The sequence below is a fragment of the Pantoea wallisii genome (assembly GCF_002095485.1).
Lineage (GTDB): Bacteria > Pseudomonadota > Gammaproteobacteria > Enterobacterales > Enterobacteriaceae > Pantoea > Pantoea wallisii.
In genome coordinates this window covers 1-54,798 of record NZ_MLFS01000029.1, presented here as the reverse complement: position 1 = coordinate 54,798, position 54,798 = coordinate 1, and the positions used below count along the sequence as shown (strand labels likewise).

The following is a 54,798-nucleotide window of genomic DNA, read 5'->3' as shown; positions in this document are numbered from 1 at the left end:
TTCGAGACACGTTTCAACCAATTTGAAAATGACGTCAACATAAAATTCCAGGCGATTGAACAACGCTTTGACAAACTCGAGTTGCGTTTCAACCAATTTGAAAATGACATCAACATAAAGTTTCAGGCAATTGATCAACGCTTTGATAAACTCGAGATGCGTTTCAACCAATTTGAAAATGACGTCAACATGAAGTTTCAGGCGATTGATCAGCGCTTCGATAGAATAGATCAACGCTTTGAGAAGATAGATCAGCGCTTTGAAAAAGTGGAAAACCGCCTTTTGGATATCGACCAGAACTTAGCGTCGTTAAAAAGGGATTCCCACTGGATCAAGGCGCTGATGATGGCAATGGCCTGTGCGATGGTGACAGGCACATTGAAATACATCTTTATCAGCTAGCCAGCCGGCAATTACGGTTGACGCAGCGCATCCAGCTTTCTGCGCTGCGTGCCATCTGGCGTAAAATTGTCTGCTGCCAGCCAGCGCTCAAAGCCCGCTTTCACCTGTGGCCATTCACTATCGATAATCGAAAACCAGCAGGTATCCCGGCTGCGCCCCTTATAGACCATTATCTGACGAAAGGTGCCTTCATACTGAAAACCCAGCCGCAGTGCGGCCTGGCGGGACGGCTGATTACAGCTGTCACATTTCCATTCATACCGCCGGTAGCCCAGCCTATCAAAGGCGTAACACATCAGCAGATAGTGCGCTTCCGTTGCCATGCGGGTCTGTTTAAGCAGCGGTGAAAACACCACATAACCTACTTCCATCACCCCATGCCCGGCTCGATGCGCATCAGCGCCAGCGTACCCACTGCGCGGTTAGTCTGTTGGTCGATAACCGCAAAATGGACATAGTCCGTACTATGCTGACAGGCAGTGGCAAAGGCCAGGTACTGCGCTTCATCGTCGAATGGCTCGACCGGCAGCCAGGTCCAGTCGCGGCCATCGCCCGCCATCGCATAGGCTGCGAACAACTCGCGACCATGATGCGCGGCATCCAGCGGCTCCAGGCGGCAATAGTCTCCGTTGAGCACTTCACCCTGCGGCCGTGGACGGGGCTGCCAGTCAGGCATGGCCGCGCCCAGCGGCTGCCCCCAATCGTTGTAGTGCTGAGACATGATTCCGTTCCTTACAGGAGAGCCAGATGGGCAGCGTGCCACTTTGCTGGCCCGTTAAAAAGCGCCACAATGGTATCAATTGATAGATCCACGGAAAGACAATGCGTAGCCAAAACCACTATTCACTGCTGCTGGCACCCTTAGCGCATGACGCGACACAGACCCTGCAGCAGCAGCTCTACCAGCGCATCCGTCAGGCCATCCTGAGTGGTCAGCTGGCAGCCGGAACACCTCTGCCGTCCACCCGCCAGCTGGCGGTTGAATTAGGCGTTTCACGTAATACGGTGACGGCCGTCTGGTCCCGGCTACAGGCAGAGGGATTTTTGCTGAGTGACCGCCAGGGAAGCCGGGTCAGTGCTCTGGCGCAGCTGCCTGCGCCTGCACATACAGATGCGCCCGATGAAACGTGGCCGGTTGCTGCGCGCGTTGTACCGCTGCACTCCCGCCACCGGCAGTCCGATCACGCGCTGGCGCTGCGTCCCGGCATCCCGGCGCTGTCACACTTCCCGCTGGTGCAGTGGCGACGCGCCCTGAATCAGGCGTCGCAGCAGCCACAGCTGCTGGGCTATGGCGATCCCCTGGGTGAAGCGGACCTGCGTGAAGCCCTCGCGCAGCATCTGACGCTGGCACGCGGCGTGCGCTGTACCCCGGCACAAATTGTGATTACCGAAGGGGCGCAACAGGCATTGACGCTCTGTGTCTCACTGCTTACCAATCGTGGTGATACCGGCTGGGTGGAGGAGCCAGGCTATCGCGGCGCCAAAGCCGCCATGCATCTTGGCGATATGCACGTTGAGCCGATAGCAGTAGATGCACAGGGGCTGGCGCCCACCGCACAGGATTGGCAACAGCGCCCACCGCGTCTGATTTACACCACGCCCACGCATCAGTATCCAACCGGTGCCATCATGAGTGCACCACGTCGTCTGGCGCTGCTGGCAGCGGCACAGCAGCATCAAAGCTGGATTATTGAGGATGATTACGACAGCGACTTCCGCTACAGCGGCGAGCCGATTGCTGCGATGCAAGGCATGATGCAGCCCACGCCGGTCATCTACATTGGGTCGTTCAGTAAGACCCTGTTCCCGGCGCTGCGCATCGGCTATATGGTACTGCCGCCCCAGCTGCTGCCCGTGCTGCGGCCCGCGCTGCATGAACTGTTGCGCGGCGGTCATCGCCCGGCACAACAGGCGCTGGCGCTCTTTCTACGTCGTGGCGACTTCAACCGCCATGTGAGCAAAATGCGCCGGCTGTATCGCCAGCGGCAAACCGTCCTGCGTAGCGCTCTGCAGCACACACTGGGCGCACAGGTTCCCCTGCTGGGCGGCGAGTGCGGCATGCATCTGGTGTTACAGCTGGATCAGGAAATAGATGACAGGGCGCTGGCGGATCGACTGTTTAAGTCCGGTTATGCGCCTGGTGCGCTCTCCGGGTTTTATCTGGGCGCGCAAAAGCAGCAGGGGCTGGTGCTGGGGTATGGCAACACCAGCACCAGCCAGATCGCGGCGGGCATCGCGCACATTGCGCGCCTGCTTAACCTTTAAAGAAGATGTCGCCAGATTTGCCCATGACGATCTTGCCGCTATCGTCACTGATCAGGATGTAGTTCGCATTGATATAGGTCCAGTGCGTACCTTCCTGTGGCGCTGGCAGGTGGCGCTGCTGCCACTCAACGATGGTGTACTGCTTTTTACGGTACTCATCCGGGACGATATCGCCGACTTTATACTCTTTGTAGTCGATGATAATGGTGCTGAGTTCGTAGTTATTCGCCGCAGACGGGAGCTGACCCGGACCATTTTGTGAAGGGCGGATCGGCGCGACATCGCCGCTCGATTCTGCCGGCTCATTGCTGGCAGGCGCGTCGGCGGCTGGTGCCTGCGTGGCCGCATCCGGTGCGGTTTGCTGAACCTGAGGCGGCGTCGGTACGGTATCCGTTTGCTCGCCCTCAGCCAGCGCTGCTGGCGTCAGGCTCAAAGCGCCCAGAAAAATTCCTGCTGAAAGAAGGTTGACGTGTGTCCTGCGCATTGGTGATTCCCACTCTGGTTAATTATTCATTGTCCATGTTACTGACAAGCACAGCTCGCGGAAGGTTCCCGCGTCGCGCTTTAGCGCGTCAATGTTCGTCGCACAGCATACCTCAGCATGGCTTTTTTTCGCGCGGTAAAATTGCAAGCAAGCATGAGAAAACGGCAGGAAATTTCAACGTAGATGGGTGATTTACGCCACCAGCCCGTAAGCGGTGGCGGCAGGCATTATGGGTTGACCGGAATCACCGATCCTTTGTACTGCTGGCGAATAAATTCTGCGGTTTGCTTTGACTCCAGATCGCTGGCCAGCTGCAGAATACGCGGGTCTTTAGCCAGTTTTGGTGTTGTTACCAATACGTTCGCGTATGGATTATCCTTCGCCTGCTCCAGCGCCAGCGCATCACGCGACGGCACCAGCCCGGCCTGCAGCGCATAGTTGCCGTTGATGATCGCCAGCTGTGCATCGTCCAGTGCACGCGGCAGCTGTGGTGCTTCCACTTCAATAATCTTGAGGCGATGCGGGTTATCGACGATATCAGCAGACGTTGCCAGCGTCGTGGCACTGCTGTTTTTCAGTGTGATAAGGCCGCTGGCCTGCAGCAGATAGAGCGCACGGCTCAGGTTAGTGACGTTATTGGGCACGGCCACCTGCGCGCCCTCTGGCAAATCTTTCAGCGTCTTCACTTTGTGTGAATAGATTCCCAGCGGTTCAATGTGCACCGTTGCCACGACGGCAAATTTTTCACCGAGCGCTTTTTCCTGATCGCGCAGATATGGCACATGCTGGAAATAGTTAGCATCTACATCACCGCGCGCCAGCAGTTCATTGGCGTTGAGGTTACCGTTGAGTTCGATCACCTCAAGATCGAGTTTTTTATCCGTGGCTTTAATGTGGTTGAGAATTTCACTGTGCGGCACCGGATCGGCTGCAACCCGCAGTGCAGCGGCGGACGCACTGGTGCTGAACAGAGAGAACAATGCCAGCGTAGCTATCATCTTTTTATGCATGGGTTTTCCTTACTGTTTTTATGATTTATCGGTGATAAGGGCATCGGCGTAGTAGCGCTCTGCCACATCGCGATGAGAGCGCAGGCGCCCTTTGAGATAGTTCCAGCCCACATCGCGCAACAGCGGATTGGCGGGATCGCGGGTCAGGCCGCGCGCTTCAGCGGCCAGTGCCGGTGGCAGGCTATACACCGGTACTTCCGCATCCAGTTGCGCACCCAGAAAAAAGGCGATTGATACACGCTCCTGGCCTGCGGCAGGTGATTTCACCCGATGTACCGTCGCACGCAGATAACCCTGCGTAGCGATCTCCAGCAGTTCGCCGATGTTCACCACAAATGCCCCGGGTTTTGGCAGCGCATCGACCCACGTATTCGGGGCCACTTCCACCTGCAGGCCGGGTTGACGGTCCTGCAGCAGGAAGGTCAAAAATCCGGAGTCTTTATGCGCGCCAACACCTTGCTGGCTGGCACCGGTTGCCTGGCCGGGATAACGAATTAATTTCACATGCTCATTGGGATGGCTGCCGTACAACGCATCAAAGGCGGTTGGCGGCAGGGAAAGTGATTTGGCAAAGGCACGCAGCAGACGCAGCGCTACGTGGGTCATCGCCTGCTGCCAGGCGTGAATGAGTGGCCGCAGCTGCGGCAGGGCTTCCGGCCACAGATTTGGCCCCTGCAGGCGCTTCCATGGCGGATCGCCGGGTAGTAGCTGCAGCGCCTCGCGTTCGGCACCGATATCGAACTGTTCACGCTGATCGCGCTGTTCACGGGTATATTCCACGCCTGCCCGGTTGTAGCCACGAAAATGCGGTGAGTGAATCATGGAGACACGCTGCTTCTCCGCATCCGGCAGGGCAAAAAAAGTCCGGGTAATGCTCTGCACGTTCTGCAATAACTGTGAAGAGATGCCATGATTAACCAGATAGAAAAAGCCGACGTCACGCGCGGTGGTGCGCAACTCCGCGAGATAAGGCGCCTGTTCTGCCTCCGGCAGCTCCAGCCGTGCCAAATCCAGTACCGGTAAAGAATCCGCCATTGCTTTGCTTCCCTGTGGGAGAAATATTCTGCCTTAACGCTGACATTCACTGCCGTTTCCAGCCAATACTGTTGCGCGATAAGTTATGGCGAATGATTTTTAGGAGAGCTTTAGCAATCGATATGCAAAAAGCGGTAAATCATCTCCGCTTACCGCTATAATCGCGCCGATCAATGTTGCCCACCGATACACACCGCAGGAGACGCCAGATGAACCAGGGTCCATTAACCGAAAAAGAGCTGAGCTGGCTGGACGATATGCTGGAGAAATACGGCAATGAACAGTCAGTGGTGGATACCTCTGAGCTGGATGGTCTGCTGACCGCGCTGCTGTCCGGCCCTAATGATATCGAGCCGAGCGAATGGCTGGTGGCGATGTGGGGCGGCCAGAAGCAGATTCCCAAATGGGCGAACGAGCGCGAAATGGATCGCTTTATGACGCTGACGTTCCAGCATCTCAACGATATCGCCGAGCGCCTGGCGGAGTATCCGGAGCAGTTCGATCCGCTGTTTGGCCTGCAGGAGATGGAAGGCCAGGAGTTCACCGTGGTGGAGGATTGGTGTTACGGCTATATGCGCGGCGTGGCGCTGGATGCCGACTGGTCGCTGCTGCCTGCCTCGCTGCAGCCAGCCTTACAGGCTATCGCCCTGCACGGCAGCGAGGCGCATCTGGCGCAGCGCGAAAGTTTTACCCCGGAAGCGTTTGAAGCCAGCCTGGATGCGATCCGCCCGGCGGCGCTGGAGCTGCATGAGTACTGGCAGGAACAGCGCATGGCGCAGCCCGATCCTGAGCCACAGCTGCCGCATTTTGCCGGTGAGAAAACCGGACGCAACGATCCCTGCCCGTGCGGCAGCGGTAAGAAGTTCAAGCAGTGCTGCCTGAATAAATCGTAAAGTTGCAGCTTTGTTGCGCGGCTCAACTGCCGCGCATTCGCTATGCAGCCGGTTTCACTTCCGTTACCCATGTCGGTAACTGCCACGCGCCGCCAGCACGAATGGCGCGGCACATGCCGGTAGTGGCGTCGCTGCTCTGCGTAAACTGTTTCCCATCCCAGACCCATGCCGCCGTGCTCCAGCAATCCCCGATACCGCGCCCTTTCTGCGCTTCAGAAATCACCCCTTCACGGTAATCAGATCCGGAATCGGTGATCAGCTGCGGCTGCCCCTGCAACGCTTTATCCATCAGCCAGTAACCATATCCTTCGTTATAGGCACCGCGCCAGCACAGGGCAGCGATCAGCACGTGCGTATCGTCCACCGCGGTCAGCGTGGGCGGCTCAGCGCCCTCTTCCGGCTGATCGTCGACCGGCGCAAGGTTGTCACAGCTGTCATCATCGGTCAGGGAGGCGATGAGCTTAGGCTTAATCAGCGCCAGCTCATCCACCGTTAACGGACGCGGATCGGCTTTTGCGACCTTAACCTGCAGGATCACTGGCAACGCCATGGCGGCCGGAACACGACTTTCCGGCTGATTGCCTTTGCGCACCAGCGCACCCGGCGTGTTGAGACGCCCTTGCGCATCGTCCATTTTCAGCAGCGTGGCAAATGCGCCATTACTGGAGAGATCGAATGGCTCAGCGCCGCCGCGAAACTCCACTTTCCCGCTGCCTTTGATGGCGCTAATCAGCGCCTGAGTTTGCGCATCGGTAAGGGTCCATTCGTCATTTTCCGCTTTCACCACATTGCCCAGCGCGCGATCGTCAATCCACAGCGCCAGCGTATCCACCTGCTTTGAGTCATCGTCGCCGGTATCGGCCAGCACGACGCGCCCGTGCGTGACCGTATCCGGCCCGCCTTGTCGCGTCAGTAATACCGAGCCGCCGGCACCGTCTTCGGCGCTATACCCTGCCGCGCGACAGGTCAGCGTATTATCACAGGCCAGCTCCCAGTCTTTATGACTAAAGGAGACACCATCCTCTGCCAGCAGCGGCGCGCTCAGGCTGGCGAGCAGCGACAGCGCCAGCAGCAATCGGGTTTTCATGCCATCTCTCCATAATGGTAAAGGTGGCTAGTGTGATGAGTTTTAGCACGGGCGAGAAGTGAATTTTTTGCGGCGTTGCTTATTCCGTGATCGGCTGCGGTTGGCGGACACGAAGACGCGGTCACAGCGAGCCCGACACGCTGCCCCTTACGGGCAGCAGCGCACACTCAGAGGTGGGTGTAATAGGCCGGGGTATCGAGTTCGCTAAGCAGGCCCGGGCGCGTGGCGGACCAGTCGAGCAGTGCACGCGTACGTGCGCTGGAGACCGCCATGTTCCCTGCGGCCATATTGGCAAACCAGCCGAAGTGCTCGCGATCTTTTTCGCCCGCCGGTAAGCCCAGCTGTCGGCCCAGGGTCTCTGCAATTGTGCGGAACGGCACCGCTTCATCCGCTACGGCATGGTAGACGCGTTCGGTCACGCCCTGCTCCAGGGCCAGGCGGTAAACGCGCGCGGCGTCGCGACGGTGCACGCCCGACCAGCAGTTTTGCCCGTCGCCGTGCCACGCAGCGATCCCCGTCTGCCGCGCCAGCCGTACCAGGATAGCGATAAAACCGTGATCGCCCAGACCATGCACCGACGGCGAAAGCCGTACGCTGGCAACGTGCACGCCGCGCTGTGAAAGCGCCAGCGCAGCGGCTTCCGACTGACGCGGCGAGACAGGTTCAGGGGAATCCAGCTCAGTAGCATCGCGGGCCATTCCGGATAAGCCTGACGTCACCAGCAACATACGATCTGAACCGGCAATCGCCTCGCCCAATAGCGTAATCACCTGCCGGTCCTGCTCGCAGTTAGCGGCAAAGCGCGAGAAATCATGGTTGAAGGCGGTGTGAACGATAGCATCGGCGGATTGCGCCGCGCGACGTAAGAGCGCCGCATCCTCCAGCGATCCGTGGATCACCTGCGCGCCTGTCGCAGCCAGCGCAGCGGCTTTATCTGCGGAACGCGCCAGGCCGGTGACGGTATGGCCGGCCGCCAGCAAATCGTCCACGACTGCCGATCCTACCCAGCCGGTCGCGCCTGTAACAAATACATGCATGGTCTCTCTCCTGAAGTCTTAAACGCGAATATTTCGTCGTGTTTATATGATGCGCGCTGGCGAGAGGCCGCGCTATTCGCATCATTCTTCAGGCGTCAACCACCGCTGAGAGCGCACTGCATCCGGGTTGGCAGCATAAAGCGTGCACGCATTACCAACAGGTATTCAGGTTTTACAACGCCGCCACAATTTGTTGCCTTAACCACTGATGGGCAGGATCGCGATGCAGACGCTCATGCCACAGCATCAAGATATCAAAGCCCTCTATCGCCAGCGGCGGTTCTGCCACCGTGAGCTGCGCCGCATGGCGCACCAGACGCGCGGGCAAAACGGCAACCAGATCGCTGTTTGCCAACACATCCAGCATAAACAGGAAGTGCGGCACCGAGAGCGCCACCCGGCGGCTGAGGCCGAGTTTTGCCAGCGCGTTATCCGTGGCGGCACTGAATCCACCGCCGTCGGGCGAGACGATCACAAACTCCAGCTGGCAAAAGGCCTCCAGCGAAGGGGGCTGCTGAAGCTGCGGATGATCGCGCCGGCCTGCCAGCACGTAACGCTCACTGAAGAGTTTGCGCTGATGCAGCGTCGGCGGTGCGTTATCACCGGTATGGAACACCATATCCAGCTCACCTTTTTCCAGCTGCTGCGCCACCAACGGCGGATTGAGTGCGAACACCGCCGTGCGACTGCGCGGTGCGGCGGCACTTATCAGGTTGAGCGCCGGCAGAATCAGCGCGGAGGACATGTAATCGGTGGCGGCAATACGCCAGGTAAGATCGGCCTGAGCAGGCTCAAAGGCGTCAGGCGGTGCCACCGCGCGCTGTAGCGTTTCCAGGGCCAGCTGCAGCGGTGCGCGCAGTGCCTCGGCACGCGCAGTCGGCAGCATGCCGCGCGGGCCCGGCAGTAACAGCGGATCGTCAAACACGGCACGCAACCTTGCCAGCTGGGCACTCACCGAAGGCTGTGACAGATGGAGACGCTGTGCGGCACGCGTGACATTCAGCTCTTGCAGCAGCACGTTCAGCGTGTGCAGCAAGTTCAAATCCAGCGCATTGATATTCATCCTGTCTATACCTGTGATATCAGCAATTGATTTCTACTATATTCAGCCCGTGCTTAAGCTGCAGCTGTTTTCATTTCACAGGATTTCGCCATGAAGATACTGATTGTTTATGCCCATCCGGAGCCGCGCTCTCTGAGTGGTTCGCTGAAAGAGTTTGCCGTTGACCATTTGCAAAGAGCCGGACATCAGGTTCAGGTCTCTGATCTCTACGCCATGCAGTGGAAAGCGCAGCTGGACGCCGCGGATACGCTGGCACCTCTGGTGGGTGCGCATTACGATGCAACGCAGGATTCACGATTCGCTTTTGATAACCAGATGCAACCCGCCGATATCACCGCCGAGCAGGAGAAATTACGCTGGGCCGATATGGTGATTTTTCAGTTCCCGCTGTGGTGGTTCTCGATGCCTGCCATCATGAAGGGCTGGTTTGACCGGGTATACGCTAACGGATTTGCTTACGGCGTGGGCGAGCACAATGATCGGCACTGGGGCGATCGCTACGGCGAAGGCAATCTTACCGGCAAACGCGCCATGCTGGTGGTCACCACCGGCGGCTGGGAATCGCACTATAGCCCGCGCGGCATTAACGGCCCCATTGATGACCTTCTGTTTCCGATTCAGCACGGCATGTTGTTCTATCCCGGCTTTAGCGTGCTGCCACCGCTGGTTTTTTATCGCGTGCAGAAATCCGCGCAGGCGCGCTTCAACGGTTGGTGCGATGCTCTGGCGGCCCGGCTGGATACTTTAGCGGATGCAGAACCTATCGCGTTCCGCCGCCAGAACGGCGGTGATTACGAGATTCCGGCCCTGACGCTCAAGGATGAATTTGCAGCGGGAGAGAGCGGATTTGGCGTGCATGTGGTGCGGAATTCGGGAGACGTGAGTCGCTAAAATGTAAATCCGGCTTAGGGCTTAGTGCTGCTTAGTCAGGCGTTGAATATGCACATCGCACGTTGCGTAGCGGCGCGATTTATCGCGCGATAGATAGCGCCGTTACGGCGTGCGCTGACTGCGGCATGGGCTTTAGTTTTAACTGAAGTACGGTGAGCATCATGGCTGGGTTTATTTCCCGAGAAAGGTAATCGCATCTTTTCCCCGGGCATCTGAAGTGATTTTAAAGTTAGAGAGTAATATGAAGTGGTTTGCGGTTTTCTCATTGGTGACGTTATAGGAAACAGCATAACGCACGTCTTTTTTGAAAGAGTAGTTAAGTATTGGAAGACAATCCCCTTTTTGCACATACAAACCGCCATCGTTAAAAAAATGCATGACCGGTTTATCGTCCTCCGAAAACACACGGAAAGAGAGGAGTTTTTCATTCTGATTAAGCGGCGAGACAACACAGACATGATTGGCCTGAAGGCGTACTGATGCTGTTTTTTGTTCAATAAAGCGGTCGCCAGGCCCGGGACAACCTGCCAGGAAAAACGCTGACAAAATTAATATTCCCTTTCTCATCTCTAACCTCTTCCGGTAACAATTTTCTTATACAGGTCAGGAATAGTCTTTAAATCCTGCTTCCCCCGGTAGTGTCCGCCTCTGCCGGGATGTTGAATGAATCTCCAGCTTTGCAGGCAGCAACATGAAAGATAGTAATATTAACTTCAATTTTATTCATCTGGCAAAAAGCCTCATCTTTGAAAAACATAACCTGGATCAAATTCACGATTAAATATCAGAATAGCTACCGATTAGTTAAAAAAGGTCGATTTGAAAAAACGGGCACGGGTGCTCTATTCAGGGCCATCCAAAAAGACTATGTCATTAAATGGAATACAAAGAAAACAACCATGAAACTCATTTTTGCAGCAGATACGCTGAGAAAAGGGATTATTGAATTCCCTCTCGGGGGCTACAGATATGAGTTTTAGAAAAGACTTTTCAAATATAGCTTAACCAACTTAAGGTAGGTGGTATATTTTATATCATTTTTATTTACAGCATAAAAAATATGTAACACAGCCATAACAGCGATGACGCTAAAGAAAAAAACGCTTCCTTCGAATTCTCCCACAAATAAAAACGCAACGAGAAAGAAAATGCACATGTAAAAATATATGGCAATTACTGAAAAGGCATCATTAGAAAAATATGATATTGCAGAACATAGCGTGATTCTGGCAACACCCTCTTCACTAAGCTTTTTAACCAAATTTTTATAGGGCATTCTAAAAGATAGTAACTCAGCCTTGCTAAAATTATTGCTCTTAATCTTCAACTCTATTTTTTGCAGTCTTCTCTGCGTTTTCTCGTTCATGCTAACGCATTCCTTTTCTGTCAGGATTAACAAGCAGGTTGAAATTCAGTTAATCAGAATATTTTTACTATCCTTCCCTGGTAATCTTACCTCAATTGCTTATGCACCGTCGATATCTGCTGTTTATAAAAAAAATAAAGTTCAAATTCACAATAAGCAATTTTATAAATACAGATTGTAAAAATTAGTCTACACCCATAACAGCCATAACCACTTCATCAGGTGCATGATATACATTGAGGTAAACGACGTATCCGGTTCTGCCTTGAGGCCGCCACTCTTCCCCGAACTCTGTCATCCCCTCAAGTTTGTAATTACTACTAAGTAAATATTCTCTTAATTGCTTTGCGTCATTCACATTGTAGAATGTGATAACGTTCGCTTCTGGTTTGTTACCGTCTTGCGCATCATAATGAATACTGTAATTATCAGAAATAAGAGGAGACTTTTTGATCACTTCTGGCGTCAGCAACGCGTAGTAAGCCCAGTTCGATCGGGTATATTTCGCACTATCAATAAGAAAAATTCTTATGATAAAAACAAAAAGCACAACAATAACCAAGATGACAACAAGCAAAGTAAGTTTCTTTCCAGAGTTGTTTCCTTTCAACATATGCAGCTATCTCGCTTAAAAATGCATATCACTACTTACTTTTAATTTTGACAATGTCTGATTTAAACTTCTTAAAATGTAAAATCAACATCATTTATCAAATCAGCTTAAATTTTAAGCGCAAAGATAACTAACCTACTGTGTTTCAGGTGTCTATATGTTTAAGCTAAAGATATTTAAACTGAGAGCTGCATCACAGCGTTTTGTATTGTTTTAACAGTGCATAAAAATCACTTATAAAAAGAACACTCCGATTAATTTTTTATTACGAGCTTTTGTAACTCAACCCAGCAATGAAAGATTCAACTCGGAGACCACTGACACTTTCCTTTTATAAAACTAAGCGGTATCTTAAGTTTTAATCAGCATCGGTCAGTTTAAAATCGATACGCAAAGGTGGCAATAAAAAGACATTATGCTTCATCACTTATAAAAAAACCGATGGAAAATTCATTTCTGGGTGGAAGCTATCGGACACTCAATCAGCCGACTTAATAGGTAATAGCAATGTCTTTTAATGAAAATGAATCAGCGCTTATGAACATTATTGACGCGTTTACATCAGGTGAAATCGCAGCTCCGGATTTTGAAAAAAAATACTCCGTTGCATGGAGGATCTACAGAGATTCATTGGAGGCACAAAGTGCTGATATCTTCACTCAGAGGTTTTTTGACTCAGTTTTCTCAGTGATTGATTGTTACTGCTCAGATCCTGAGTTAATTGATGAGGATGATTTAAACGATGATGAATTACTCAATGAAGTATCGGGCCTCAAAGCCTCGTGGGACAAGCGTCTTACTTAAATAGTATAATTGATAATGATAACGAAGGTTTATTCATTGACTAATACTGAGGTCAAGGTCCTGAAAGTCATGGCAGAAGAAAACAGAGAATGGACCTGGATGATACTGGATCGCACGCTTGCAACTCGAAGCATTTCCAGATTTGGCAATGTCGCGAAGATAGTCATTAGTTTGATGAACACTGGATGGTAGAACCTGATTATAACGACAATCTATCCAGAGCACGTTACCGACCTTAAAACTCCCTCAACTGGAGGGAGAAGTGCAGAGCCCGATTTGAAAGCAGAGAGTTCGCGTTACTCAATGTACGGGCAGTATTCACCCGCATCGCCGCTGTCTATTGATGAATATTTCAGCACAGATTTTTTATGAGAAAAATATTATGAATTTATAAAGATGACGAGCTCTTTGACTCGCCGTTTAATAAATTAGTCATATAACCAGCGTCCAGCCTTCGCTGACTCTATGAGCATTTGAATAGTTAGCAATTTAGGTTTTGATTCCGGGATCTTATGTGTTTTGGTACGAAGAAGATTAGGAAAAAGACCTTTCTCATAAGGCCAATATGAAATGAAGTTAAAGTTGCTACTGTCGACATCAAAACGTTGGAAGTAGTCTTTCATTATTTCATCCCCAGTTTCTCTTGCCCAGGGATACTTCCCGGCGTTCAAGCTTGTTTCTGGCGTTAATGCTGGTTTGCTTTTTGCAAAGAGCGGCTTGGTATTGTAGTTTTTTTCATACCACTCAATTACTGCTTTTTCGATATCACTCACCATAACCGATCATCCTCTCTTGCAATGCGATTATAGGTAACTAAAGAGTTGAATCCTATCTGCGCAACATCATTCATCACAAAGCCAATACCTAAAATCGGTATCCAACGCCCGGCAAACGCCCCCAGGTTTGTTACATAGCTAAAACGTAGATGCCGAATACTTTCATTGGTCAGCGTGGGCCAACGGTTGATACCAGAAATAGTTTATATAATGAGAAAGATAGTAAGTTACTGAATTCCAGATACAGGAAAAGCCAACCTCGAGCGAGCTAGCTGCATTGTGTGCGAAGGCCGGACTCGAATTTCACACCTAATAGACTGATATCAATGTAGTTTATAATCAGGAATGAATAGTTATACCCTCACTTGTACCCACAAGTTAAAATACGTACAAAAAACAGACATTGCGAGTGGGTATAAAGCCATACCAGTAGAACACTGTTATGGCTGTAGAAGCAAGACTCAGGCAGGCAGGAACGTTTTCTTCAGAGGCACCAAAAGTTTAGTTTCGATATCAACTTGTTCGTAGTTCTCAATAAGCGCACGGACGAGATCATCAAGTGTCCAGAGCGTCAGTGGTATTGTCGAACGGTCGGCTTCATATCGAGCATCTTTCGTAAAACCCCCTGTACTAACATAAAGCCCGCGATCGTCTTTATGGCGACCGCCGATAAAGCTGCGTATCTGTTGGCTTCCCATCTGTTCCCTGCGGTGCTTTACTTCAACGATGATACGCGGATTTTCAAAACCGAACCCATCAGGTGAAGCAATGATGTCTTTACCCCGATCGGCTCCCGCAGGTGAGACCTGCGTTTTATAGCCCATACTGCGTAAAACTCCGGCAACAAGATTTTGCATCTCATCCCAGTCAAGAGAGTTGATACGATCTTTGATACCCTCAAACGCCAGCATTTCCATATCGCGAAGCGATCAGAAACAACCTCATCTTCATCCATCGCAATTGGATTCTGAGTAATTACATCTGCAGTGGGTTTCTTATCCTGCAAAAGCTCTTCTAGCGCATATTCTGGAAGCTGGAAAACCGTCAGCGTAGAACCCAATGTGTTTTTGGTAGCAACAGACAGTCTATCGCGGTCGATTTCTTGAGTATTCCATTTAACCTGCCGAGCGATACCCATCCCCTCTTCCACCCATTCAGGATGATACTGGAAGTCTGAAGTAACTTTGCCTAGCAAATAAGTACGGTTGGCTGGCGAATAGGTAATAACCCAATCACTCTTTTGGATCTCATTCACAAAACGCCAGACCTGCGATGCACCAGAACGGGCTGTTCCCAGCTTTGTTAAGGGATCTGCCTCCTGATATAAGGCGAGTAACTGGGCTCGGGACAGGCCGGGTTTAACTAATGGAGCCAGCTGAGACCAACCGATACCTACAATTTGCTTATCGCGAAAATCGTCATAGAGCTTGCCGCCGTCACCGCGGATCATCCACATTCTGTTGCCCATACCCGTCCCTTCATAAGGAAAAGAAATTAAGCTGGATCACAAGCTTGTTCGCCGTAGGCGTCAAAAGTCTCCAAAACTACTTCGCTAACATTCCTGGGTAGTGTTTAGCGATAATATCATTCATCCTCTCGACCAAATCCAGCCGCTTGAAAGTCAAGTGCGCAGTGCCCTTCTGAAAGTAGCGAATACGGAAGAACTCATCTTCATAAACATCCTTATCCGGGTTATCTCGAATATGCGCCATCAACCGAGTAGTTATATCGCTACGGTTGTTAGGTATTGATTTACCACTCATTAAAAACAGCATTCGCTCCAAGTCAGCCAACTGATCCCTCCGCCAACCCCAGTTAAGGCTAAAGCCCCAGCGGTTGTGAGTTACCAAATTATTAATGATTATCTTCTTACCAAAGCTGCAGGGACTATTAGTTTTGTAATCCCACGACAGGCCTTTGAAGACGTTAATGATCCCGCGCTCAAAGACTTCCATTTTGTTCAGATGTAACTGTTCAAAAGTACTGAGAATATTCGCCTCACTGATAGCAGGAAGATCGCCCTCCTCCAGGTTCTTGTGCCACTGGTCTCGAGCCTGCGCATCCATCAAGCCATCATGCCGGACTTCAGCATCAAATCGCGCCAGATACAGCTGTCAATATTGCGGATAACGTCTTCCATCCGAAACACCTGTAGCTTTCTCGCTCGAGTAGCCACAAGAAACCAGTTTCTGGACTGGAAGATCAGGCGGCGAGGAGCCACTCCTTCGTAACTTTTACCATTGACTAATAGCGTGACAGCCCGGAAGTCACGGATAGCTTCGGCCAGTTCCAGAAAACAGGTGGTCTGCGTGATTGGCGATGGCAGCCCTCCATGCCCGATAAGACATGGAGAGCCACCAGAGCTGCTGGTAATCAGCCGGATTAGTCTGCGGTTCTGAGCCGGAATGATCCCCGAAATACCAGAGTTGAGGATAAACGCAAAGGTATTGGGTAAATGCTCTCGACCCGTTCGCCGGATAAGTCGGTAGCACCCATTGGAATGTTCAAGATCCAGATGGATTAGACGCTGCTGAAAATCCCGCTGTAGAGTGCGCTCTGAGACACCAAACTCATTAGCCAGCGCTTTCAGCTCCAAGGATTGGCCAGCCAGTAACCGGCTGATAATGACCGATAGCCTTACAGAAAGACGGTCATAATGATCATGTTGTGCTTTCATGATGAGAACAGTCCTGAACTCCCAAAATAACCTGATATTGATATGGGAGATTATGACGTACTGGTTCGACACGTTATGTCGTACCAAAGGGAGGTGGATTGAAAAAATGGTTGGGATGACTACCGCCATCTAACGCCATGAAATGCAGGATAATTATTTGACTATAATGCGGAGGCATCATTAAAAAAACGACACAACCTGTCGCGTTACGCATTGTCAGAAAGACATTATCTACTGCTCACGAAAATGATTTAGTTCTGAAAATAGTTATAAACCAATATATATCCGTGCAGTGATTGCGTTGCTGCAGATGATCCATGGTGAGATTTCTCTTGAGTGGCTAAACGCATGAGGAAATGCAGTAATGACAGCTACCCGTATAAATAACCGATTGCTGCCTGATAAGGCCTGAACAAATACAGCTCATTGTTACAGCTGCCGATGGTCCAGACTGGTATAAATCGTTTGAATTTCGCCTACGGAGCCTTCACCACGGTACACCATCGACTTATCGTACCGTTGATACTTATCTTCTCTGGCAAAGCAGCATTAGTTACACCGGCGCATTTATCAACCAGAAGCTGGTCATAAATAGAAATCGAAATTGTGCTGCAACTTGGTACCAAACGAATCAAATTCCTGCCAGAAATCCGCAGAATGTATCGGTATGTGAAGACAATACCTTGTACCCTACCGTAAAATGCTGACGCATAAGCGCTTCTCCGCACTCCGACATTAAGGATAAGAAATGTATTCAGATCAACAGCGTAGTTATCTGGCGCACTGGTTAACGTTAAGCGGCAAAGCCGAGGATTCACTTACACAGACCATCGCCAGCGCGCGAGTTGATATGAATCCCCATCAGGTAGAAGCCGCAATGTTCGCACTGGCATCTCCTTTGTCGAATGGCGTTATCCTCGCAGATGAAGTGGGACTAGGGAAAACCATTGAGGCCAGCCTGATTTTGGCGCAAAAGTGGGCAGAACGACGCCGGAAATTATTACTTATTGCTCCGGCAACGCTGCGTAAGCAGTGGAGTCAGGAACTTGAAGAGAAATTTTCATTACCTTCGCGCATTATCGAAGCAAAGAGCTTCAATCAAATGATCAAAGAGGGATGTGGTAATCCATTTGACATTGAAAACGCGACTGGGGAGGCTGCGATATGTATTTGTTCATACGAATTCGCTTCTCGTAAAGAACATGAACTGGCTCGTATTCCATGGGATCTGGTCGTCATGGATGAAGCCCATAAACTGCGAAATATCTACAAGAGCGATGGCGCTAAAACAGCCAAAAAAATCAGTAATGCATTATCTGGCAGGAAAAAAATTCTGCTTTCCGCTACGCCGCTTCAAAACAGCATCCTTGAGCTTTATGGTCTGGTTTCCGTTATTGACCCTCATTTCTTCGGTGATTTGGCCTCGTTTAAGGCCCGTTATTCTCGGCAGAATATTGACGATGCAGAATTGGCGTTACTAAGGGTACGTCTGAATAAGATCTGTAACCGCACGCTTCGCCGACAGGTTCAGCAGGAAGGTGGGATCAGTTTTACCCGCCGTCATTCAATAACCGAAGATTTTCGCCCGACGGAAGATGAAGAAGCTCTCTATAAACAGGTTTCCTCATATTTGCAGCAAGACGATCTATTGGCAATCAAAAGCGGTGCTCGTCATCTGGTGACATTAGTCATTCGTAAAATTCTGGCCTCATCGTCTACGGCGATTCAGGGAACGCTGGAGACGATGATTCACCGTTTAGAAAATAAAATGCCAGTTTTAGATGCCCTGACTGATTATGAAAACTATGATGATTACAGTGATGAAGAAGGTATCGAGGATGAAGATACGATCGATCCTCGGGCACTACAGGCAGAAATCGATCAGTTAAAAAGTTATAAAACCTTAGCGGCATCTATAACTAAAAACGCCAAGGCGGAGGCATTGTTAAGCGTTCTTAGTAGGGCTTTCGAATTTACAGTAGAACTGGGTGGATTGCGTAAAGCGGTCATTTTTACCGAGTCCGTGCGCACCCAAACCTGGCTAGCGCAACTGCTTTCAGACAATGGGTATGAAGGCGAAGTTGTATTGCTCAACGGCAGTAACAGCGATGCGGCGTCTAGAAAGATTTATAGTGACTGGTTGGAGAAGCATCAGAACTCTGGCCGAGTTTCCGGCTCTCGCACGGCGGATATGAAAGCGGCACTGGTCGAAAAATTTAGGGATGAAGGTACTCTGATGATTTGTACCGAGGCCGGTGCAGAAGGTATCAACCTTCAGTTCTGCTCTCTGTTAATCAATTATGACTTACCTTGGAACCCGCAGCGGGTTGAGCAACGTATCGGACGTGTTCACCGTTACGGACAAAAACATGATGTTGTGGTGGTTAATTTTATTAATAAAGGCAACCGGGCCGATCAGCGTGTGTTTGAACTATTGAGCCAGAAGTTCCAGCTTTTTGAAGGCGTGTTTGGTGCATCCGATGATATCCTGGGATCGATAGAATCGGGCGTTGATATTGAACGGCGTATCCATGAGATTTACCAGCACTGCCGCTCCGACGAGCAAATAGAACAGGAGTTTAATCAGCTCCAGGATGAACTCAAAGACCAGCTGGAAAACCGGGAGAATGAAACCCGGCGTTCCTTATTCGAACATTTCGATGTAGATGTCGTCCGAAACCTAAAAATTCGACGTACAACGACCCTCGCACAGTTAAACGATTATCAGGAAAATCTGCTGCTGCTAGCGGAAATGTTTCTAAGTGACAATAGCGATTTCCAGCACTCTGAAACTGGTTTTCGCTCCTCGGGAAAGTATTATGACGTTAGCTGGCCTGTTGCGGATGAAAAGGATGCAGAATTTTTCCGACCTAATCAGGGATACGGAAAGCAACTGATTGATGTAGCCCTACATGAGGGAAAAGACCTTTCCACATTGCCGGTTTGTCAGAGACTCAATTTCATCTACCAACCCAAGGCGGGGCAATTGGCCGATGTAAAATTGCTTTGCCAAAAATCAGGGCAGTTGTTACTAGCAAAAGTCAGTATCGGAAATCAAGAACAACAACGAGAGCAGCTACTTGTCGCTGCCGTAACGGAAAATGGTGAGGTAGTGGCGGAAGAAACCGCATCCCGTCTGCTTCGCTTGCCGTTGTCAGAGGTAACATCAATCGATGAACAGCCTTTGTTACCCACTTTAACCGCACAATGTGAGGTTTTACGGAATTCTTTTATCCAGCAGGTCGAACGTGATAACGAACTTTATTACAATGAAGAAGTAGAAAAACTTGAACGCTGGTCAGAAGATCGTCGCATCGCGCTGGACCTACGCATCAAACAGCTAGATGCAGAAATTAAAGAAGCGCGTAAAACCGCCCGCCAACTTCCTTCTCTGAAGGAGAAGATGGAAGCTAAACGCTTGCTAAAGGCACTAGAACGCGAGCGGGACAACATCATGATGCAGTATCATGATGAAAAGAAAAAAATTGAGCAGGAGGAAGACCGCCTGCTGGAAGAGGTTGAACAAAAGCTGGCGACAGAGATAACGTCCAGCCAATTATTTGCGGTGAGCTGGACATTGAATTCACCTTTCGCATGAAGTGTTGTTGTTTCAGGAGTCAATAATGGCTAACGGTAAAGTATTAAGACAGCTGATAAAAGCGGGCGCGACGGGCGACACTGTTACGTTCCGTCGCGTTTCAGAAGCCATTATTGATGAGGAACGTCAGAAACAGCACCATCTTCTGGCTAACGATCTGGAGCATATTCTTTATGGCGATCACATTGTTCAGGCTTCGCGTTCACCTACGTTGCCTCCGGCACCGGTAGACAAAGAAAGGGGGCTGCCACTGTTGGACCTACGGCAACCGCAGCGCAGCCTCGACGAAATGATCCTTCCAGCTACCAGCGCTACAGTGATTGATGAGCTCCTTGAAGAGCACCGGCGTAGCGATGTATTGCATAGCTATGGAATGAAAGCAGCCAGTAAGATCATATTTTTCGGGCCACCTGGCTGCGGTAAGACGCTAGCGGCAGAGGTCATTGCCTTTGAGCTGGACATGCCGCTGGCAATTGTCCGCCTTGATGTACTGGTATCCTCATTTCTGGGTGAAACAGCCGCCAACCTGCGTAAAATTTTTGATTTTATTGCCCAACATTCGCTGGTGGTCTTGTTCGATGAATTTGATGCAATAGGTAAGGAACGCGGCGACAGCGGAGAACACGGCGAATTACGCCGGGTCGTCAATGCTGTACTGCAAATGATGGATGCTTATCAGGGCAAAAGTCTGATTCTGGCGGCCACTAACCATGAACATATTCTGGACAGCGCCATTTGGCGTCGTTTTGATGAGGTGATTGAATTTCCTTTGCCTGATCAGGCACAGTTACGCGAGTTACTGGCGTTAAAGCTACGCGGCATTCGCCGCCAGTTTGAACTCGACGATAATGAATTGTTATCCTTGCTTCATGGGAAAAGTGGTGCAGATATCGAACGCATTGTTCGCCGGGCCACCAAACACATGATCCTGCGTCATCAGGAATTCCTGACGCTGAAAGATTTAAAAAACGCGATGCAGCGAGAGAACGCCAGAACTCACCGATAAGGGACTGCCATGACGGCGAATTATCAGCATCTAAATATTTTCAAAGCCCCTCTTCAGAACGACCGACGGACCCGCAGAGTCAATATGCCTCGTATTCGCAGAGGCGATTTACGTCAGCATGGGCAAATGTTATTGAACCAGCTCCAGACTCTGCGCCCGATGCTGACGCAGGTACCAGGCAGCGCCGATGATGGTCGATATATACTCAAACTGAACTACAGCGGCACGATGAATTTTTCGGCATTGATACATCATGGCGTAGAGTTTGTCAGTCAGGAAAATAAACAAGTTTGCGTAGTCTTTAGTGACGAGCAAGGGCTGGCTACATTTGCAGAACATCTGTCATCCCTCGGTCTAGGTAATACAGAACTAACCTACAAACAGATCCTGGAGGCGCTTGACGGTATTGAGGGCTGGTCGGCGGAAGATCGCAAAAGCTGGGCTCTTCGGCGTTATGGTTTTCCTGTAACGGAACGCTTTAAACTGGATGTGGAGCTCTGGCCGGTCGAAGTAGCACACCACCCCAGACGTATCGATCTGTATACCCGTTTTGAGCAATGGTTACAGGAACAGGGGATTTCCAGACAAGATAAAGTCAATCTGGACAGTCTGTTGATTTACCGGGTAGATGTCTCTCTCGCACAAGCAGAGTACCTGTTAGCACACAGGGACGTCAGGTTAATTGACTTGCCGCCGTCCAGCGGCATTAGTTATCAGCAGATTAACCGGGATATCAATACGCTTCCAGATCATCTGATTTCGCCTGCGGCAAAAGCGTCCAGAGTCTGTATTCTCGATAGCGGCATCAACACCAATCATCCACTGTTAAGCGCCGCCATTGCCGAAAGCGCCAGCTTCATTCCCGATCAGGATGCGTTTGATCAAGAGGGGCATGGCACCGCTGTAGCGAGTATTGCGCTGTATGGCGACGTTGAAGCCTGCAATGAAAGCAATTTCTGGCAACCGCAGTTATGGCTGTATAACGGGAAAGTGTTGAACGAGCAGGCTGAATTCAATGCCGAAGCAATTGAAAGCACACTAACAACCGCTGTCGCGTATTTTACCGATCTCGGTTGCCGCATTTTTAACCTGTCACTAGGAAATGTTAATGCCCCCTACGACGGCAGACATATTCGCGGAATGGCGTATCTGTTAGATACGCTGGCGCGGCAATACAATGTGCTATTTGTCGTCTCTGCGGGAAATTTCTCAGGCAGCGACGCTCCCCCGGTGCCGCAAAATAGCTGGCGGGATGAGTATCCTGATTACCTGTTACATGAAGCCAGTATTATCATCGATCCGGCTCCGGCGCTGAACGTATTGACCGTGGGCAGCGTCGCCAGACATAACGCAACGTCGGATGCACAACGCAGGCCCGACGATATTCAACATCTCTGCCCAGCAACAGAAAACCAACCTTCACCTTTTACCCGACATGGTCCATCGGTAAAAGGTGCGTTTAAACCTGACGTTGTGGCACACGGTGGCAATGTTGCTTCCAGCGTTCGGCAAGGGCAATGGCAGGCACATATGCGTGGTCTGGGCGTGTTAAGCTGCCATCACCAGTTTCAGGGTAATACGCTCTTCAAAGAACTCAGCGGCACTAGCTTTGCTGCACCGTATATCACACATCTGGCGGGTCGACTGTTAAACGAATACCCGGAAATGTCTGCCAGTATGTTGCGGGCGATGCTGGTCAATCATGCATCTGTTTCTCAGGAAATGACGCAAACTTTCCCGGAGGCCATGAGAGAAAGCTATAAAAATACCCCTGCAACGAGAAACCGGGAGATTGAGCGTGACGTGACGGGCTACGGCATCATTGATGAAGATGCGTTATACCGTTCTTCTGAAAATGTAGTGGTAATGCGATGCGAAGAGCAAATAGAAAACAACGCGCATCAATTTTTTGAACTGCCCTTCCCGGCTTCTTTTTTACGATCGCAGCGGGCAACCCGAGAAATCCGCATCACGCTGGCATACTCACCCGCCGTGCGTACTACCCGGCTGGATTATACCGCTACGCGAATCGGTTTCCGGCTGGTTAAGGGCCGCTCGCTGGATGAAGTGCAGGCTAGTTTTAATCACCAGACGCAGAGCGAAACGGAAACCCGCTCCGATGATGCTCAAACTAACCGTGTTGTATCAGCCCAACAGCGGGAACGCGGTACGGTGCAATCGTCGGTTTGGACTTTCCGCCAGCGTAACCCAGATGAAAAATGGTTTATCGTTGTAACCCGTCAAGACAGAGATTGGGGCGAAGCTTCAGCAGCGAGCAGGAACCTTACGCACTGGTAGTAACCGCGACCGATCGTGATAACGAACAGGCTCAGCTTTATACACAAATTCAGGCGCAGATCCGTGAACAGGAACGCGCCCGAGCACGTATTGGATAAAAATAGATTATGTCAACGAAGCAAAAATTAGAACTCAACTGGATTGGTAAACATAAACGTCCTCGTCTGGAGCCGCGTATTCTGCTTGAAGACAAAGATTTGTCTTATGGTGATGCGGATAGTGAAAATCTACTGATTCATGGTGATAATCTGCTGGCGTTGAAATCTCTGGAGCAGCAGTATGCGGGGAAGATAAAATGTATATTTATCGACCCACCTTATAATACAGGTAGTGCTTTTGGTCATTATGATGATGGAGTAGAGCATTCTCTTTGGTTATCACTTATGAGAGACCGTTTAGAATCGCTTCAACGATTACTTCATGAGTCTGGTTCTATATGGATATCCATTGACGATAATGAAATGGCATATTTGAAAGTATTAATGGATGAGGTTTTTGGAAGAGGGAATTTCATCACGACTATTTGCTGGGAAAAAATTTACACATTAAAAAACACAGCAAAACATTTTTCAACAATGCATGACTTTATTCTTGTCTACTCAAAAGACATAAATAAATTCACTATGAATCAATTACCTAGAACTGAAAAACAAAATAGCAACTTTAAAAACCCCGATAATGATCCAAGAGGTTCTTGGATAGATAGTGCCATGCACGCTCGCAATTATTACAGCAAAGGAACATATGAAGTAATTAGCCCTTCTGGCAATACATTCACGCCTCCACCAGGTAGATACTGGTCAGTGTCAAAAGAAAATTTCGATGCTCTAAATGCTGATAATAAAATCTGGTGGGGGAAAGATGGTAAGAATACTCCTAGAAAGAAAACTTTTTTGACAGAAGTCAAACAAGGGATTGTGCCTGGTACAATTTGGGGACATGAAGATGCCGGTCAAAATGCAGAAGCAAAAAATGAAATAAAGGCTCTTTTTTCCGATGATGGAGGAGTATTCATTACACCAAAACCAGAGAAGCTTTTGCAGAAAATAATTACAATTGCAAGTAATGAGGGAGATTTTATTCTTGACTCATTTGCAGGAACTGGAACAACTGGTGCAGTAGCTCACAAAATGAACCGTCGTTGGATTATGGTGGAATTAGGTGAACACTGTCATACACATATTGCCCCTCGTTTAAAGAAGGTGATTGATGGAAAGGATAATGGGGGAATTTCCAAGACTGTAAACTGGCAGGGTGGAGGCGGTTTCCACTATTTGCGTCTGGCTCCCTCGCTACTGAAAAAGGATCATTGGGGCAATTGGGTAATCAACAAAGAATATAACGCTGAAATGCTGACAGAAGCCATGTGTAAGCATATGAATTTCACGTATGCACCAAGTCAGACTCAATACTGGAATCATGGCTACAGTACCGAGACTGATTACATCTACGTCACTACCGGTTCTTTGGCTTATGAACAACTCAAAGTTATAAGTGAAGAGGTTGGAACTGAACGCACATTGTTGATCTGCTGCAAAGCCTTTATGACCGAAGGTGCAGAATTTCCTAACCTGACATTGGTAAAAATTCCTCGTGCCATTCTAAGTAAATGCGAATGGGATCAGGACGACTATAGCTTTACGCTAAATGTACTCTCTGATTCAGAACAACCTGACGATATTGACTACGACGAAGATACTGAAGGCGAAGAACAATTATGAGCCAAAGCAACGCCATAAAAATTGCCAATCGGATTAGTGCACGACTGTCACTGCGCGATCCGCAGGATGAATCATTGCGCATCTTATGTGACGTGCTCGAACAGCTCGGTCTCAGCAAAGATCCCGATCTTGATCGCTGGATTGAATTGCTGCGTCAGCAGTATCCCACAGTGAAAGGATTTGAACGTGCCTTCCCTTCACTATGCTTTGCACTAGCTACGGGTGTGGGTAAAACACGCTTAATGGGAGCGATGATTGCTTGGTTATACTTAACCGGACGCAGCCGCCATTTTTTCGTGCTAGCTCCAAACCTGACCATCTATGAGAAACTCAAGATGGACTTTTTACCTGGCTCGCCAAAGTATGTTTTTCAGGGCATTCCTGAACTAGCACAAACACCGCCGGTACTAATTACTGGTGATGACTATCAGGAAGGGCGAGGCGTTCGTCTGGATTATGCGATTGCTGAAAGCAAAACGGGTGATCTTTTTGGCAGCGAAACCGCTCCACACATTAATATCTTCAATATTTCCAAAATCAACGCGCTGGAAAATGCCAAAGGTGCAACTAAATCCAAAGTCGCTAAAATCCGACGCATTCAGGAATACGTCGGAGAATCTTATTTTAGCTATCTTGCAAACCTGCCCGATTTAGTTGTTTTGATGGATGAAGCCCACCGTTACTATGCTAGTGCGGGTGCACAAGCGCTTAACGATCTTAACCCAGTATTAGGTATTGAATTAACCGCCACCCCGAAAACCGTAGGTGCAAACCCACGTGATTTTAAAAATATTATTTATCACTATCCCCTTTCGCGTGCACTAAAAGACGGATACGTCAAAATTCCAGCGGTTGCCACGCGCAAAGACTTCCGTGCTGCCAACTACTCTGAAGAGCAGTTGGAAAAAATTAAGCTGGAAGACGGAATCCACCATCATGAATACGTGAAAACGGAACTAACCAGCTTTGCCAACAACACCGGTAACAAACTGGTCAAACCTTTTATGCTAGTCGTTGCGCAGGATACCGATCATGCGGACAGGCTAAAAGTACGCATTGAACACGACGATTTTTTCAATGGCGCTTACAAAGGCAAAGTAATCACCGTTCACTCGAACCAAACGGGTGAAGAATCAGAAGAAACTATGCAGCGACTTTTGGCCGTTGAGCATGACAAAGACACCGAAATCGTCATTCATGTCAACAAGTTAAAAGAGGGATGGGACGTTACAAATCTGTACACTATCGTTCCATTACGTGCTTCTGCCTCTGAAATCCTGACTGAGCAGACCATAGGCCGAGGACTGCGCCTTCCCTACGGCAAAAGAACCGGCGTCGAAGCCGTCGATCGCCTGACGATTATTGCCCATGACCGTTTTCAGGAGATTATCGATCGTGCCAATAACGATGACTCGATTATCAAGAAAGTTCTGTATATCGGGCTGGATGATGATGAAAACGGTATTCCAGAAGTAAAACCCCAGCAAATTATCGTACCATCAATGGCTGAATTCCTGTTGGGAAATCAAGTCATTGATAATAATGGGTTGCAGGCTTGTGAACCTCAAGCAATATATCAGACAAACTCCATATCAAAACCGGTACTCAATACGGAAACAGAACGTAAAGTCGCAGAACTCACGTTTAAAGTGGTGTCAGAAGAAGCTAAACGGTTAACCAGCAGTCAGCAACTCAGCGCGCCAGAGGTGAAAGCAAACGTAACTCGACGGGTACAACAAGCCTTGCGTGAATGGGAAGTGACTCAACATCAAATCTCATCGTCTTCGGATCAACTCGATTTGACGGAAATGATTGAAGAGCAAGTTGAACAGCCAAGTTTCCTTTCAATGGAGGATACGGAAGTCCAGGAGTTGGTCGGGACGATCACCGAAAAACTGATGGAATATACTATCGATATTCCTCGAATCGTGGTTTTGCCAGAACGTGAAGTCAATTACGGGTTTAATGATTTCAACCTTTCCGGATTGGATCGCATTGCACTCAAACCCGGCAGTAAAGAGCTCTTACTCACGCATCTGGAAAATAACGAACAGCGGACAATCAGTTGGCAGGAAGGTGGAGAAGCGGAAGAACGGCTAGAAAACTATCTCATTCGTTATCTGCTTGACCATGATGAAATTGATTACGACGAACATGCCGACATGCTTTACAAACTGGCCGGACAGATGGTGAACCATTTGTGCAGTTATCAGCCGGAGGAAGATGCAGAATCCGTTCTGAAAAATGCAGGTAGGCAGTTGGCAGAATTTATATGGGTGCAGATCAAACAAAATATGTGGACAACACCAACTGGCTATACCGGGCGCATAACTCAGGGCTTTGACGTGATACATCCGGCAACATTCAATTTTGCCGGAAACGAAAAACCAAGAGACTTCCGTGTAGCTATTCCGGGTGGAGAAAAAAATAAAGTCCGCCAGATGATTTTCACTGGTTTTACTAAATGCTGTTACCCTTATCAGAAATTTGACTCTGTAGATGGGGAGCTCCGCCTAGCCCAAATATTGGAGAATGATCCCTCAGTGATTCGTTGGATGAAACCTCGTCCAGGTCAGTTTCGCATCGAATATGCTAATGGCAAGAACTATGAACCTGATTTTGTTGTCGAAATGGACAATGGCTATTGCCTGATTGAACCGAAAAAAGCGACAGAAATCGACGCGCCAGAAGTTCAGGCCAAAACGCGAGCGGCTATCCGTTGGTGCGAATTTGCAAATCAAAATGCTGAAAAACTTAATGGGAAATCGTGGCAATATGCTCTTATCCCCCATGATGAAATTGAGTTAAGTCGGTCAATTTCTGGACTAATGGCTGATTTTATGATGACTAATAGTTTATCTGTATAATCGCTATTTTGGAATAATGACGAGAACCATCCTTAGACGGTATAATGCCGCCTAAGGATGGTTTAACATAAAAAAAGATAAAAAATGAATCTAGGAAATGAGTTCCCTAAAAAGCAGAATGTTTATAAAGGCATGTGGTATTTAATCACTAACACCAACCGATTTGTATTATCCGCAGCCGAAAACTCAATGGCATTTGAGCTTGAGAAAGAAGAGTATCAACGGAAGCTCGAACAAGGAAATTACAGTCTTGATCCAAAAAATCATACCTACTCTCATCCCCAGAGGCTAAAAGAATTACGAACTTTGTTACTCAAGACAACAATCTATATTTTTAGCATTATTATTTTAATAGCAGGTATTGGCTTTTATACGGGAGAATTAAAAATAACACCACATCTACCATGGAAAAATAGTGCCAGCGCTTTAGGTATTATTTTAATTTCATGGTCTACATTATTTCAATTAGGCTGGGGAAATGGCACATGGAGTGGAACGTGCCTGGATGAATTGGTAAGAAATTCTCTTTTTCGTCATATTTTTAGCATTGGTGTATTTTTGAGTTTATTATATTTCGTTCTGCCAGAATGACTATCCCACCTCCTCCCTACTAAATCTGTGGCTTATTCATAATGAGCTGAAGGGAGCAGATTGTCCGACAAAGGGCAACAATGATCATTATTCCTTACAATAGATCCATTTTTGGCAGAATTAAGGCGGCACTTCACGCCGCCGCCCATGATCAGCGCCATTCAACAATTCGAATTATAATCACGTTTTATTATTGGTTTTCCCAAAATCAAACGGACTAACCCCCTTCTCCCGATTCGCATCCAGAAAATCAGCCCACCACTGCAACATTAGCCTCCTCTCCCCCAGATGCTCAGCCTTGTGGATGTAAGCCGCACGTACAGAGCTACGCTCCTGGTGGCTCATCTGTCTCTCTACTGCATCCCTCGACCACAATCCCGATTCAATCAAAGAACTACACGCCATCGTCCTGAAACCATGCCCACACACTTCTGTTTTCGTGTCATAGCCCATCACTCGCAAAGCCTTGTTCACCGTATTCTCACTCATGGGTTTGCGCGGATCGTGATCGCCAACGAAGATCAGCTCTCGGTTCCCATTCATGCTTTTGATCTTTTCCAGAATAGCTAAGGCCTGACGCGATAAGGGAACAAGATGGGGCGTTCGCATCTTCGAACCACGCTGCGAATACTTAACTCCTTCCAGCGGTTCACGCTCACCTGGAATCGTCCACATGGCCGTTTCAAAATCGACTTCTGACCAGCGGGCAAACCGCAGTTCACTTGAACGGATAAAGACTAACAAGGTAAGTTCGACAGCAAGTCGGGTTAATGGTCTTCCGGAATAGTGATCAATGCGATGAAGTAATTCAGGTATACGGTTAAGCTCCAGTGCCGCACGATGCTGTCTTTTCGCCGTAGCAACCGCACCGGCAATCTCTTGCGCGGGGTTGTAGTCAATTAAGCCGCTCTGAACGGCAAAGCGCATAATCGCGGTAGTACGCTGCTGTAAACGGGCTGCGACTTCAAGACGCCCGGATGACTCGACTGCTTTGATGGGTACAAGTAGGTCTCGCGTTTTCAGTTCTGCAATGTTCCGCTTACCAATGGCAGCAAAGAGATTATCCTCCAGGCTTTTCAATACACGAGCACTATGCGATGCAGACCACTTCTGATTACTGGCATGCCAGTCTCTGGCAACCACTTCAAACGTTATCGCCTCTTGTTCCTGCTCTACTTTAACTGCTTTCTTGTTCTCAGTGGGATCGACACCATTAGCTAACAGCTTACGGGCTTCATCCCGCCGTGCCCTGGCTTCCGCCAGCGAAACTTCAGGGTATTTCCCCAGCGCCAGCATCTTTTCTTTACCGCCGAAGCGATAACGCAGCCGCCAATATTTAGAACCGTTAGGGTGAACCAGCAACACCATGCCTTCGCCGTCAGTCAGCTTATAGGCTTTTGCTTCAGGCTTTGCCGAACGAACCTTCACATCACTCAGAGCCATGATGAGTATCCTTTCAAGGGTTCTGTGTGGGTACAAACATTATCGAACCGGGATATACCCGCAGTTGTACCCGCATCAGTAAGTTGATGTAGATTGAATCAGGTTGACTTAGGTAGAGTGAAAAAGCGAGGAAAGCCTTGCGGATACTGGATTTCAGACACAAAAAAAGACGTCCGTTGACGTCTATTGATGTTCCGATGGTGCCGAAGGCCGGACTCGAACCGGCACGTATCTCTACGGTTGATTTTGAATCAACTGCGTCTACCGATTTCGCCACTTCGGCACTGAAGAGGATGCGGAAAACGTTGGCGATTATACCTTTACGGGCAAGGGGCGCAACCGGAATCGATGGGGATGTGCGCTAAGCGTCGAAAAAAGCAGCGCTGCCGTTTTCCTGCCACGCCGGATGACCAGAACACTCCCAATCTCGCCCTTCCCTTACGCGCCTCCGGAACTTTCTTAAGCCAAATGCCTCTTAACCACAACTGACGCAGTCAGACCGATAAGCACAATGAGGTTGAAATGAATAACACACAACGAATGATTTGGGGATGTGGCATCGCGGCGGCACTGGTTGCGGGGAGCGCCTCGGCGGCGAGCTGGCAGGATCAGCTCAAAAGCGCGGCATCGCAGCTGTCGCAGCAAAACAGCAGCAATACCGCTGCGGGCAATACGCAGAACGGTGGGCTGTCGCTGTCGTCGCTCACCGGCCTGCTGAACGGTGGCGATAAAGCGGTTAGCGCCAACAGCATGACCAATGCCGCCGGCGTGATGCAGTACTGCGTGCAGCATAACGTGGTGGATAACAACGTGAAGTCGGTCAAAGATCAGGTGCTGAACAAGCTCGGCCTGAACAGCACGACGGCGCAGGAGCAGAAAACCGACTACCAACAGGGTATCGCCGGGTTACTGAATACCGGTAACGGGCAGCAGCTGAATCTGCAGAGCCTGAGCAACTCGCCAATGGGTGAGAAGCTGAAAACCAAAGCCTGTGATGTGGTACTTAAGCAGGGCAAGAAGTATATCGGCATGTAATTGCGCAGTACGTCAGGCCGCAGGCGCGGGCACTTCCTCGCGCCTTACTTGCATAAAATCCCCTTATCACTGCATCAGCGCCCGCGTCTCTGTTGCCACCCGCTGTAAAATCTCCAGCGCCTGCGCAGACGAGCGAATATTAGTGTAGCCAATCACCAGCCCGTAACGCTTTTGCGTCTGTGCATACCAGCCGGAGAGCGGTCGCACATAAAGCTGATGCTGCGCCCACAGCGCAGCCAGCGCGCTATCCTGGGTGCCGCGCTGCAGGAACGCCACAATGTGCATACCGCCGTCGGTCAGCTCAAATTCAAACAGGCCGGGGAAAACCGCCTCAATCGCCTCCAGCATCATGCGGCGGCGCTGCTGATAAAGCGTGCGCATCTTTTTGATGTGACGATAGAAGTGCCCTTCGTTGAGAAACTGCGCCAGGATCTTCTGCGGCAACAGCGGCAGGCCGGTTTCAAGGATCTCGCCCAGTTCGCTGAAGCGCGCCATCGTCTCCTGCGGCATCACCAGATAACCAATGCGCATTGCCGGCATCATGGTTTTGCTGAAGGTGCCGGTGTAGATCACCCGATCATGCACATCCAGCTTTTCAGCGCCGGAATCACTTTGCGCGTGTAGTGAAACTCACCGTCGTAATCATCCTCAATAATCCAGCTGTTGTTGTGCTGCGCCCAGGCCAGTAACTGATGTTTGCGCGGTAGCGAAAGCGTTACGGCCAGCGGGCTCTGGTGCGTTGGCGTCACGATGGCGAAGCGCGCATCGCCGTGATAGCGCTGCAGGTAGTCCACGTCCACGCCCTGCCGATCCACCGGCACATAGTGCAGGTTGGGCGCCACACGCTTGAGCAGCTGCTGCCCGAAGAAGTAGCCGGGATCTTCAAACAGCACTTTATCGTTCGGCTGGGCCAGCACGGACAGAATCAGCCGCAGGTTGGCGCGATAGCCGCTGGTAATGAAGATCTGCGCCGGCTGCAGTTCAGCCCGCGCGAAATGTTGAGGTAGCTGGCGATCGCCTCGCGCAGCGGCGGGTAGCCCATCACCGGCGGAATGATCATCTCCTCCGGGCGCAGGCTGCGCGCGGCTTTGCCCGAGATCAGCAGCCACTTTTTAAGCGGAAACTCATCCAGAGAGGGGATGCCAAGACGCAGCTCACCTCTGCTTTCGATAACCGGACGATCAGGCAAGTGCGCCGGTGCAACTGTTTGGGTGTTGAGACCAGGTGCCAGTTTCAGCGCCGGGTTAACGCGCGTCCCTTTCGCCCCCTGACTGACAAAGTACCCCTCCCCAATCAGGATCTCATAGGCGGTCTCCACCGTTTTGCGCGCCACCTGTAGCTCCCCGGCCAGCACGCGGATTGCCGGTACGCGGTCGCCCGGCTTTAACTGCCCGGCGAGAATCTGCTGGCGATAGCGGGCGTATATCTCTTTATATCCCATGATCTCTCCTGCCATGTCCTACCTGTTATCACGGATTTTGACCCTTTTCACTTCGACATAGCAATCTAAAATAGCGCCATCAACCACGCACTCTACGCTGAGCCGCTATGAAGATTGAACATTACGCTACCCCCGCTGAACTCGCCCGCTGTTATGCGCTGATGCGTGTGCTGCGCGGCAAGCTGGTCAGTGAGTCACAGTTTATTGCCCAGGCACAGCGCCAGCAGGCGCAGGGTTATCGTCTGGCAGGCATGGAACAGGATGGCAAACCGATTGCGCTGGCGGGCTATCGCCTGCTGGAGAACTTTATTCATGGCCGCTTCTGCTACATCGATGACCTGGTGACAGCACACGAAGCCCGCAGTCAGGGCATCGGCGCGGCGCTGCTGGATGGATTAGCCGTAATAGCCCGCGAATATGGCTGCGCCCATATGGTGCTCGACACCGCTATCGGCAATACCCAGGCCCAGACCTTTTATCAGCGCGCAGGTTACCTCGCGCTTGGCCTGCACTTTTACCGCGATCTCGCCTGAGGAAGAAACAGATGAAACTGCTGCACATTACCGTCAGCCCGGATTTGGCTGGCTCGGCATCACGCATGGCGTCTGCACATCTGGTGGAGAAGCTGCGCGCACAGCATCGCAACCTTGAAGAAACGAAGCTGGATCTGGCGCAGCAGCCGCTGCCGCACCTGGAAGCCTTCACCATTGGCGCCTTTTTTACTCGTCCGGAGGAGCGTAACGATGCGCAGCTCGCCGCGATTCAGACCTCAGAACAGCTGGTGGATCAGCTGTTTGCCTGCGACACCCTGGTTATCTCATCGCCGATGTGGAACCTCGGGTTGCCGTCGGTGCTGAAGGCCTGGTTCGATCACATCACCCGCGCCGGGCGCACGTTCGCCTTCACGCCGGCGGGCACCAAAGTTGGCCTGGTCAGCGGCAAAAAAGTCTACTGCATCGTCGCCAGCGGCAGCGTGTTTGCCCACGGGCCCTTTGTGCAGGATGACCAGTTCACGCCCTATATCCGCGTGGCGCTTGAGTACATCGGCATTACCGATGTGCAGTTTATTCGCGTGGATGGCACGCACGATCCTGCCAGCCGCGCCACCGCGTTACCCCATGCACTGCAAACCATTGACCGCTTATTTTAACTGAGGAACACATCATGACGACCCGCGTAAACCATTTCAAAACCATCCCGACACTGGCAAAAACCCTGGGCGATGCTTCTGTGGCGTTAGGCAAAGCCTCGCTGGATGTAAAAATTAAGCATCTGGTGGATATCCGCGCTTCCCAGCTGAATCACTGCGCGTTCTGCCTTGATATGCACGTTAAAGAGGCGAAGCTGCACGGCGAGCGCGAACTGCGTCTGCACCATGTGGCAATCTGGCGCGAATCGCCGCTGTTCAGTGCCAAAGAGAAAGTTGCACTGGCGTTGACTGAAGCCCTGACGCGCATCGGCGATCACGGCGTGAGTGAAGCGCTGTATAGCGAGCTGCGTGAGCACTTCTCCGAGGTGGAGATCTCAGAGCTGACCTTCACCATTGCCGTGATCAACGCCTGGAACCGCCTGCAGATTTTGTCACAGATGACACCGGGCGCACTGGACAGTGCTTACGGTCTGGATCGTGCCGATCTGCGTTAATTTTTACTGCCAGTAGCGCAAGCTGCTGGCGGCCCCATGTTCATCTGCGCTGCCTGAGGCTATAGTGAGTTTTTGCACCACACAGGATAGCGCGTATGAAAGGCATCAACATTGCGATTTACTTCGATCCCGACCTGATTCGCATCAGCGTTCACCAGCAGGATGGCAGCTATCTCAGCCACAATTTCCACTATACCGATAGCGTGATTGAAGAGATCTATCAGTGGCTGGAGCAGTTCACACCTAATCGCACCCACATTTGCCTGATTGAGCACGATACCGCCGATGTCCTGGCCGATGAGCTGGTGGATAACGGTTATCACGTGCATCAGGTGAGTCAGCATGCGCTCCTGAGCTGGTTCGCCAGTGAGCCGCCCTCCACGCCGGATGGCTCACCCGTGCGCGCCCTGCTGCGCTATCTGGAAGATGAGAAGCCGCCGGAGTATCAATCACGTACGCCGCAGATTGAAGCGCTGATGGATATGCTGGATGAGCTTGACGATCTGGAGGGCGTCGAGGAGGTGGACGATGAGGATAACCTGCCGGATGATGTGCTGCGGTTAATGAAGCAGAAAAAGCTCAGCGCCAGCGATGCGGCCCAGCGCTTACTGCCGGAGATGAATGAGCGCATCCGCGAACACCTGATCAACTACCCCGAACTGATGACGCCCGAACTGCTGGAGGACTTTTTCCCGGAGATGCTGGAAGCGCTGGATACACCGAAGCATTAGTGCATCTCCTGTTGTCAGGTCGCCTGACGGGCGGCCCATCCACGGACGTATTTTTACCTCTGTTTTATCGGGACGATAATCATGCTGGAACTCTTCAAAGCCATCGGACTGGGCCTGGTGGTTATACTGCCGCTGGCGAACCCGCTGACCACCGTGGCGCTGTTTCTCGGCCTCGCGGGCGACATGAACTTCCGCGAACGCAATCGCCAGGCGCTGCAGGCTTCAATCTATGTCTTTCTGATTATGATGGTGGCGTGGTACGCGGGTAACGCAGTGCTGCACACCTTTGGTATCTCTATCCCCGGCCTGCGTATGGCGGGCGGATTGATTGTGGCCTTTATCGGTTTTCGCATGTTGTTTCCGGCGAAACCTGTCGGGCACTCGGTGGAGGCCAAACACAAGCTTGATGAGCTCGACGCCAATGATAATCCGCGTGATACGGTGAATATCGCGTTTGTCCCGCTGGCGATGCCGAGCACTGCCGGGCCGGGTACGATTGCGATGATCATTAGCTCTGCTTCGACGGTAAAAGCGGGCGTGGATTTTCCCTCCTGGGTGGTGGCCGTGGCGCCGGTGCTGACGTTTCTCGCCGTGGCGGTGATTCTGTGGATTTCGCTGCGCAGTTCAGGCGCGATCATGAAGCTGGTGGGCAAAGGCGGTATTGAGGCGATTTCGCGGCTGATGGGCTTTTTGCTGGTGTGTATGGGCGTGCAGTTTGTGATTAACGGTGTGCTGGAAGTGGTGCATACCTTCCATTGATACAGATGAATCCAGGTCGCCATGAATGGCGACCCTACAAGGGATGTGTGGGCCGGTTGAATCCAGGTCGCCATAAAAGGCGACCCTACAGAATACCTGCCGCACATTGTAGGGTGCGCATTCATGCGCACCTGGATTTACCTGATTACTTCAGCGACTTGCGAACTTCCGCCACCTGCTCTTTGGTCACTGCCGGCGCATTGTTGCTCCAGCCCTGGCGAATAAAGGTGGCCAGCTGCGCCACTTCTTCATCCTTCAGACGATAACCAAACGGTGGCATTGCCAGCGTGGACGGCGCTTTCGCCGTGGATGGCTGCTGCGCGCCGGCCAGAATGGTGTGGATCAACCCGCCCGGATCTTTCGCGTTCACGATGGTCGCCTGATCCAGCTCCGGGAAGATGCCCGGAGCGCCCTTACCGGTGACAAAGTGGCAGGCGCCACAGTTATCAATGTAGAGACGCTCGCCTTCCGTCAGGTTCTTCGCTGCGGTCAGTTTGGCTTCGGTTTTCTGCTGTGCCTGAACGTTGTACGCCTGCAGCGGTGGATTGCCGCCGAGGAATTTCAGGTACGCCGCGATCGCTTTCAGATCCGCATCGGTCATGTGCGAGCTGGAGTGCTCAATCACCGATGTCATCTCACCGCCAACGGCGGCCTTATCGTTACGCCCGGTCTGCAGGTAATCAACAATCTCCTGCTCGCTCCAGCGTGGCAGGCCGCGCAGTGACGGCACTTCCCAGCCATTCAGGTCGCCGCCGGCGAGGAACTTATCGTCTCCGCTATCCAGCGCCTTCTCGTTCATGCCCAGACCGCGCGGCGTATGGCAGCTGCCGCAGTGGCCGAGGCTCTCAACGATATAGGCCCCGCGATTCACCTCTTCCGATGCGCCACCAATCGGCTGGAACGGCTTGTCTGAGGTGAACGCCCAGTTCCAGAAGCGCATGCCCCAGCGCTGGCTGAACGGGAAGCTCAGCTTCGTCTCTTCCGGCTGCTCGCTGCTCGGCTTCACGCCTTTCATGAAGTAGACATACAGCGCGTGCATGTCTTCATCACTGATTTTGGCGTAATCCGGATACGGCATTGCCGGGTAGAGGCGCGAGCCATCCGGCAGCACGCCTTTGCGCACCGCGTCAGAGAACTGCTGTTCGCTGTAGTTGCCAATACCGTGGGTTTTATCCGGCGTGATATTGGTGGAGTAGATGGTGCCGAGATTTGACTCAATCGCCAGACCACCCGCGTAATCCGCCTTGCCGGAGACCGTATGGCACGCCATGCAGTCGCCCAGACGTGACAGATACTCGCCCTTTTTAATCAGCGCGGCTTCATCTTCCGCGTGCGCCTGCACCGCAAGGCTTCCCAGCAGCACGGCGTTAGCGATTAACAATGATTTCAATTTCATATGCTTATGCCTGTACCAGTGGACCGGGGTTCTTCAGATACTGCTCTTTGATTGCCTGCGCCGCCATCAGGGTGATCGCACCGATGGTATCGGTTGGGTTCGCCTGGAAGTTCTGCGGGAAGGCGTTACCGCCCGGTACAAACACGTTGTGCACGTCCCAGCTCTGCAGGTATTTGTTCAGCGCTGAGGTTTTCGGGTTATCGCCCATGACCGCGCCGCCCACGTTGTGCGTGGAGACATATTTGGTCAGGTCAAAATCCGCGCCCATCGGCAGGAAGCTCATGCTCATGCTGTCCGGGTTCAGCTCTTTCGCAATATCACCCACAATGCCTTTTAGGTGCTGCTGCAGTTTGAGTTCGTTCTCTTTCCAGTTGAACGTCATGCGCAGCAGCGGCTGACCGCGGTGGTCGGTGTAGTGCGGATCGAGATCCAGATAGATATCGCGGTATGACTGGCAGGTGGTGGTAATGCTGATCTTCATCGAGTGGCCGTACCACTCTTCCAGACCCTGCTTGTAGCCCATGCCCCAGCCTGGCGTGCCTTTTGGCAGCGCGGTGGCGATTGGCGTACCGGTGGCCTGCGAACTGTGGATCTTCGCGCCGCCGAGGAAGCCGAGGCCCGGACCGTCAAAATTGCCTGGCGAGATGTCATTGAACATCTGGCCGGTCGCGCCTGCGGTTGCATACGGATTGAAGTGCTTATCTTTGAAGAACAGCGTTGCGCCGCCATTGGACAGGAACGCGTAGTTACGGCCTACCACACCCTCTTCGGTAATCGGGTTGTACGGCTTGCCGATGCCGGAGAGCAGCATCAGACGCACGTTGTACAGCTGGAAGCTGGAGAGCACGACGATCTTCGCCGGCTGGAACACTTCGTTGCCGTCCACGTCATAGTAGATCACGCCTTTCGCGGTCTTCTTATCATCGTGCAGCACCACTTTCACCACTTCGGCGTGCACTTCGTAAGAGAAGTTCGGCATACGCTTCAGCGCATCCATCACCGCCGTCTGCGGCGAGGCTTTGGAGTAGTTCAGGCACGGATATTTCGAGCAGTAACCGCAATAGTTACAGGGCGCGATCTGGTTGCCGTACGGGTTTTTCCACGCGCGTGACACACAGGCTGACGGGTTCGGGAACGGATGGTAGCCCAGCTTTTTCGCCGCCTCTTTAAACATCACGTTGTTGAGCGTGTCGTCCAGCGCCGGCAGCGGATAGGGCTCAGAGCGTGGGCCTTCAAACGGATCGCCGCCCTCGAGGATCTGACCGCGCAGGTTACCGGTGGTGCCGGACTGGCCGCAGATCAGCTCAAATTTGTAGTAGTACGGCTCAATCTCTTCCCAGGTAAACGGGAAGTCCATGACGCGCATATCATCTTGTAAAATGCCCGGCTTATAAGCCTGATCGACATAGGTTTTCAGCTTGATGTCGGTCGGCGTTGGACGGATCAGTACCGCCGTCCAGTGCATGCCCGCCCCGCCGACGCCAGTACCCGGCGCAAACGCGCCCCATTTACGGGTTGGCAGCGCTGTCTGGTCCATGTTGTAACGCACGGTAACCGCCACCTCTTTCGGCGTGGCAAATACCTTGTTACGCACGTTATATGCGTACTCATCGGCCGGCTTCGGGTAAGCGAAGTCCGGATAGTCGCGCTCGCCGCCGCGCTCTAACGCACGCACTTCCAGCCCGGCTAATGCCAGTTCGATACTCATCAACGAACCGGCCCAGCCGAGGCCGCAAACTACGACGTCGACTTCTTTCTTTGTAATCTGTGCCATCTTTTCTATCTCACATACCAAATACGGGGGTTCAGGCGCGCTCGCCCAACAGGCTGACCGGTCCCAGCGGATACGGCACGTTGTGCTGTTTCACCCATTCGGTGAAGCTGGCACGTGCGCCAGGGAAGCCGATGGCAATCCAGGCTTTCATGCCTTTATTGCCGCCGTACATCGGGTCAGCGAGGTAGCCGTGTTTGGTATCGGAAAGCAGCTGGCTGAAGAACTGGGAAGCTTTCAGGTTCGGTTCACCCAGCGCGGCGAAATCGATGCCGTCGTTCTTATTCACTTTGGTGAGCACCGCATCTCTCTCTTCCAGCGTCAGCGCATGGAAGGACTTCTGGTAAGTGCTCTGCGTCCACTGCTCCACCAGCTTGATGCCGGTGTGATACATCTGCTGCGGCGTGAACGGAATCTGGTAACCCATGGTTGCGGGCGCATGCACGTCGAAAGGACCCTGCATATAAATCTCTGCGCCGAACTCCGGGCTGTGCAGCTGCTGATCGATGAAGATCGGCACGTTGGTCTCCAGGGCACCGGGCGCTTTACCCGTGCCGCCGGCAGGAATCAGGCGATCGGTTGCGGCCAGAATAAACTGCCACTCATCCGCGCTGAAAAAGATCGGTTTATAGTCGGCGAGTTCTGGTGCTGCCATGTCCGCAGCCTGGGCTGCAGTCAATCCCTTTAATACCAGGTCACTTAATGGCAAAGCCAGTAGCGACCCAAGTAAAAACTTACGTCTGGTGGTCGGTTTTTCTAACAGCATGGCGCGACAACTCTCACTTGCTAAGAAAGGTAATTATTTTTGTTAATGGCTTTATAAATCGGCAAACAACCTGGCAATCTTATGGATACAGATATTTCAGGATGTAAGAATTATATTAATAATGTGTTTTGATGAGAAACCATCATCATGCTGAATTGCGCCGGCAGCATGATAAACGGCTTTACAGAGGGGAATGACACGTTTAACCGTACAAACGTCAGGTTATTGCGCCACATTTGTGGGCATTTGACTAAAAATCATCGGCAACGGAAATAGTCGCCATGCTGAATTAAGCAAAAAAAATCATACTTCCATACAAGCGAATTATTCTCATTAATAACATCTTATTTACTTAATTGACCAGAGGATGAACGATCTATTTCGCTAAAGTGACGCGCTGCGCACAAAATAAGCGCGTTAATTAATTACCGCAATCAATTGTTATTTCCGGCACAGCTCAGAACAAACCGGCATTTAGCCCGGGAAGCGGCAGCGATAAAGTTATGTCCTCCACTTCTCAGGATAATAACGATGCGTTCACTGATTCTGCTTTTCACCTTATGGAGTAGCGCATTTGCGTTACATGCCGCCACGCCGAAAGACACCCTGGTCGTGGCGGTGCCGCTCGACGGCATTATCAGCTTTGACCCGGCAGAGAGTTTTGAAACCGTCAGCAACAGCGTGCAGCGTAATCTCTATCAAACGCTGGCAGAAGCCGACCGCACGACGCCGCAAAAGCTGGCGCCGCTGCTGGCAACCTCCTGGCAGCCGGGCCGTTCGCCGCACAGCCTGGTGTTTACCCTCAACCCGTCGGCACACTTCTCCAGCGGCAATCCGGTGACCGCGCAGGATGTGGTGTTTTCGCTGACGCGCGCCGTGCAGCTGAATAAAGCGCCCTCCTTTATCCTGGCCGAATTTGGCTGGACGCCCGCGAACATCGCCAGCCAGTTCCGCGTGCTAAACGATCATCAGCTGGAGATGCAGTGGCCAGCGCAGATTGGTCAGGATCTGGCGCTGCGCTTGCTGACGGCGCCGGTCGCCTCGATTGTCGATAGCAAAACCGTCCTGCAGCACGTTAGCGAAAATGATTACGGTAATGGCTGGCTGCACACCCATTCGGCAGGCAGTGGCGCGTTTACCCTTCAGCAGTACGTGCCGCAGCAGGCGCTGGTGCTTGGCGCGAATCCTCAGGCGCAGCCACAGCCGCACCTGAAACGTATCCTGCTGAAGGGCGTGGCTGATGCGGGCGCGCGCCGGCTGCTGATTCAGCAGGGTGATGTGGATGTGGCGTATCAGCTGGGGCCGGATCAGATCGATGCCCTGAAGCATGACAAGAACCTGTGCATTGATGCCTTCCCGTCGAGCCTGGTGTATTACCTGGGCTTCAATACGCAGAGTAAAGCGCAGCCGGCACTCGGCAATCCGGCACTCTGGGAGGCCGCACGCTGGCTGGTCGATTATCAATCCCTCTCCCGGGAGTTGCTTAAAGGGCAGTACAGTATTCATCAAAGTTTTCTGCCACAGGGCTTTGACGGTGCGCTGGACAATCAGCCCTTCCACTATGATGTCGCGAAGGCCAAAGCGATTCTGGCAAAAGGCGGGGTGCCGCCGGGCAGTAAATTCACGCTGACGGTGATTAATCAGCCGCCGTACATTGATGTGGCCCAGGCGCTGCAGGCGAGCTTTGCACTGGCCGATGTGCAAATTGAGCTGCAGCCGGTAGCGGAATCGGAGCTGTGGAGCAAGATGCGCGGGCGCGATTTCCAGTCGATCTTCATTTACTGGGGCGCGGATTATGTCGATCCCAACACCAACGCCAGTGCCTTTGCGTATAACGTGCCGGGCGGCGCAAAGACACTGGCATGGCGCGTTGGCTGGGAGATTCCGGCGCTGAGCGCTAAAACCCGCGCCGCCGCCGGTGAGAGCGATGCGGCACAGCGTCGCGCCCTGTACACCGACCTGCAAAAAACCGTGCAGCAGGCTTCGCCGTTTGTGGTGATGCTGCAGGGGGCGCAGCAGGTGGCGGTGCGAAATAGTGTCAGCCATGTGCAGCAGGGGATCGGCGTAAGTTTGCTGTTTTTTGATACCGTGGAGAAGCAGTAAGTTTTCAAGCGGGAGGCGCACGTGCATAAACCACGCACAATCTCCTCCCGCCTCTTGCGCCCCGCTTGCTATCCTTTGAAGCATCCCCCCTTGCCGGAGAGCGCAACATCATGACCCACCCGCTACTGATTGCCCGGACGCCTGATACCCCACTTCATCTGCTGCCTGCTATGGCGAACCGCCACGGTCTGATCACCGGCGCGACCGGCACCGGCAAAACCGTGACGCTGCAAAAGCTGGCCGAATCGTTCTCCCGTATTGGCGTACCGGTCTTTATGGCCGACGTTAAGGGCGATCTCACCGGGATTGCCGCTGCCGGCGAGGCGTCAGAAAAGCTGCTGGCGCGGCTGGCGAAGATCGGTGTGACCGACTGGCAGCCGCAGGCCAATCCGGTAATGGTGTGGGACATCTTCGGGCAGCAGGGCCATCCGGTGCGCGCGACCGTCTCCGATCTCGGCCCGCTGCTGCTCTCGCGCCTGCTCAACCTTAACGAAGTGCAGTCCGGCGTGCTGCAGATCATCTTCCGTATCGCTGACGATCAGGGCCTGCTGCTGCTGGATTTCAAAGACCTGCGCGCCATGACTCACTATATCGGCGACAACGCAAAAGCCTTTCAGACGCAGTACGGTAATATCAGCAGCGCCTCGGTCGGGGCGATTCAGCGCGGTCTGCTGGCGCTGGAGCAGCAAGGCGCCGAACACTTTTTTGGCGAGCCGATGCTGGATATCCGCGACTGGATGCGCTGCGACGCGCAAGGCCACGGCTTCATCAATATCTTGTCAGCAGAAAAGCTCTATCAGATGCCAAAACTTTATGCCACCAGCCTGCTGTGGCTGCTGGCCGAACTCTATGAGCAGCTGCCGGAAGCGGGCGATGTGGATAAGCCAAAAATGGTGTTCTTCTTCGACGAAGCGCACCTGCTGTTTAATGATGCGCCGCCGGTACTGCTGGAGAAGGTGGAGCAGGTGATCCGCCTGATCCGCTCCAAAGGCGTGGGCATTTACTTTGTCACGCAGAACCCGGCGGATATCCCCGATAACGTTCTTGGCCAGCTGGGCAATCGCGTACAGCACGCGCTGCGCGCCTTTACGCCGAAAGATCAAAAAGCGGTGAGAAGCGCGGCGGAGACCCTGCGCGCCAACCCGGCTTTTGACGCCGCCGGGGCGATTCAGGCGCTCGGCACGGGTGAAGCGCTGATCTCCTTCCTCGATGAGAGAGGCAGTCCGGCGATGGTGCAGCGCGCGATGGTGATTGCGCCTGGCTCGCGCATGGGTCCGGTTACGCAGGATGAGCGCAACGGCCTGATTAACAACTCGCCCTTATACGGCAAATACGATACCGACGTTGACCGGGAGTCAGCGTTTGAGAGGCTGCAAAAAGGCATCCAGGACGCACCACAGCAGGCTGATGCGCCGGAAGCGCAAGGCAACCGCGTGGCCGTCGATGACGGCATTCTCGGCGGGCTGAAGGATATCCTGTTCGGCAGCACCGGCCCGCGCGGCGGCAAACGCGAGGGTGTGGTACAGAGCGTGGCAAAGAGCGCTGCGCGTCAGGTTACCCGGCAAATTATTCGCGGCGTGCTGGGAAGTTTGCTGGGTGGTCGCCGTCGTTAAACCGCGTCTGCTAAACTCGTGACATGGAAAAACATCAAGAACTTAAACGCAGCAAACGCCTGGCGCTGGCGCTGCTGCTGGTCGCCGCGGCAATCTTTATTGTTACGCTTTTCCTGCCGCCCAACTTCTGGGTGCTGGGATTAAAAGCCATCGCTGAAGCAGCCATGGTGGGGGCGCTGGCCGACTGGTTTGCCGTAGTGGCGCTGTTTCGCCGCGTGCCGGTGCCCTTTATATCGCGCCATACGGCGATTATCCCGCGTAATAAAGATCGCATCGGTGAGAACCTGGGCCGCTTTGTGCAGGAGAAATTCCTCGACACCGACTCACTGCTGGCGCTGATTCGCCGTCACGATCCGTCGCAGATGCTGGCACAGTGGCTCAATGCGCCCGGCAATGCCGATCGCGTTGGTCGTCACCTGTTGCAGGTGATGCGCGGCTTTCTCGATTTAACCGATGATGAGCGTATCCAGCGCTTTATGCGGCGCGCGGTGCACCGTGCGCTGGATAAGGTCGATTTAACCCAGAGCAGCGCAATGGTGCTGGACAGCCTGACCAAAAATAACCGTCACCAGGAGCTGCTTGACGCCGCCGTTGAGCAACTGTTGCGCCTGCTGCATAAGCCAGGTACGCGTGAGTTCATCGCCCTGCAGATTGTGCGCTGGCTGAAGCGCGAGCATCCGATCAAAGCCAAAATGCTGCCAACCGAGTGGTTGGGTGAACACAGCGCCGAGCTGGTGGCCAATGCGGTGAATTCGATTCTTGATGAAGTGGCGCTCGATCAGGGTCACGAATTCCGCCTGGGCTTTAACCGTGCAGTCCAGCGGCTGATCGATAAGCTTAAAACCGATCCCGCCATGGCCGAACGCGCGGAGGATATTAAGCGCTGGCTGAAAGAGGATGAGTCGCTGAATCGCTATATCGGCGAGCTGTGGCAGGATCTGCGCAGCTGGCTGAAAGCCGATCTCAGCAGCGAGGACTCCCGTGTGCAGGCGCGCGTGCGGCTGGCCGCGCTGTGGCTGGGTGAAACGCTGGCCGCCGATGATGCGCTGCGCAGCTCGATGAATCAGCATCTGGAGGATGCCGCACGCAGCGTGGCGCCTGAGTTCGCGACGTTCCTGACGCGCCATATCAGCGATACGGTGAAGAGCTGGGATGCGCGCGATATGTCGCATCAGATCGAGCTGAACATCGGGCGCGATTTACAGTTTATCCGCATTAACGGAACGCTGGTGGGCGGCACCATTGGGCTGGTGCTCTATCTGTTGTCGCAGTTGCCGGTATTGATACAGACACTGCGGTGATTGAAGAGGTCGCCATGAATGGCGATCGTACAAGACAATGCGATCGTACAAGGACGGTGCGGGCGTTTACACGGTCGCCATGAATGGCGACCCTACAGGGCTGCGCGGGCAATAAAAAAGGTCGCCATACACGGCGACCTTCTGTTTTTTGTAGGGTCAGCATTCATGCTGACCGCAACCCCTACCGGCGCTTCAGCAACAGATACAGACTGATGGCAAAAAACGCGCCACTCGGCAGCACCGCACCCAGCACCGGCGGTAAACCGTACACCAGGCTCAGCGGACCGAAGATCTGATCCAGCACGTAGAACAGGAAACCGAAGCTGATGCCGGTCACTACGCGCACACCCATCGACACGCTACGCAGCGGACCGAAAATAAACGACAGCGCCATCAGCATCATCACCGCCACCGACAGCGGCTGGAAGATTTTGCTCCACATATTCAACAGATAACGTCCGGACTCCTGGCCGCTCTGCTTAAGATATTTGCTGTAGTTATAGAGACCGCTGATCGATAACGCATCCGGATCAAGCGCGACCACGCCAAGCTTGTCTGGCGTCAGGTTGGTTTTCCATTCGCCGCTCAGGCTTTGTGAGCCGGTGATCTGCTTCGGATCGTTCAGGTCAGATTCATCCACCTGCGACAGCTTCCACACTTTATGGTCCTTATCCCAGGTCGCGCTCGCCGCGTAGCGTACGCTCAGCAGACGGCGCTGATCGGTAAAGTGATAAATGCTGACGCCATCAATCTCGTTGTCGCCTTTAATGCGCTCGATATAGATGAAGTCGTTACCATCTTTCGCCCATAAGCCGTTCTGCGTAGAGACAAGCGAACCACCATACAGCTGCTGCGCACGGAAGTTACGCGCCATCTGCTCGCCCTGCGGCGCAACAAACTCCCCTACCGCCATGGTCAGCAGGACCAGCGGGATCGCGGTTTTCATCACCGCCAGCGCGACCTGCAAACGGGTAAAGCCGGACGCCTGCATCACCACCAGCTCACTGCGCTGCGCCAGCGTGCCCAGCCCCAGCAGCGCCCCCAGCAGCGCCGCCATCGGGAAGAAGATTTCGATATCTTTCGGCACGCTGAGCAGCGTGTAATAACCGGCATCAAGCGCGGTATAGGCGCCCTGCCCGGTTTTACGCAGCTGATCGACAAACTTAATGATGCCCGACAGCGACACCAGCATGAACAGCGTCATCATGATGGTGTTGAAGATGGTTTTGCCAATGTAACGGTCAAGTACCTTAAACATCACACTGACCCTCCACGGCTGAAGCGCGCACGAATGCGGCGCATCGGCACGGTGTCCCACACATTCAGCGCGACGGCCAGCGCCAGATAGGCGACGTTCACGGCCCACATCCAGATTGCCGGATCAAAGCGACCTTTGGCCGCGTTTGAGCGCAGCGAGCTCTGTAACAGGAAGAAGATCAGGTAGAGCAGCATGGCCGGCAACATTGACAATACGCGGCCCTGGCGCGGGTTCACCACGCTGAGCGGCACCACCATCAGCGCCATCACGAGGACGGCAAAGATCAGCGTCAGGCGCCAGTGCAGCTCGGCCTGGAACGGCGGCGTTTTCGTGGCGTAGAGCGTGCTGATGTCGGCCTGATCGGCATCGTTAGGATCAAGCACCGCCTCTTTATAGCCGACGACTGCCTGATAGTTGGTGAAGTCGGTGATGCGGAAGTCACGCAGCAGCGCCGTGCCCTCAAAGCGCGTCCCTTTATCCAGCGTCACCACTTGTGAGCCATCCGGACGCTGCTCCATATGGCCGCTGTCTGCCAGCACCACGGATGGACGCGCATTGCCTTTCGGCCGCAGCTGCGCCAGGAACACGTTCCCGAAGGTATTGCCCTTCACGCCCTCGACAAACAGCACGGTATTACCGTCGCCGGAGGTCTGGAACTGACCCGCCGCCAGCGCCGCCGCACCCGGGTTGGCTTTGGCATTCTGGGTCACCTCATCCTGATAACGCGATGACCACGGCCCTAACCAGATGACGTTGACCGCCGCCACCAGCGAGGTAAGCAGCATCAAAATCATCGCGGCTTTAATCAGCACGCCTTTACCCAAACCACAGGCGTGCATCACCGTGATTTCACTTTCGGTGTAAAGCCGCCCAAGGGTCATTAAAACCGCCAGAAACAGGCTCAGGGGCAGGATAAGTTGTGCCATTTCAGGCACGCCAAGTCCTAACAATGTCAGAACCAGATTTGTTGGGATCTCGCCATCCACCGCAGCACCCAAAATCCTCACTAACTTCTGGCAAAAGAAGATCAGTAGCAGGATGAACAGGATAGCCAGCTGGCTTTTGAGCGTTTCCCGAACCAGATATCTAATGATGATCACGCTTAGTACGCCTGTGATAACTTGTCTTTTTGCAGGAAAATCGCTAGTTTCAACGCTTACCAGCCATTTTTCTTCATCAATGGCCGTCATGGTAGCTAAAATAGTGTGACGAACGCGTTAGGGTGGTGAAAAAACAACACATTGTCACCCATCTCATTATGACCGCCGGCGTTGAATTGTCATGGCGTCGCAACAAATTAATGGGTTACGAACGCGCTACATTCTAACGACAGCTTAGGCCGTTGTCTTTAAGATTCAGGAGAGTGCATGGAGTTCAGTGTAAAAAGCGGTAGCCCGGAAAAACAGCGCAGCGCCTGCATTGTTGTCGGTGTTTTCGAACCGCGCCGTCTTTCACCCATTGCCGAGCAGCTGGATAAAATCAGCGACGGCTACATCAGCGCGCTGCTGCGTCGCGGTGAACTGGAAGGCAAGGTGGGCCAGACGTTGCTGCTGCACCATGTGCCAAACATCCTCTCCGAGCGCATCCTGCTGATTGGTTGTGGGAAAGAGCGCGAGCTGGATGAACGCCAGTATAAGCAGGTGATCCAGAAAACTATCAATACCCTGAACGATACCGGTTCAATGGAAGCGGTGTGCTTCCTGACCGAGCTGCACGTTAAAGGGCGCAACACTTACTGGAAAGTACGCCAGGCGGTAGAGACCTCAAAAGAGGCGCTTTATAACTTTGATCAGCTGAAAAGCAACAAAGTTGAACCGCGTCGTCCACTGCGTAAGCTGGTGTTCAACGTGCCAACCCGCCGTGAGCTGACCAGCGGCGAGCGTGCCATTCAGCATGGTCTGGCAGTGGCTGCCGGCGTGAAAGCGGCGAAAGATCTCAGCAATATGCCACCAAATATCTGTAACGCCGCCTATCTGGCCTCACAGGCGCGCCAGCTGGCTGATGCCTACAGCAAAAACGTCACGACCCGCGTGATTGGCGAGCAGCAGATGAAAGAGCTGGGCATGAACGCCTATCTGGCGGTGGGTGCCGGCTCACACAATGAATCGCTGATGTCGGTGATTGAGTACAAAGGCAGCAGCGATGCGGACGCGCGCCCGATAGTGCTGGTGGGCAAAGGGCTCACCTTCGACTCCGGCGGTATCTCTATTAAGCCCGCTGAAGCCATGGACGAGATGAAGTACGACATGTGCGGCGCTGCGTCCGTGTATGGCGTGATGCGCATGGTGGCGGAGCTGAATCTGCCGCTGAATGTGGTCGGCGTGCTGGTTGGTTGTGAAAACATGCCCGATGGCCGCTCAATGCGTCCGGGCGATGTATTGACCACCATGTCTGGTCAGACCGTTGAAGTGCTGAACACCGATGCAGAAGGTCGCCTGGTGCTGTGCGATGCCCTGACCTACGTGGAGCGTTTCGAGCCGGAAGTGGTGATTGATGTGGCGACGCTGACCGGTGCCTGCGTGATTGCGCTGGGCCATCACGTGAGCGGCCTGATGTCAAACCACAATCCGCTGGCGCACGAGCTGATTGGTGCCTCTGAGCAATCGGGCGATCGCGCGTGGCGCCTGCCGATGGCAGACGAGTATCAGGAGCAGCTGGAGTCTAATTTTGCCGATATGGCGAACATTGGCGGCCGTCCTGGCGGTGCGATTACCGCGGCCTGCTTCCTGGCGCGCTTTGCCCGTAAATATAACTGGGCCCACCTGGATATCGCCGGTACCGCCTGGCGCTCCGGCAAAGCCAAAGGCGCCACCGGCCGTCCGGTACCGCTGCTGTCGCAGTTCCTGCTGAACCGTGCAGGGCTGAACGGCGACGATTAACGACCGGGGCACGGTGCGCATAAATGCGATAACCACCGTGCGGCCATTGAAACGGTGCGCATAAATGCGCACCCTACGGAATTTGTAGGGTCGCCATTCATGGCGACCTTATTATTAGACGCAGCGATCTTACTGAAGCACAATGCCCCACTGTCATTAATGGAAATGCACCCGCCATGAAAAACGCCACCTTCTACGTGATGGAGTCTGAACACGCCAGCGACGGCTTAAGCGCCATCGAAGCGCTGGTGTGCTCGCTTGCCGCAGCACGCTGGCGTGACGGCAAACGCATCCTGATTGCCTGTGAAAACGAAGCGCAGGCCAATCGACTGGATGAAGCGCTCTGGCAGCTGCCGGCCAACGCCTTTGTGCCGCACAACCTGGCCGGTGAAGGCCCACGCTACGGCGCACCGGTGGAGCTGGCCTGGCCGCAGCGCCGCGGCAGTTCACCGCGCGATCTGCTAATCAGCCTGCTGCCGCAGTTCGCAGATTTTGCCACCGGTTTCCATGAAGTGATAGACTTCGTACCTTATGAAGAATCCCTGAAACAACTGGCGCGCGACCGCTATAAAGCTTATCGCAGCGTTGGTTTCCAATTGAATACGGCAACGCCACCACCGCCGCAAACGACAGTGTAGAAATGGAAAAGACATATAACCCGCAAGATATCGAGCAGCCGCTCTACGAGCACTGGGAACAGCAGGGCTACTTTAAACCGAATGGCGATACCAGCCAGGAAAGCTTTTGCATCATGATCCCGCCGCCGAACGTCACCGGCAGCTTGCATATGGGTCACGCATTCCAGCAGACCATCATGGACACCATGATCCGCTACCAGCGCATGCAGGGTAAAAATACGCTGTGGCAGGCAGGTACCGACCACGCCGGTATTGCTACCCAGATGGTGGTGGAGCGTAAGATTGCCGCTGAAGAGGGCAAAACGCGCCAGGACTATGGCCGTGAAGCTTTCATCGATAAGATCTGGCAGTGGAAAGCGGAGTCCGGCGGCACCATAACCCGCCAGATGCGCCGTCTCGGCAACTCGGTTGACTGGGAGCGCGAGCGCTTCACCATGGACGAAGGTCTGTCCAACGCGGTGAAAGAGGTGTTTGTGCGCCTCTACAAAGAGAACCTGATTTACCGCGGCAAACGCCTGGTGAACTGGGACCCGAAACTGCGCACCGCTATCTCCGATCTGGAAGTGGAAAACCGCGAGAGCAAAGGCTCAATGTGGCACATCCGCTATCCGCTGGCGGACGGCGTGAAAACAGCCGAAGGCAAAGACTATCTGGTGGTTGCTACCACGCGTCCGGAGACCCTGCTGGGCGATACCGGTGTGGCCGTCAACCCGGAAGATCCGCGTTACAAAGATCTGATCGGCAAAGAGGTGCTGCTGCCGCTGGTGAACCGCCGTATTCCGATCGTCGGTGACGAGCACGCGGATATGGAAAAAGGCACCGGCTGCGTGAAGATCACCCCGGCGCACGACTTTAACGACTATGAAGTGGGTCGTCGTCACAAGCTGCCGATGATCAACATTCTGACCTTTGATGGCGATATCCGCGAGCGTGCGGAAGTATTCGACACCAACGGCGAAGTCAGCGATGCCTGCTCGGATGAGATCCCGGCTCAGTTCCAGAAAATGGAGCGTTTTGCCGCGCGTAAAGCGATTGTTGCCGCAATTGATGAGATTGGCCTGCTGGAAGAGATCAAGCCACACGATCTCACCGTGCCCTACGGTGACCGTGGCGGCGTGGTGATCGAGCCGATGCTGACCGATCAGTGGTACGTGCGTACCGCGCCGCTGGCAAAAGTGGCAGTCGAAGCGGTTGAAAACGGCGACATTCAGTTTGTACCGAAGCAGTACGAGAACATGTACTTCTCCTGGATGCGCGATATTCAGGACTGGTGCATCTCCCGTCAGCTGTGGTGGGGTCACCGCATCCCGGCCTGGTATGACAACAATGGCAACGTGTATGTTGGTCGCACCGAAGACGAAGTGCGTCAGGAGAACAACCTGGCTGCCGATGTCGCGCTGCGTCAGGACGAAGACGTGCTGGATACCTGGTTCTCTTCCGGCCTGTGGACCTTCTCCACCCTTGGCTGGCCTGAGAACACCGATGCGCTGCGCACGTTCCATCCAACCAGCGTGCTGGTGAGCGGCTTCGACATTATCTTCTTCTGGATTGCGCGCATGATCATGCTGACCATGCACTTCATCAAAGATGAAAACGGCAAACCGCAGGTGCCGTTCAAAACCGTCTACATGACCGGTTTGATCCGCGATGAAGAGGGCCAGAAGATGTCCAAGTCGAAAGGTAACGTTATCGATCCACTGGATATGGTTGACGGTATTTCGCTGGAAGATCTGCTGGAGAAGCGTACCGGCAATATGATGCAGCCGCAGCTGGCGGAGAAGATCCGCAAACGCACCGAGAAGCAGTTCCCGGACGGCATCATGCCATCAGGTACCGATGCGCTGCGCTTCACCCTGGCGGCGCTGGCCTCTACCGGCCGTGACATCAACTGGGACATGAAGCGCCTGGATGGTTACCGCAACTTCTGTAACAAACTGTGGAACGCCAGCCGCTTTGTGCTGATGAACACGGAAGATCAGGATTGCGGCCAGAACGGCGGCGAGCTGAAACTGTCGCTGGCCGATCGCTGGATTCTGACGGAATTCAACAGCACGGTGAAAGCGTACCGTGAAGCGCTGGATAGCTATCGCTTCGATATCGCGGCCAACATCCTGTACGACTTCACCTGGAACCAGTTCTGCGACTGGTACCTGGAGCTGACCAAGCCGGTAATGGACGGCGGCAGCGAAGCGGAACTGCGCGGCACGCGCAATACCCTGGTGACGGTACTGGAAGCACTGCTGCGCCTTGCGCATCCGATCATCCCGTTCATCACCGAAACCATCTGGCAGCGCGTTAAAGTGCTGAAGAACATCGATCACGATACCATCATGCTGCAGCCGTTCCCGCAGTATGACGCGGCGAAAGAGGATGCCGAAGCGAAAGCGGATATCGAGTGGATGAAGCAGGCGATTGTCGCGGTGCGTAATATCCGTGCTGAAATGAACATCTCACCAGGCAAACCGCTCGACGTGTTGCTGCGTGACTGTTCACCGGCCGCGCAGCGTCGCGTTGAGGAGAACCGCAACTTCCTGTCGCGTCTGGCACGCCTGGAAACCCTGACCATTCTGCCGGCTGGCGAGAAGGGCCCGGTCTCCGTTACCAAGATTGTGGACGGTGCCGGGCTGCTGATTCCAATGGCGGATCTGGTTAACAAGGAAGCAGAGCTGGAGCGTCTGGCGAAAGAGCTGGTTAAGCTGGATGTTGAGATCGGCAAGATTCAGACCAAGCTGGCTAACGAAGGCTTTGTTTCACGCGCCCCGGAAGCGGTGGTGGCGAAAGAGCGCGAGCGTATCGCAGAGCTGGAGCAATCAAAAACAAAACTGATTGAACAGCAGGGCGTGATTGCGGCATTGTAAGCGCATCAGTCCTGATCCTTACTCGAAGCCGGGCACTGCCCGGCTTTTTTTATCGGAAGATGATGATGAGCACCGTCACGCCCCTTAATTTACAGGTGCGCCCGATTACGGCCGCCGATAACCCCCTGATTGCTCAGGTGATCCGCGATGTGTCAGCCGAATTTGGCCTGACGGCGGACAGAGGCTATACCGTCTCCGATCCCCAGCTTGACCATCTGTTTGAACTCTACAGCGAGGCGAACAGCGCCTACTGGATTGTTGAGCATGAGGGCCGCGTGGTGGGCGGCGGTGGCGTCGCGCCGCTGGCGTGCAGCGCGCCGGATATTTGTGAGTTGCAGAAGATGTATTTCCTGCCGCAGGTGCGCGGGCTGGGCCTGGCGCGTGAGCTGGCGCTGCAGGCGATGGATTACGCGCGCCAGCGCGGTTTCCGCCGCTGCTATCTGGAAACCACGGGCAGCCTGACACGGGCGATCAAGTTGTATGAGTCACTGGGCTTCACGCTGATTGATGAGGCGATGGGCTGTACCGGGCATGTGGATTGCGAAGTGCGGATGCTGAAGCAGTTATGAGGATTCAGGTCGCCATGAATGGCGACCCTGCATAAGTAACAGAGTGCGCAGCGGGCAGCAGACAGATTTCTACATCGCCGGCACGCCGCTATGAAAGCGCAGTTCGCTGTCCGGCTCGCTGATTAACCGCCCTTCCACTGCGCCAAACGCCTGCACGCGCGGCGCAATATCTTTAGCGGAAATCTGTTCTGCCAGCTTCAGGTAATCCTGATAGTGACGCGCTTCCGAACGCAGCAGCGAGATATAAAACTTCTGCAGCTGCTCATCCAGGAAGGGGGCCAGGCTGGCAAACCGCTCACAGGAGCGCGCTTCGATGTAAGCCCCGCAGATTAATTTATCCACCAGCGCATCCGGCTCAAAGGTGCTGATTTCGCGAATTAAGCCTTTGGCGTAGCGGCTGGCGGTGATTTTGCGATAGGGCAAGCCGCGTGCCTGCATGATCTCCCACACCTGATAAAAGTGGTGCAGCTCCTCTTTGATCAGCAGCACCATCATCTCTACCAGATCGTCCGCCCACGGCAGCTCATTGCGCACAATGATGCTCTTCGTCAGGTTTTTATGCGCGTTGATAAAGTTACTGTCCGGCTCATCGCGGTAGATAAAGTCTTCATAAGGCTTGAGCCACGCCAGAATGGCATCGCCACTTGGCTTATCCGCAACGTATTTGCGGATGATCCACACGGCGGTTTGCGCCGCTTTCAGCTCACAAATCATATGATCGGTGAGTAGCAGCGTGAGGTTTTCCGGTTTGCGCGCTTCGTCAATCCACGCCTGAGGCGTGCGACAGTGCAGAAACTGGTGGATGGGTTCTAGTAGCGGAGCGTAATTCATGAATGTTCTTGCCTGGCGGGGGAGATCGGGGCGGTATGTACCGCCCGTTAATGCTTAGTGACGCACACCGTTATCTTCTTCGTCGTCGATGATGTCGCCATCATCCTCTTCATCTTCGGCATCCGGGTCTTCAAAATAGGTGCCCCAGCCGTCGTAATCGACGTTGAACTTACCGGCCAGATTGACCAACTGCTCCACCTGCGCATCAATCAGCTCCGCATTCAGCGCACCTTCGCTCAGGATGTCTACGCACATCACAGTGCCGCCCTCCTCCAGCTCCAGCTCTTCAGGCTCGCTCACTTCATAGCCCAGCTTGAATGCCTCCACCGCGACTTTCTCCAGCGAATCAAAATTGTTGCAGGAGAGATGATGCTCGATCGTGTAGAGCGCATCCGGATCGCTGCCGTCTTCCAGTAGCTCTTCAATGATCATGCGCGTCTCTTCGCGCTGTTCTTCCAGCAATGCTTCGTATGCCATGGGCGTGTCCTCAAAAATGGTGGCAGTGAATGCAATTATTTTCCCACACTGCCTCGCGCGCCACTACACAAAACAGAAAGTTTCTTAGCGCCGGGGTTGAAAATGCATATCCATACAGTTAGATTGAATTTTAATTCAATATTTACCCTTGTGCGGAGTGCAGTATGAGTGAGCTTTATTCGAGACATTTCCTGAGATTGCTGGATTTCACCCCCGCGGAGATCGCCGGTTTATTGAAACTGGCCGGTGAATTAAAACACGCAAAGAAAAACGCCAGCGAAACCCAGTACCTGAAAGGCAAAAATATCGCGCTCATCTTCGAAAAAGACTCGACCCGTACCCGATGCTCTTTCGAAGTTGCCGCTTACGATCAGGGCGCTAACGTCACCTGGATTGGCCCGAGCGGCAGTCAGATTGGCCATAAAGAGTCGATGAAGGACACGGCCCGCGTACTGGGCCGGATGTATGACGGCATCCAGTATCGCGGCTACGGCCAGGAGTTGGTCGAGACGCTGGCAGAATTTGCCGGCGTGCCGGTGTGGAACGGCCTGACCACGGAATTCCATCCGACGCAGCTGCTGGCGGACCTGCTCACCATGCAGGAGCACCTGCCTGGCAAATCGCTGCATGAAATGACGCTGGTGTACGTGGGCGATGCGCGCAATAACATGGGCAACAGCATGCTGGAAGCAGCGGCGCTGGTGGGGCTCGATCTGCGCCTGGTGGCCCCCAAGGGCTGCTGGCCGGAAGAGGCGCTGGTGGCGCAGTGCCGCAGTGCCGCGCAGCAGACCGGCGGTAAAA

At 52.9% G+C, this 54,798-nt stretch carries 43 protein-coding genes, 1 tRNA gene and 6 pseudogenes; 25 read left to right on the top strand and 25 right to left on the bottom strand.

What is annotated here, in order from left to right:
- A partial coding sequence (locus HA48_RS22050) for a hypothetical protein (protein ID WP_158086966.1) occupies nucleotides 1-402 on the top strand: 402 nt, incomplete at its 5' end.
- A gap of 11 nt (nucleotides 403-413) precedes the next feature.
- Here the strand turns inward: HA48_RS22050 and HA48_RS11955 are convergent.
- Nucleotides 414-1,123, bottom strand: a pseudogene (locus tag HA48_RS11955) (GNAT family N-acetyltransferase).
- Nucleotides 1,124-1,224: 101 nt separating this feature from the next.
- On the opposite strand from HA48_RS11955, the gene pdxR (HA48_RS11950) reads away from it, so the two are divergent.
- On the top strand, nucleotides 1,225-2,667 hold the full coding sequence (gene pdxR / locus HA48_RS11950) for a MocR-like pyridoxine biosynthesis transcription factor PdxR (protein ID WP_128601508.1): 1,443 nt from the start codon (nucleotides 1,225-1,227) through the stop codon (nucleotides 2,665-2,667).
- On the opposite strand, the gene HA48_RS11945 is transcribed toward pdxR (HA48_RS11950), so the two are convergent.
- From HA48_RS11945 to HA48_RS11935, 3 genes are all read right to left on the bottom strand, one after another.
- On the bottom strand, nucleotides 2,657-3,151 hold the full coding sequence (locus tag HA48_RS11945) for an RcnB family protein (protein ID WP_128601507.1): 495 nt from the start codon (nucleotides 3,149-3,151) through the stop codon (nucleotides 2,657-2,659). The two genes, pdxR (HA48_RS11950) and HA48_RS11945, sit on opposite strands and share 11 nt — an antisense overlap.
- A 227-nt stretch (nucleotides 3,152-3,378) precedes the next feature.
- Complete coding sequence (locus HA48_RS11940; protein ID WP_128601506.1) at nucleotides 3,379-4,161, bottom strand: MetQ/NlpA family ABC transporter substrate-binding protein; 783 nt, start codon at nucleotides 4,159-4,161, stop codon at nucleotides 3,379-3,381.
- An 18-nt stretch (nucleotides 4,162-4,179) separates the two neighbouring features.
- Nucleotides 4,180-5,196, bottom strand: coding sequence for an isopenicillin N synthase family dioxygenase (locus tag HA48_RS11935; RefSeq protein WP_128601505.1), 1,017 nt, complete (start codon nucleotides 5,194-5,196; stop codon nucleotides 4,180-4,182).
- A 209-nt stretch (nucleotides 5,197-5,405) separates the two neighbouring features.
- Here HA48_RS11935 and HA48_RS11930 point away from each other — a divergent pair, with 209 nt between their 5' ends.
- Nucleotides 5,406-6,089, top strand: a complete 684-nt coding sequence (locus HA48_RS11930; protein WP_128601504.1) for a YecA/YgfB family protein — start codon at nucleotides 5,406-5,408, stop codon at nucleotides 6,087-6,089.
- A 40-nt stretch (nucleotides 6,090-6,129) separates the two neighbouring features.
- On the opposite strand, the gene HA48_RS11925 is transcribed toward HA48_RS11930, so the two are convergent.
- The 3 genes from HA48_RS11925 to HA48_RS11915 form a co-directional block, all read right to left on the bottom strand.
- Nucleotides 6,130-7,176, bottom strand: coding sequence for a DUF1176 domain-containing protein (locus tag HA48_RS11925; RefSeq protein WP_128601503.1), 1,047 nt, complete (start codon nucleotides 7,174-7,176; stop codon nucleotides 6,130-6,132).
- Nucleotides 7,177-7,343: 167 nt separating this feature from the next.
- Nucleotides 7,344-8,213 carry an SDR family oxidoreductase gene (locus tag HA48_RS11920; RefSeq protein ID WP_128601502.1) on the bottom strand — a complete coding sequence of 290 codons (870 nt, stop codon included), beginning with the start codon at nucleotides 8,211-8,213 and terminating at the stop codon, nucleotides 7,344-7,346.
- Between the two features lie 172 nt (nucleotides 8,214-8,385).
- Nucleotides 8,386-9,276, bottom strand: a complete 891-nt coding sequence (locus tag HA48_RS11915) for a LysR family transcriptional regulator (protein ID WP_128601501.1) — start codon at nucleotides 9,274-9,276, stop codon at nucleotides 8,386-8,388.
- A gap of 90 nt (nucleotides 9,277-9,366) precedes the next feature.
- Between HA48_RS11915 and HA48_RS11910 the strand changes: the two genes are divergently transcribed.
- Nucleotides 9,367-10,167 carry an NAD(P)H-dependent oxidoreductase gene (locus tag HA48_RS11910; RefSeq protein ID WP_128601500.1) on the top strand — a complete coding sequence of 267 codons (801 nt, stop codon included), beginning with the start codon at nucleotides 9,367-9,369 and terminating at the stop codon, nucleotides 10,165-10,167.
- A gap of 171 nt (nucleotides 10,168-10,338) precedes the next feature.
- On the opposite strand, the gene HA48_RS11905 is transcribed toward HA48_RS11910, so the two are convergent.
- The 3 genes from HA48_RS11905 to HA48_RS11895 all read right to left on the bottom strand — a co-directional run bounded on the left by HA48_RS11905 (nucleotide 10,339) and on the right by HA48_RS11895 (nucleotide 12,146).
- On the bottom strand, nucleotides 10,339-10,734 hold the full coding sequence (locus tag HA48_RS11905) for a putative T6SS immunity periplasmic lipoprotein (RefSeq protein ID WP_128601499.1): 396 nt from the start codon (nucleotides 10,732-10,734) through the stop codon (nucleotides 10,339-10,341).
- Nucleotides 10,735-11,143: 409 nt separating this feature from the next.
- Nucleotides 11,144-11,533: a hypothetical protein gene (locus tag HA48_RS11900; RefSeq protein ID WP_128601498.1), complete on the bottom strand. Its 390-nt coding sequence runs from the start codon at nucleotides 11,531-11,533 to the stop codon at nucleotides 11,144-11,146.
- A gap of 184 nt (nucleotides 11,534-11,717) precedes the next feature.
- Nucleotides 11,718-12,146 carry a hypothetical protein gene (locus HA48_RS11895; protein WP_128601497.1) on the bottom strand — a complete coding sequence of 143 codons (429 nt, stop codon included), beginning with the start codon at nucleotides 12,144-12,146 and terminating at the stop codon, nucleotides 11,718-11,720.
- A gap of 507 nt (nucleotides 12,147-12,653) precedes the next feature.
- On the opposite strand from HA48_RS11895, the gene HA48_RS11890 reads away from it, so the two are divergent.
- Nucleotides 12,654-12,950, top strand: a complete 297-nt coding sequence (locus HA48_RS11890) for a colicin immunity domain-containing protein (RefSeq protein WP_128601496.1) — start codon at nucleotides 12,654-12,656, stop codon at nucleotides 12,948-12,950.
- A 428-nt stretch (nucleotides 12,951-13,378) separates the two neighbouring features.
- On the opposite strand, the gene HA48_RS11880 is transcribed toward HA48_RS11890, so the two are convergent.
- The 5 genes and pseudogenes from HA48_RS11880 to HA48_RS11865 form a co-directional block, all read right to left on the bottom strand.
- Entirely contained in the window at nucleotides 13,379-13,726 is a 348-nt protein-coding gene (locus HA48_RS11880) for a DUF1493 family protein (RefSeq protein WP_128601495.1), read from the bottom strand.
- Nucleotides 13,720-13,917, bottom strand: a pseudogene (locus HA48_RS22945) (STM2901 family protein); the annotation flags it as partial. The pseudogene HA48_RS22945 and the gene HA48_RS11880, both read right to left, overlap by 7 nt.
- Nucleotides 13,918-14,187: 270 nt before the next feature.
- Nucleotides 14,188-15,194, bottom strand: a pseudogene (locus HA48_RS11875) (restriction endonuclease).
- Between the two features lie 76 nt (nucleotides 15,195-15,270).
- A pseudogene (locus HA48_RS11870) lies at nucleotides 15,271-15,866 on the bottom strand (DUF4942 domain-containing protein); the annotation flags it as partial.
- Nucleotides 15,855-16,403 (bottom strand): annotated as a pseudogene (locus HA48_RS11865) (WYL domain-containing transcriptional factor); the annotation flags it as partial. The pseudogenes HA48_RS11870 and HA48_RS11865, both read right to left, overlap by 12 nt.
- 748 nt (nucleotides 16,404-17,151) lie before the next feature.
- Here HA48_RS11865 and HA48_RS11855 point away from each other — a divergent pair.
- From HA48_RS11855 to HA48_RS22495, 6 genes are all read left to right on the top strand, one after another.
- Nucleotides 17,152-20,001 carry an SNF2-related protein gene (locus HA48_RS11855; RefSeq protein WP_128601494.1) on the top strand — a complete coding sequence of 950 codons (2,850 nt, stop codon included), beginning with the start codon at nucleotides 17,152-17,154 and terminating at the stop codon, nucleotides 19,999-20,001.
- Between the two features lie 25 nt (nucleotides 20,002-20,026).
- The gene (locus HA48_RS11850) at nucleotides 20,027-21,007 is read left to right on the top strand and encodes an AAA family ATPase (RefSeq protein ID WP_114272194.1); all 981 of its coding nucleotides are present in this window, start codon (nucleotides 20,027-20,029) and stop codon (nucleotides 21,005-21,007) included.
- A gap of 9 nt (nucleotides 21,008-21,016) precedes the next feature.
- Nucleotides 21,017-23,305, top strand: coding sequence for a S8 family peptidase (locus tag HA48_RS11845; protein WP_244182833.1), 2,289 nt, complete (start codon nucleotides 21,017-21,019; stop codon nucleotides 23,303-23,305).
- Nucleotides 23,306-23,412: 107 nt separating this feature from the next.
- Nucleotides 23,413-25,026 (top strand): site-specific DNA-methyltransferase, encoded by a 1,614-nt coding sequence (locus HA48_RS11840; RefSeq protein WP_128601493.1) that lies wholly within the window; start codon nucleotides 23,413-23,415, stop codon nucleotides 25,024-25,026.
- Nucleotides 25,023-27,893: a DEAD/DEAH box helicase gene (locus HA48_RS11835; protein ID WP_128601492.1), complete on the top strand. Its 2,871-nt coding sequence runs from the start codon at nucleotides 25,023-25,025 to the stop codon at nucleotides 27,891-27,893. Before HA48_RS11840 ends, HA48_RS11835 begins: the two co-directional genes overlap by 4 nt.
- A gap of 84 nt (nucleotides 27,894-27,977) precedes the next feature.
- Entirely contained in the window at nucleotides 27,978-28,484 is a 507-nt protein-coding gene (locus HA48_RS22495; protein ID WP_244182832.1) for a hypothetical protein, read from the top strand.
- Between the two features lie 180 nt (nucleotides 28,485-28,664).
- Here the strand turns inward: HA48_RS22495 and HA48_RS11825 are convergent, their stop codons facing one another.
- Together HA48_RS11825 and HA48_RS11820 are read right to left on the bottom strand one after the other, a co-directional pair.
- Nucleotides 28,665-29,927 carry a tyrosine-type recombinase/integrase gene (locus HA48_RS11825; protein ID WP_128601491.1) on the bottom strand — a complete coding sequence of 421 codons (1,263 nt, stop codon included), beginning with the start codon at nucleotides 29,925-29,927 and terminating at the stop codon, nucleotides 28,665-28,667.
- Between the two features lie 198 nt (nucleotides 29,928-30,125).
- Nucleotides 30,126-30,210, bottom strand: a tRNA-Leu gene (locus HA48_RS11820).
- A 239-nt stretch (nucleotides 30,211-30,449) separates the two neighbouring features.
- On the opposite strand from HA48_RS11820, the gene HA48_RS11815 reads away from it, so the two are divergent.
- On the top strand, nucleotides 30,450-30,962 hold the full coding sequence (locus tag HA48_RS11815) for a YjjA family protein (protein ID WP_128601490.1): 513 nt from the start codon (nucleotides 30,450-30,452) through the stop codon (nucleotides 30,960-30,962).
- A 66-nt stretch (nucleotides 30,963-31,028) separates the two neighbouring features.
- Here HA48_RS11815 and pdxR (HA48_RS22800) read toward each other — a convergent pair.
- Nucleotides 31,029-32,403, bottom strand: a pseudogene (gene pdxR / locus HA48_RS22800) (MocR-like pyridoxine biosynthesis transcription factor PdxR).
- A 107-nt stretch (nucleotides 32,404-32,510) separates the two neighbouring features.
- On the opposite strand from pdxR (HA48_RS22800), the gene HA48_RS11805 reads away from it, so the two are divergent.
- The 5 genes from HA48_RS11805 to HA48_RS11785 all read left to right on the top strand — a co-directional run bounded on the left by HA48_RS11805 (nucleotide 32,511) and on the right by HA48_RS11785 (nucleotide 35,537).
- The gene (locus HA48_RS11805) at nucleotides 32,511-32,936 is read left to right on the top strand and encodes a GNAT family N-acetyltransferase (RefSeq protein ID WP_128601489.1); all 426 of its coding nucleotides are present in this window, start codon (nucleotides 32,511-32,513) and stop codon (nucleotides 32,934-32,936) included.
- 11 nt (nucleotides 32,937-32,947) lie between these two features.
- A complete protein-coding gene (locus HA48_RS11800; protein ID WP_128601488.1) occupies nucleotides 32,948-33,553 on the top strand; it encodes an FMN-dependent NADH-azoreductase in 606 nt (201 codons plus the stop codon).
- Nucleotides 33,554-33,567: 14 nt separating this feature from the next.
- On the top strand, nucleotides 33,568-34,047 hold the full coding sequence (locus tag HA48_RS11795) for a carboxymuconolactone decarboxylase family protein (protein ID WP_128601487.1): 480 nt from the start codon (nucleotides 33,568-33,570) through the stop codon (nucleotides 34,045-34,047).
- A 95-nt stretch (nucleotides 34,048-34,142) separates the two neighbouring features.
- On the top strand, nucleotides 34,143-34,778 hold the full coding sequence (locus HA48_RS11790) for a hypothetical protein (RefSeq protein ID WP_128601486.1): 636 nt from the start codon (nucleotides 34,143-34,145) through the stop codon (nucleotides 34,776-34,778).
- Nucleotides 34,779-34,859: 81 nt separating this feature from the next.
- Nucleotides 34,860-35,537: a MarC family NAAT transporter gene (locus HA48_RS11785; protein ID WP_128601485.1), complete on the top strand. Its 678-nt coding sequence runs from the start codon at nucleotides 34,860-34,862 to the stop codon at nucleotides 35,535-35,537.
- 145 nt (nucleotides 35,538-35,682) lie between these two features.
- On the opposite strand, the gene HA48_RS11780 is transcribed toward HA48_RS11785, so the two are convergent.
- Genes HA48_RS11780 through HA48_RS11770 form a run of 3 tightly spaced genes read right to left on the bottom strand, consistent with a single transcriptional unit; the run spans nucleotide 35,683 to nucleotide 39,470 of the window.
- On the bottom strand, nucleotides 35,683-36,933 hold the full coding sequence (locus tag HA48_RS11780) for a c-type cytochrome (protein WP_128601484.1): 1,251 nt from the start codon (nucleotides 36,931-36,933) through the stop codon (nucleotides 35,683-35,685).
- A 4-nt stretch (nucleotides 36,934-36,937) separates the two neighbouring features.
- Nucleotides 36,938-38,707, bottom strand: coding sequence for a GMC family oxidoreductase (locus HA48_RS11775; RefSeq protein WP_128601483.1), 1,770 nt, complete (start codon nucleotides 38,705-38,707; stop codon nucleotides 36,938-36,940).
- Nucleotides 38,708-38,738: 31 nt separating this feature from the next.
- Nucleotides 38,739-39,470 carry a gluconate 2-dehydrogenase subunit 3 family protein gene (locus tag HA48_RS11770; RefSeq protein ID WP_128601482.1) on the bottom strand — a complete coding sequence of 244 codons (732 nt, stop codon included), beginning with the start codon at nucleotides 39,468-39,470 and terminating at the stop codon, nucleotides 38,739-38,741.
- Nucleotides 39,471-40,001: 531 nt separating this feature from the next.
- Between HA48_RS11770 and HA48_RS11765 the strand changes: the two genes are divergently transcribed.
- From HA48_RS11765 to HA48_RS11755, 3 genes are all read left to right on the top strand, one after another.
- Nucleotides 40,002-41,573 carry an ABC transporter substrate-binding protein gene (locus HA48_RS11765; protein ID WP_128601481.1) on the top strand — a complete coding sequence of 524 codons (1,572 nt, stop codon included), beginning with the start codon at nucleotides 40,002-40,004 and terminating at the stop codon, nucleotides 41,571-41,573.
- A gap of 110 nt (nucleotides 41,574-41,683) precedes the next feature.
- Nucleotides 41,684-43,186, top strand: a complete 1,503-nt coding sequence (locus HA48_RS11760; protein WP_128601480.1) for a helicase HerA-like C-terminal domain-containing protein — start codon at nucleotides 41,684-41,686, stop codon at nucleotides 43,184-43,186.
- A 23-nt stretch (nucleotides 43,187-43,209) separates the two neighbouring features.
- Nucleotides 43,210-44,487: a DUF445 domain-containing protein gene (locus HA48_RS11755; protein ID WP_128601479.1), complete on the top strand. Its 1,278-nt coding sequence runs from the start codon at nucleotides 43,210-43,212 to the stop codon at nucleotides 44,485-44,487.
- A 181-nt stretch (nucleotides 44,488-44,668) separates the two neighbouring features.
- Here HA48_RS11755 and lptG read toward each other — a convergent pair whose 3' ends face one another.
- Both lptG and lptF read right to left on the bottom strand, forming a co-directional pair.
- Nucleotides 44,669-45,745 (bottom strand): LPS export ABC transporter permease LptG, encoded by a 1,077-nt coding sequence (gene lptG, locus HA48_RS11750; RefSeq protein WP_128601478.1) that lies wholly within the window; start codon nucleotides 45,743-45,745, stop codon nucleotides 44,669-44,671.
- Nucleotides 45,745-46,845 (bottom strand): LPS export ABC transporter permease LptF, encoded by a 1,101-nt coding sequence (gene lptF / locus HA48_RS11745; protein ID WP_167377151.1) that lies wholly within the window; start codon nucleotides 46,843-46,845, stop codon nucleotides 45,745-45,747. Before lptF ends, lptG begins: the two co-directional genes overlap by 1 nt.
- A 267-nt stretch (nucleotides 46,846-47,112) precedes the next feature.
- On the opposite strand from lptF, the gene pepA reads away from it, so the two are divergent.
- From pepA to HA48_RS11725, 4 genes are all read left to right on the top strand, one after another.
- A complete protein-coding gene (gene pepA, locus HA48_RS11740; RefSeq protein WP_128601476.1) occupies nucleotides 47,113-48,624 on the top strand; it encodes a leucyl aminopeptidase in 1,512 nt (503 codons plus the stop codon).
- A 176-nt stretch (nucleotides 48,625-48,800) separates the two neighbouring features.
- Nucleotides 48,801-49,262, top strand: coding sequence for a DNA polymerase III subunit chi (locus tag HA48_RS11735; protein WP_128601475.1), 462 nt, complete (start codon nucleotides 48,801-48,803; stop codon nucleotides 49,260-49,262).
- 2 nt (nucleotides 49,263-49,264) lie between these two features.
- Complete coding sequence (locus tag HA48_RS11730; RefSeq protein WP_128601474.1) at nucleotides 49,265-52,120, top strand: valine--tRNA ligase; 2,856 nt, start codon at nucleotides 49,265-49,267, stop codon at nucleotides 52,118-52,120.
- A gap of 65 nt (nucleotides 52,121-52,185) precedes the next feature.
- Complete coding sequence (locus HA48_RS11725; RefSeq protein WP_128601473.1) at nucleotides 52,186-52,689, top strand: GNAT family N-acetyltransferase; 504 nt, start codon at nucleotides 52,186-52,188, stop codon at nucleotides 52,687-52,689.
- 69 nt (nucleotides 52,690-52,758) lie between these two features.
- Here the strand turns inward: HA48_RS11725 and miaE are convergent, their stop codons facing one another.
- Together miaE and rraB are read right to left on the bottom strand one after the other, a co-directional pair.
- The gene (gene miaE, locus HA48_RS11720) at nucleotides 52,759-53,520 is read right to left on the bottom strand and encodes a tRNA isopentenyl-2-thiomethyl-A-37 hydroxylase MiaE (RefSeq protein WP_128601472.1); all 762 of its coding nucleotides are present in this window, start codon (nucleotides 53,518-53,520) and stop codon (nucleotides 52,759-52,761) included.
- Nucleotides 53,521-53,574: 54 nt separating this feature from the next.
- On the bottom strand, nucleotides 53,575-53,997 hold the full coding sequence (rraB, locus tag HA48_RS11715; RefSeq protein WP_128601471.1) for a ribonuclease E inhibitor RraB: 423 nt from the start codon (nucleotides 53,995-53,997) through the stop codon (nucleotides 53,575-53,577).
- A gap of 164 nt (nucleotides 53,998-54,161) precedes the next feature.
- Here rraB and HA48_RS11710 point away from each other — a divergent pair.
- On the top strand, nucleotides 54,162-54,798 hold a 637-nt coding region (locus HA48_RS11710; RefSeq protein ID WP_482809942.1), incomplete at its 3' end, for a Rossmann-fold NAD(P)-binding domain-containing protein.

Excerpts from the sequence above, each read along its gene's own strand:
- pdxR (WP_128601508.1), top strand. The coding sequence starts at position 1,225 with ATGCGTAGCCAAAACCACTATTCACTGCTGCTGGCACCCTTAGCGCAT.
- HA48_RS11945 (WP_128601507.1), bottom strand. The coding sequence starts at position 3,151 with ATGCGCAGGACACACGTCAACCTTCTTTCAGCAGGAATTTTTCTGGGC.
- HA48_RS11940 (WP_128601506.1), bottom strand. The coding sequence starts at position 4,161 with ATGCATAAAAAGATGATAGCTACGCTGGCATTGTTCTCTCTGTTCAGC.
- HA48_RS11935 (WP_128601505.1), bottom strand. The coding sequence starts at position 5,196 with ATGGCGGATTCTTTACCGGTACTGGATTTGGCACGGCTGGAGCTGCCG.
- HA48_RS11930 (WP_128601504.1), top strand. The coding sequence starts at position 5,406 with ATGAACCAGGGTCCATTAACCGAAAAAGAGCTGAGCTGGCTGGACGAT.
- HA48_RS11925 (WP_128601503.1), bottom strand. The coding sequence starts at position 7,176 with ATGAAAACCCGATTGCTGCTGGCGCTGTCGCTGCTCGCCAGCCTGAGC.
- HA48_RS11920 (WP_128601502.1), bottom strand. The coding sequence starts at position 8,213 with ATGCATGTATTTGTTACAGGCGCGACCGGCTGGGTAGGATCGGCAGTC.
- HA48_RS11915 (WP_128601501.1), bottom strand. The coding sequence starts at position 9,276 with ATGAATATCAATGCGCTGGATTTGAACTTGCTGCACACGCTGAACGTG.
- HA48_RS11910 (WP_128601500.1), top strand. The coding sequence starts at position 9,367 with ATGAAGATACTGATTGTTTATGCCCATCCGGAGCCGCGCTCTCTGAGT.
- HA48_RS11905 (WP_128601499.1), bottom strand. The coding sequence starts at position 10,734 with ATGAGAAAGGGAATATTAATTTTGTCAGCGTTTTTCCTGGCAGGTTGT.
- HA48_RS11900 (WP_128601498.1), bottom strand. The coding sequence starts at position 11,533 with ATGAACGAGAAAACGCAGAGAAGACTGCAAAAAATAGAGTTGAAGATT.
- HA48_RS11895 (WP_128601497.1), bottom strand. The coding sequence starts at position 12,146 with ATGTTGAAAGGAAACAACTCTGGAAAGAAACTTACTTTGCTTGTTGTC.
- HA48_RS11890 (WP_128601496.1), top strand. The coding sequence starts at position 12,654 with ATGTCTTTTAATGAAAATGAATCAGCGCTTATGAACATTATTGACGCG.
- HA48_RS11880 (WP_128601495.1), bottom strand. The coding sequence starts at position 13,726 with ATGGTGAGTGATATCGAAAAAGCAGTAATTGAGTGGTATGAAAAAAAC.
- HA48_RS11855 (WP_128601494.1), top strand. The coding sequence starts at position 17,152 with ATGTATTCAGATCAACAGCGTAGTTATCTGGCGCACTGGTTAACGTTA.
- HA48_RS11850 (WP_114272194.1), top strand. The coding sequence starts at position 20,027 with ATGGCTAACGGTAAAGTATTAAGACAGCTGATAAAAGCGGGCGCGACG.
- HA48_RS11845 (WP_244182833.1), top strand. The coding sequence starts at position 21,017 with ATGACGGCGAATTATCAGCATCTAAATATTTTCAAAGCCCCTCTTCAG.
- HA48_RS11840 (WP_128601493.1), top strand. The coding sequence starts at position 23,413 with ATGTCAACGAAGCAAAAATTAGAACTCAACTGGATTGGTAAACATAAA.
- HA48_RS11835 (WP_128601492.1), top strand. The coding sequence starts at position 25,023 with ATGAGCCAAAGCAACGCCATAAAAATTGCCAATCGGATTAGTGCACGA.
- HA48_RS22495 (WP_244182832.1), top strand. The coding sequence starts at position 27,978 with ATGAATCTAGGAAATGAGTTCCCTAAAAAGCAGAATGTTTATAAAGGC.
- HA48_RS11825 (WP_128601491.1), bottom strand. The coding sequence starts at position 29,927 with ATGGCTCTGAGTGATGTGAAGGTTCGTTCGGCAAAGCCTGAAGCAAAA.
- HA48_RS11815 (WP_128601490.1), top strand. The coding sequence starts at position 30,450 with ATGAATAACACACAACGAATGATTTGGGGATGTGGCATCGCGGCGGCA.
- HA48_RS11805 (WP_128601489.1), top strand. The coding sequence starts at position 32,511 with ATGAAGATTGAACATTACGCTACCCCCGCTGAACTCGCCCGCTGTTAT.
- HA48_RS11800 (WP_128601488.1), top strand. The coding sequence starts at position 32,948 with ATGAAACTGCTGCACATTACCGTCAGCCCGGATTTGGCTGGCTCGGCA.
- HA48_RS11795 (WP_128601487.1), top strand. The coding sequence starts at position 33,568 with ATGACGACCCGCGTAAACCATTTCAAAACCATCCCGACACTGGCAAAA.
- HA48_RS11790 (WP_128601486.1), top strand. The coding sequence starts at position 34,143 with ATGAAAGGCATCAACATTGCGATTTACTTCGATCCCGACCTGATTCGC.
- HA48_RS11785 (WP_128601485.1), top strand. The coding sequence starts at position 34,860 with ATGCTGGAACTCTTCAAAGCCATCGGACTGGGCCTGGTGGTTATACTG.
- HA48_RS11780 (WP_128601484.1), bottom strand. The coding sequence starts at position 36,933 with ATGAAATTGAAATCATTGTTAATCGCTAACGCCGTGCTGCTGGGAAGC.
- HA48_RS11775 (WP_128601483.1), bottom strand. The coding sequence starts at position 38,707 with ATGGCACAGATTACAAAGAAAGAAGTCGACGTCGTAGTTTGCGGCCTC.
- HA48_RS11770 (WP_128601482.1), bottom strand. The coding sequence starts at position 39,470 with ATGCTGTTAGAAAAACCGACCACCAGACGTAAGTTTTTACTTGGGTCG.
- HA48_RS11765 (WP_128601481.1), top strand. The coding sequence starts at position 40,002 with ATGCGTTCACTGATTCTGCTTTTCACCTTATGGAGTAGCGCATTTGCG.
- HA48_RS11760 (WP_128601480.1), top strand. The coding sequence starts at position 41,684 with ATGACCCACCCGCTACTGATTGCCCGGACGCCTGATACCCCACTTCAT.
- HA48_RS11755 (WP_128601479.1), top strand. The coding sequence starts at position 43,210 with ATGGAAAAACATCAAGAACTTAAACGCAGCAAACGCCTGGCGCTGGCG.
- lptG (WP_128601478.1), bottom strand. The coding sequence starts at position 45,745 with ATGTTTAAGGTACTTGACCGTTACATTGGCAAAACCATCTTCAACACC.
- pepA (WP_128601476.1), top strand. The coding sequence starts at position 47,113 with ATGGAGTTCAGTGTAAAAAGCGGTAGCCCGGAAAAACAGCGCAGCGCC.
- HA48_RS11735 (WP_128601475.1), top strand. The coding sequence starts at position 48,801 with ATGAAAAACGCCACCTTCTACGTGATGGAGTCTGAACACGCCAGCGAC.
- HA48_RS11730 (WP_128601474.1), top strand. The coding sequence starts at position 49,265 with ATGGAAAAGACATATAACCCGCAAGATATCGAGCAGCCGCTCTACGAG.
- HA48_RS11725 (WP_128601473.1), top strand. The coding sequence starts at position 52,186 with ATGAGCACCGTCACGCCCCTTAATTTACAGGTGCGCCCGATTACGGCC.
- miaE (WP_128601472.1), bottom strand. The coding sequence starts at position 53,520 with ATGAATTACGCTCCGCTACTAGAACCCATCCACCAGTTTCTGCACTGT.
- rraB (WP_128601471.1), bottom strand. The coding sequence starts at position 53,997 with ATGGCATACGAAGCATTGCTGGAAGAACAGCGCGAAGAGACGCGCATG.